Here is a 55,128-nt window from a genome sequence, read left to right on the forward strand (position 1 = left end):
CGTGCTACAATGGTCGGTACAGAGGGTCGCCAAGCCGCGAGGTGGAGCTAATCTCACAAAACCGATCGTAGTCCGGATCGCAGTCTGCAACTCGACTGCGTGAAGTCGGAATCGCTAGTAATCGCGAATCAGAATGTCGCGGTGAATACGTTCCCGGGCCTTGTACACACCGCCCGTCACACCATGGGAGTGGGTTGCACCAGAAGTAGCTAGTCTAACCTTCGGGAGGACGGTTACCACGGTGTGATTCATGACTGGGGTGAAGTCGTAACAAGGTAGCCGTAGGGGAACCTGCGGCTGGATCACCTCCTTAATCGACGACAACAGCTGGCTCATGAGCTCCCACACGAATTGCTTGATTCATTGAAGAAGACGATTGGGTCTGTAGCTCAGTTGGTTAGAGCGCACCCCTGATAAGGGTGAGGTCGGCAGTTCGAATCTGCCCAGACCCACCAATTATGGGGCCATAGCTCAGCTGGGAGAGCGCCTGCCTTGCACGCAGGAGGTCAGCGGTTCGATCCCGCTTGGCTCCACCACTTTTGGTGCTCCATCGTTGTCAAAGCTTAGAAATGAGCATTCCATCGAATGATGGTTGAATGCTGATTTCTGATCTTTTTCAGAATCGTTCTTTAAAAATTTGGGTATGTGATAGAAAGATAGACTGGACAGCACTTTCACTGGTGTTGTTCAGGCTAAGGTAAAATTTGTGAGTTGCTCTTAGAGTAAATGCGAATTTTCGGCGAATGTCGTCTTCACAGTATAACCAGATTGCTTGGGGTTATATGGTCAAGTGAAGAAGCGCATACGGTGGATGCCTTGGCAGTCAGAGGCGATGAAAGACGTGGTAGCCTGCGAAAAGCTTCGGGGAGTCGGCAAACAGACTGTGATCCGGAGATGTCTGAATGGGGGAACCCAGCTGTCATAAGACAGTTATCTCATGCTGAATACATAGGCATGAGAAGCGAACCAGGGGAACTGAAACATCTAAGTACCCTGAGGAAAAGAAATCAACCGAGATTCCCTTAGTAGTGGCGAGCGAACGGGGACCAGCCCTTAAGTTGGTTTGAGATTAGCGGAACGCTCTGGAAAGTGCGGCCATAGTGGGTGATAGCCCTGTACGCGAAAATCTCTTGTCAATGAAATCGAGTAGGACGGGGCACGAGAAACCTTGTCTGAATATGGGGGGACCATCCTCCAAGGCTAAATACTACTGACTGACCGATAGTGAACTAGTACCGTGAGGGAAAGGCGAAAAGAACCCCGGAGAGGGGAGTGAAATAGATCCTGAAACCGTATGCGTACAAGCAGTGGGAGCAGACTTCGTTCTGTGACTGCGTACCTTTTGTATAATGGGTCAGCGACTTATATTCAGTGGCGAGCTTAACCGAATAGGGGAGGCGTAGCGAAAGCGAGTCTTAATAGGGCGTTTAGTCGCTGGGTATAGACCCGAAACCGGGCGATCTATCCATGGGCAGGTTGAAGGTTAGGTAACACTGACTGGAGGACCGAACCGACTACCGTTGAAAAGTTAGCGGATGACCTGTGGATCGGAGTGAAAGGCTAATCAAGCTCGGAGATAGCTGGTTCTCCTCGAAAGCTATTTAGGTAGCGCCTCATGTATCACTGTAGGGGGTAGAGCACTGTTTCGGCTAGGGGGTCATCCCGACTTACCAAACCGATGCAAACTCCGAATACCTACAAGTGCCGAGCATGGGAGACACACGGCGGGTGCTAACGTCCGTCGTGAAAAGGGAAACAACCCAGACCGTCAGCTAAGGTCCCAAAATCCTGGTTAAGTGGGAAACGATGTGGGAAGGCTTAGACAGCTAGGAGGTTGGCTTAGAAGCAGCCACCCTTTAAAGAAAGCGTAATAGCTCACTAGTCGAGTCGGCCTGCGCGGAAGATGTAACGGGGCTCAAACCAGGTACCGAAGCTACGGGTATCACCTTTTGGTGATGCGGTAGAGGAGCGTTCTGTAAGCCTGTGAAGGTGAGTTGAGAAGCTTGCTGGAGGTATCAGAAGTGCGAATGCTGACATGAGTAACGACAATGGGTGTGAAAAACACCCACGCCGAAAGACCAAGGTTTCCTGCGCAACGTTAATCGACGCAGGGTTAGTCGGTCCCTAAGGCGAGGCTGAAAAGCGTAGTCGATGGAAAACAGGTTAATATTCCTGTACTTCTGGTTATTGCGATGGAGGGACGGAGAAGGCTAGGCCAGCTTGGCGTTGGTTGTCCAAGTTTAAGGTGGTAGGGTGAGATCTTAGGTAAATCCGGGATCTCAAGGCCGAGAGCTGATGACGAGTTGTCTTTCAGACGACGAAGTGGTTGATGCCATGCTTCCAAGAAAAGCTTCTAAGCTTCAGGTAACCAGGAACCGTACCCCAAACCGACACAGGTGGTTGGGTAGAGAATACCAAGGCGCTTGAGAGAACTCGGGTGAAGGAACTAGGCAAAATGGCACCGTAACTTCGGGAGAAGGTGCGCCGGTGAGGGTGAAGGACTTGCTCCGTAAGCTCATGCCGGTCGAAGATACCAGGCCGCTGCGACTGTTTATTAAAAACACAGCACTCTGCAAACACGAAAGTGGACGTATAGGGTGTGACGCCTGCCCGGTGCCGGAAGGTTAATTGATGGGGTTAGCGCAAGCGAAGCTCTTGATCGAAGCCCCGGTAAACGGCGGCCGTAACTATAACGGTCCTAAGGTAGCGAAATTCCTTGTCGGGTAAGTTCCGACCTGCACGAATGGCGTAACGATGGCGGCGCTGTCTCCACCCGAGACTCAGTGAAATTGAAATCGCTGTGAAGATGCAGTGTATCCGCGGCTAGACGGAAAGACCCCGTGAACCTTTACTATAGCTTTGCACTGGACTTTGAATTTGCTTGTGTAGGATAGGTGGGAGGCTTTGAAGCGTGGACGCCAGTCTGCGTGGAGCCAACCTTGAAATACCACCCTGGCAACTTTGAGGTTCTAACTCAGGTCCGTTATCCGGATCGAGGACAGTGTATGGTGGGTAGTTTGACTGGGGCGGTCTCCTCCTAAAGAGTAACGGAGGAGTACGAAGGTGCGCTCAGACCGGTCGGAAATCGGTCGTAGAGTATAAAGGCAAAAGCGCGCTTGACTGCGAGACAGACACGTCGAGCAGGTACGAAAGTAGGTCTTAGTGATCCGGTGGTTCTGTATGGAAGGGCCATCGCTCAACGGATAAAAGGTACTCCGGGGATAACAGGCTGATACCGCCCAAGAGTTCATATCGACGGCGGTGTTTGGCACCTCGATGTCGGCTCATCACATCCTGGGGCTGAAGCCGGTCCCAAGGGTATGGCTGTTCGCCATTTAAAGTGGTACGCGAGCTGGGTTTAGAACGTCGTGAGACAGTTCGGTCCCTATCTGCCGTGGACGTTTGAGATTTGAGAGGGGCTGCTCCTAGTACGAGAGGACCGGAGTGGACGAACCTCTGGTGTTCCGGTTGTCACGCCAGTGGCATTGCCGGGTAGCTATGTTCGGAAAAGATAACCGCTGAAAGCATCTAAGCGGGAAACTTGCCTCAAGATGAGATCTCACTGGAACCTTGAGTTCCCTGAAGGGCCGTCGAAGACTACGACGTTGATAGGTGGGGTGTGTAAGCGCTGTGAGGCGTTGAGCTAACCCATACTAATTGCCCGTGAGGCTTGACCATATAACACCCAAGCAATTTGCGTCGAATGACCAGATTGCGGTGACTGTGGAGATGACACGAACCGAAAGTTCGCAGCAAGACAACCCACGAACATCACATACCCGATTCGCTGGAGTGCCTCCCAAAGGGCATCCCGGCTACAGAATTTCTTGACGACCATAGAGCATTGGAACCACCTGATCCCATCCCGAACTCAGCAGTGAAACGATGCATCGCCGATGGTAGTGTGGGGTTTCCCCATGTGAGAGTAGGTCATCGTCAAGATTCAATTCCGAAACCCCTATCTGCGTGAGCAGGTAGGGGTTTTGTCTTTTTTGCGTTTCAAATCGTTATACCTCGTTCCAGTCAGTGTCCCAAGCTTTCGTGTAGGGCTATTATTACGGCCTTTTCAGGCGCTGAGTTCGCTATGTCCCCATTGCTGGATTTGCTCAAAGACGGTTACTTCCATTCGGGCGAAGCGTTGGGCCAGGTTCTTGGCGTTAGCCGTAGCGCTGTGTGGAAGCAGCTTCAGCAGTTGCAGGCCGATCTAGGTATCGAAGTGTATAAGGTGCGGGGCAAGGGCTATCGCCTTGCTGACCCTCTATCGCCTCTGAGCGCAAAGACCCTTTCAGCAAGCGCCCCGCTCGGTTGGGAGGTCAGCGTGATGCAGAGCGTCGATTCGACCAATGCGCAGGCACTGCGAGCTATCGCCGAGGGGGCTCGGATGCCGTTATTGGTGCTGGCAGAGCGGCAGACTGCAGGTAGAGGCCGTCGGGGTCGGCCGTGGGTGAGTCCTTACGCGCAAAATCTCTACTACAGCCTGGCACTGCGCATAGAAGGCGGTATGGCCCGCCTGGAAGGGTTGAGTCTTGTGGTAGGGCTTGCCGTAGTTCGTGCGCTGCACGCGCAAGGCGTGAGCGAGGCCCGGCTCAAGTGGCCTAACGATATCCTGGTTGGAGATAAAAAGCTGGCAGGGATACTGCTGGAGCTCGTCGGCGATCCCAGCGATGTGTGCCACGTGGTAATGGGGATTGGTATCAATGTGAACATGAGGCTCAATGTGGACGTGGATCAGCCTTGGACGTCCGTACGTCTGCAGCGGATGAGCGTGGTCGACCGCAATGAGCTGGTCTACGAGCTCAACGCCCAGTTGCAGAGCCATCTGGAGCGTCATGCGCTGTCGGGCTTCGTGCAGTTGCGGGAAGAGTGGGAGAGCCTGCATGCTTGGCAAGGCAAGACTGTGATCCTCAGTGCCGGGCTGAAAGCCATTGAAGGCAAAGTGCTGGGGATAGATGGCCAGGGTGGCCTGAGGCTCTGTGTAGAGGGCAGGGAGCAGGTATTCAATGGGGGTGAGCTAAGTCTGCGTCTTGCAGGAGGCAGTCGGCCTGCCGCAGCTTCTGACACTAGTGAGGATTGACGATGCGCTGGCTCGTACTACTGCTCTTGGTCCTTAATGTGTTCTATGCCGGGTGGCACCATCAGGAGCTACCCGTGCGACCCAAGGAGTTGGCACCGCTCTCTACCTACAAAGGGGAAAGGCACAATATCCAGTTGCTCAACGAGAAGACCGATACCAAGCAGTGACCAGGTCCTGGGTTGATGACATGCATGAGGTCAAGGCCTAAGCGTTAGGGCTGATCTTTCAGTCACCCAAGAAGCATGAGCGCAGCACCAATGAATTCAATGACTTAAAACTTGAAATAAACTGATCTGGGGTATTGCCAGTCCCTGATGGTTTGCATAGAATGGCGCCCGCTTCACAGCGATGGTGCGAATGCCCGGCGATGTGAAACGGCTGTCAACGTAGCTAACCTCAAGATTTTAATGAGAAAAAGCTTGACAGCAGGCTGGCATAGCGTAAAATGCCGCCACGTTAAGGAGGGGTTCCCGAGCGGCCAAAGGGATCAGACTGTAAATCTGACGTCTACGACTTCGAAGGTTCGAATCCTTCTCCCTCCACCATTTTTAGCGTGAGCCGCAAGCTCCGCGGGTATAGTTTAGTGGTAGAACCTCAGCCTTCCAAGCTGATGATGCGGGTTCGATTCCCGCTACCCGCTCCAAGTTTGCTGTTTGTGCATGGTTTCAAGCTCTTGTAGCTCAGTTGGTAGAGCACACCCTTGGTAAGGGTGAGGTCAGCGGTTCAAATCCGCTCAAGAGCTCCATTTTCACAAGGCAGATATGAAAATATCTGCCTTTGTTTTAATGGTAGGCATGTGTTGCTCCTGTGGGCATGCAAGTCTCTGCTGTTGGCATCTTGGGTTGTGAGGTCTGGGCCGGGCGAAGGAATATCCTTGCTTGTGCAGCATGGCAGTCCAATCAGGTGTTGAAATAGCTTTCCCGGGTCGGCATAATGTTCGGCCTGATTTGTTTTAGGTCAGTAGCTCAATTGGCAGAGCGACGGTCTCCAAAACCGTAGGTTGGGGGTTCGATTCCCTCCTGACCTGCCAGATTCACTCGGTGTGTCTGGCTTTCTTTTCACAGGATCCTCCTAGATGACTCCCAAGGCTGAAGCCCCAGAATCTCGTTTCGATCTGCTGAAGTGGCTCGTTGTTGTCGCTTTGGTGGTGGTTGGCGTGGTTGGTAATCAGTACTACTCCGCGTCGCCGATCCTGTACCGGGTGCTTGCACTGCTCGCCATTGCCGCTGTAGCCGCCTATGTGGCGTTGCAGACTGCCAAAGGCAAGTCGTTCTTCGTCCTGGCTAAGGAAGCGCGCACCGAAATACGTAAAGTCGTTTGGCCGACTCGCCAAGAGACCACGCAGACCACGCTGATTGTAGTGGCGGTCGTCCTGGTCATGGCGTTGCTGTTGTGGGGGCTCGATTCCCTGCTCGGCTGGCTTGTTTCCTTGATTGTTGGCTAAGGGTGTCCCGTGGCTAAGCGTTGGTACGTTGTGCATGCTTACTCGGGTTACGAGAAGCATGTTATGCGCTCTTTGGTTGAGCGTGTAAAGCTGGCTGGCATGGAAGACGGTTTTGGCGAAATTCTCGTCCCCACTGAAGAAGTGGTCGAGATGCGAAATGGCCAAAAGCGTAAAAGTGAACGCAAGTTCTTTCCAGGCTATGTGCTGGTGCAAATGGACATGAACGAAGGCACTTGGCACTTGGTCAAGGACACGCCTCGCGTCATGGGTTTCATTGGTGGCACGGCAGACAAGCCGGCACCGATCACCGACAAGGAAGCTGAGGCTATCCTGCGTCGCGTTGCTGATGGTAGCGACAAGCCCAAGCCCAAGACGCTGTTCGAGCCAGGCGAAGTGGTTCGCGTCACCGATGGTCCTTTTGCGGATTTCAACGGTACGGTCGAAGAAGTCAATTACGAAAAGAGCCGGATCCAGGTCGCGGTGCTCATTTTCGGTCGCTCTACCCCGGTAGAGCTCGAGTTCAGTCAGGTCGAAAAAGTCTGATTGGAAACGGATCCCATACCCCGCAGGCGTAAGCTGCGGGGTTTTGTCGTCACTGGGATAAAACGCAAGCAACTGGGGAGCCGAAAGGCGCTCGTACCCAATAGTGGAGTAGCTCATGGCTAAGAAAATCACGGCTTACATCAAGCTGCAAGTAAAGGCCGGCCAGGCCAACCCTAGCCCGCCCGTCGGCCCGGCTCTGGGTCAGCATGGCGTGAACATCATGGAATTCTGCAAGGCCTTCAACGCCCGTACCCAGGGTCAAGAAGCCGGCTTGCCGACTCCTGTAATCATCACTGTCTACAGTGACCGCAGCTTCACCTTCGAGACCAAAAGCACCCCTGCTTCGGTACTGCTGAAGAAAGCAGCTGGCCTGACCAGCGGCTCTGCTCGTCCGAATACCGTCAAAGTCGGTACCGTGACTCGCGCTCAGCTCGAAGATATCGCAAAAGCCAAGAATGCGGACCTGACTGCCGCTGACATGGAAGCAGCCGTGCGTACCATCGCCGGTTCTGCTCGCTCCATGGGCCTCAACGTGGAGGGTGTGTAATGGCTAAGCTGACCAAGCGCCAAAAAGCTATTGCTTCCAAGATCGAAGCAGGCAAGTTGTACAACTTCGAAGACGCAGCTGCGCTGCTGACCGAACTGTCCACCGTCAAGTTCAGCGAATCCGTTGATGTGGCTGTGAACCTGGGCGTCGACCCACGTAAATCCGACCAGGTCGTCCGTAGCGCTACCGTGCTGCCACACGGCACTGGCAAGACCGTACGTGTTGCCGTGTTCACCCAGGGCCCGGCTGCCGAAGCCGCTCTGGCTGCCGGTGCGGACCGCGTTGGCATGGACGACCTGGCTGCCGAAATGAAAGGCGGCGACCTGAACTATGACGTCGTCATCGCATCGCCAGATGCCATGCGCGTTGTTGGTCAGTTGGGTCAGATCCTCGGCCCACGTGGCCTGATGCCCAACCCGAAAGTCGGCACCGTGACGCCAGACGTCGCCAACGCCGTCAAGAATGCCAAGGCTGGTCAGGTTCGTTATCGCACCGACAAGAACGGCATCATCCACACTTCCGTTGGCAAGGTCGGTTTCGACGCCGTCAAGCTGAAGGAAAACGTTGAAGCCCTGATCGCCGATCTGAAGCGTATCAAGCCTGCTTCCTCGAAAGGTATCTACGTCAAGCGCGTTACCCTGAGCACCACCATGGGCCCAGGTCTGGTCATCGACCAAGGCTCGCTGGACGCGTAAGACATGGCAGGTGGGGCGGGGAACCGTTCCACCAGCTGAAAAAATTGGGGTCCCTGCCTGGCGGGGGCTATCCAAGACCGTAGGCGACGCAAGTCTTAAACCTCAAGCCTACGCAGATGGTGCTCCCGGTTCCTTACCGAATCAGACACCAAAACGACATCCGGCCCCGGTTGGATGAAACGGTAACAAGCAGGAGTTGAACCCGTGGCAATTAAACTTGAAGACAAGAAGGCCATCGTCGCTGAAGTCAACAAGGCTGCCCAAGTTGCTCTGTCCGCTGTCGTGGCTGATGCCCGTGGCGTAACAGTAGGCGCTATGACCGGACTCCGTAAAGAGGCTCGTGAAGCTGGCGTATACGTACGTGTCGTACGTAACACCCTGCTCAAGCGCGCCGTTGCAGACACTCAATACAGTGTTCTGAACGACGTGTTCACTGGCCCGACCTTGATCGCCTTCTCCAACGAACATCCAGGTGCTGCTGCCCGTTTGTTCAAGGAGTTCGCAAAAGGTCAGGACAAGTTCGAGATCAAGGCAGCTGCGTTCGAGGGTAACTACCTCGCAGCTAACCAAATCGACGTGCTGGCAAGCTTGCCGACCCGTGACGAAGCCATTTCCCAGCTGATGAGCGTGATTCAAGGCGCTACCAGCAAACTGGCTCGTACTCTGGCGGCCCTTCGCGACCAGAAAGAAGCTGCCGCAGCCTGAGGCTGAGCGACTTCTCTCTACGTTTATTGTTTATTTCGATGGCCGCCTAGGCCGTCACCCCAATACAGGAATTTATAGTCATGTCTCTGACTAACGACCAAATCATCGAAGCAATCGGCGAAAAATCCGTTCTGGAAATCGTTGAGCTGATCAAAGCGATGGAAGAAAAGTTCGGCGTTTCGGCTGCTGCCGCTTCCGCCGGTCCAGCTGCTGGTCCAGCTGCCGTTGTTGAAGAGCAAACTGAATTCAACGTCATGCTGCTGGAAGCTGGCGAGAAGAAAGTAAACGTCATCAAGGCAGTTCGTGAACTGACCGGTCTGGGCCTGAAAGAAGCCAAGGCTGTAGTTGACGGCGCTCCTGCCATGGTTCTGGAAGCTGTTGCCAAAGACGCAGCTGACAAAGCCAAAGCAACGCTGGAAGAAGCAGGCGCCAAAGTCGAGCTCAAGTAAGCATCGACCTTGCGTCTCCAGCCCGAGCGTCAAGCGAAAGGCTGATGGCTGGTGGCTCATGCCACCGGCCTTTTTCCGTTACTGGCAGTCGATCAGGTCGACGCCGGCAACGCGCTGTAACCACCCGAGGGTGGCGCAAACCACGGGGTTTGCACGATTTTCTGGCTGCTCCCGTCGGGAGAAGCCACAAGCAGGTGACCAAGCTGGGGAACGCTGATGGCTTACTCATATACTGAGAAAAAACGTATCCGCAAGGACTTTAGCAAGTTGCCGGACGTCATGGACGTACCGTACCTCTTGGCTATCCAGCTGGATTCGTATCGCGAATTCTTGCAGGCGGGCGCGACCAAGGACCAGTTCCGTGATGTCGGTCTGCATGCGGCCTTCAAATCCGTTTTCCCGATCATCAGCTACTCCGGCAACGCTGCTCTGGAGTACGTTGGTTATCGTCTGGGCGAACCGGCCTTTGACGTCAAAGAGTGCGTCCTGCGTGGCGTGACCTACGCCGTGCCGTTGCGTGTGAAAGTGCGCCTGATCATTTTCGACAAAGAATCGTCGAACAAAGCGATCAAGGACATCAAAGAGCAGGAAGTCTACATGGGGGAAATCCCCCTGATGACCGAGAACGGTACCTTCGTAATCAACGGTACCGAGCGCGTCATCGTTTCCCAGCTGCACCGTTCGCCAGGCGTGTTCTTCGACCACGACCGTGGCAAGACGCACAGCTCGGGCAAACTGCTCTATTCGGCACGTATCATCCCTTACCGTGGCTCGTGGCTGGACTTCGAGTTCGATCCGAAAGACTGTGTATTCGTCCGGATCGACCGTCGTCGTAAATTGCCTGCTTCCGTATTGCTGCGCGCCCTGGGCTACAGCACCGAGGAAGTCCTCGATGCGTTCTACACCACCAACGTATTCCACGTGCAGGGCGAAATGCTCAGCCTGGAGCTGGTGCCCCAGCGCCTGCGCGGTGAAATCGCCGTTCTCGACATCGTCGACGAGAAGGGCAAGGTCATTGTCGAACAAGGCCGTCGTATTACTGCCCGGCACATCAACCAGATCGAAAAAGCTGGCATCAAGCAGCTGGAAGTGCCGCTGGACTACGTCCTAGGTCGCACTACCGCCAAGGCTATCGTACATCCGGCCACCGGCGAGATCCTGTGCGAGTGCAACACTGAACTGACCACCGAGCTGCTGCTCAAGATTGCCAAGGCGCAGGTCGTTCGCATCGAGACGTTGTACACCAACGACATCGACTGCGGTCCGTTCATCTCCGATACTCTGAAGATCGATTCCACCGGCAATCAGCTCGAAGCCCTGGTGGAAATCTATCGCATGATGCGTCCCGGCGAGCCGCCGACCAAGGATGCTGCCGAGACCCTGTTCAACAACCTGTTCTTCAGCCCTGAGCGCTATGACCTGTCTGCGGTCGGCCGGATGAAGTTCAACCGTCGTATCGGTCGTACCGAGATCGAAGGTTCGGGCGTGTTGAGCAAGGAAGACATCGTTGCCGTACTGAAGACCCTGGTCGACATCCGTAACGGCAAGGGCATCGTCGACGACATCGACCACCTGGGTAACCGTCGTGTTCGGTGTGTTGGCGAAATGGCCGAAAACCAGTTCCGTGTTGGCCTGGTGCGTGTAGAGCGCGCGGTCAAGGAACGTCTGTCGATGGCCGAAAGCGAAGGCCTGATGCCGCAGGACCTGATCAACGCCAAGCCGGTGGCTGCCGCGGTCAAGGAGTTCTTCGGTTCCAGCCAGCTCTCGCAGTTCATGGACCAGAACAACCCGCTGTCCGAGATCACCCACAAGCGTCGCGTTTCCGCACTCGGCCCTGGTGGTCTGACCCGTGAGCGTGCAGGCTTCGAAGTTCGTGACGTTCACCCGACGCACTATGGTCGCGTGTGCCCGATCGAAACGCCGGAAGGTCCGAACATCGGCCTGATCAACTCCCTGGCAGCCTATGCGCGCACCAACCAGTACGGCTTCCTGGAAAGCCCGTACCGTGTGGTAAAAGACGCTCTGGTCACCGACGAGATCGTGTTCCTGTCCGCCATCGAAGAAGCCGATCACGTGATCGCTCAGGCTTCGGCCACGATGAACGACAAGAAGGTGCTGATCGACGAGCTGGTAGCCGTACGTCACTTGAACGAATTCACCGTCAAGGCGCCGGAAGACGTCACCCTGATGGACGTTTCGCCCAAGCAGGTCGTGTCGGTAGCCGCATCGCTGATTCCGTTCCTCGAGCACGACGACGCCAACCGTGCGTTGATGGGTTCGAACATGCAGCGTCAGGCTGTACCTACCCTGCGTGCCGATAAGCCGCTGGTCGGTACCGGCATGGAGCGCAACGTTGCTCGTGACTCCGGCGTTTGCGTCGTGGCTCGTCGTGGTGGCGTGATCGACTCTGTCGATGCCAGCCGTATCGTGGTTCGGGTTGCCGATGACGAAGTCGAGACTGGCGAAGCCGGTGTCGATATCTACAACCTGACCAAGTACACCCGCTCGAACCAGAACACCTGCATCAACCAGCGTCCGCTGGTGAACAAGGGTGACGTGGTTCAGCGCAGCGACATCATGGCCGACGGTCCGTCCACCGACATGGGTGAACTGGCGCTGGGTCAGAACATGCGCATCGCGTTCATGGCGTGGAACGGCTTCAACTTCGAAGACTCCATCTGCCTGTCCGAGCGTGTGGTTCAGGAAGATCGCTTCACCACGATCCACATCCAGGAACTGACCTGTGTGGCCCGTGACACCAAGCTTGGCCCAGAGGAAATCACTGCCGACATCCCGAACGTGGGTGAAGCGGCGCTGAACAAGCTGGACGAAGCCGGTATCGTTTACGTGGGTGCCGAAGTCGGCGCTGGCGACATTCTGGTCGGCAAGGTCACGCCTAAAGGCGAGACCCAGCTCACGCCAGAAGAAAAACTGCTGCGCGCGATCTTCGGCGAGAAGGCCAGCGACGTTAAGGACACCTCCCTGCGCGTGCCTACCGGCACCAAGGGTACCGTCATCGACGTACAGGTCTTCACCCGTGACGGCGTCGAGCGTGATGCTCGTGCACTGTCGATCGAGAAGAGCCAGCTGGACGAGATCCGCAAGGACCTGAACGAAGAGTTCCGTATCGTTGAAGGCGCGACCTTCGAACGTCTGCGCTCGGCCCTGATGGGTCAGATCATCGAAGGCGGCGCTGGCCTGAAGAAAGGCACCGAGGTGACCCACGAGGTCCTCGACGGTCTGGAGCATGGTCAGTGGTTCAAGCTGCGCATGGCCGAAGACGCGCTGAACGAACAGCTCGAGAAGGCTCAGGCCTACATCGTCGATCGTCGCCGTCTGCTGGACGACAAGTTCGAAGACAAGAAGCGCAAGCTGCAGCAAGGCGATGACCTGGCTCCGGGCGTGCTGAAGATCGTTAAGGTCTACCTGGCCATCCGCCGTCGCATCCAGCCGGGTGACAAGATGGCCGGTCGTCACGGTAACAAGGGTGTGGTCTCCGTGATCATGCCTGTCGAGGACATGCCGCACGACGCCAACGGTACGCCGGTGGACGTGGTACTCAACCCGTTGGGTGTACCTTCGCGTATGAACGTCGGTCAGATTCTCGAAACCCACCTGGGCCTCGCGGCCAAGGGTCTGGGCGAGAAGATCAACACCATGCTCGAAGAGCAGCGTAAGGTAGCTGATCTGCGCAAGTTCCTGACCGAGATCTACAACGAGATCGGTGGCCGTCAAGAACAGCTGGAAACCTTCTCCGACCAGGAAATCCTGGATCTGGCGAAGAACCTCAAGGGCGGCGTTCCAATGGCCACCCCGGTGTTCGACGGTGCCAAGGAAAGCGAAATCAAGGCCATGCTGAAATTGGCCGACATGCCGGAAAGCGGCCAGATGCAGCTTTTCGACGGTCGTACCGGCAACAAGTTCGAGCGTCCGGTCACCGTTGGCTACATGTACATGCTGAAGCTGAACCACTTGGTGGACGACAAGATGCACGCGCGTTCCACTGGTTCTTACAGCCTGGTCACCCAGCAGCCGCTGGGTGGTAAGGCGCAGTTCGGTGGTCAGCGTTTCGGGGAGATGGAGGTGTGGGCGCTGGAAGCATACGGCGCGGCATACACCCTGCAAGAAATGCTCACAGTGAAGTCGGACGATGTGAACGGTCGTACCAAGATGTACAAGAACATCGTGGACGGCGATCACCGTATGGAGCCGGGCATGCCCGAGTCCTTCAACGTGTTGATCAAAGAGATCCGTTCTCTGGGTATCGATATCGATCTGGAAACCGAATAACACGTGACGCGAATCGGGAGTGGACGGCTACCGTCCACTCCCTGCTCCGCCAGGAGGAAAGGCCTTGAAAGACCTACTGAATTTGCTGAAAAACCAGGGTCAAGTCGAAGAGTTCGATGCGATCCGTATCGGCCTCGCGTCGCCTGAGATGATCCGTTCGTGGTCGTTCGGTGAAGTTAAGAAGCCGGAAACCATCAACTACCGCACGTTCAAGCCCGAGCGTGACGGCTTGTTCTGCGCCAAGATCTTTGGCCCGGTCAAGGATTACGAGTGCCTGTGCGGTAAGTACAAGCGCTTGAAGCACCGTGGCGTGATCTGCGAGAAGTGCGGCGTCGAAGTCGCGCTGGCCAAGGTTCGTCGCGAGCGCATGGCTCACATCGAACTGGCTTCGCCGGTCGCCCACATCTGGTTCCTGAAGTCGCTGCCGTCCCGTATCGGCCTGCTGATGGACATGACCCTGCGTGATATCGAACGCGTTCTCTACTTCGAGAGCTATGTCGTTATCGATCCGGGCATGACTACCCTTGAAAAGGGCCAGCTGCTGAACGACGAGCAGTACTTCGAAGCACTCGAAGAGTTCGGTGACGACTTCGACGCCCGCATGGGTGCCGAAGCTGTTCGCGAACTGTTGCACGCCATTGACCTAGAGCACGAGATCGGTCGCCTGCGCGAAGAAATTCCGCAGACCAACTCGGAAACCAAGATCAAGAAGCTGTCCAAGCGCCTGAAGTTGATGGAAGCCTTCCAAGGCTCCGGCAACCTGCCTGAGTGGATGGTGTTGACCGTTCTGCCGGTTCTGCCGCCAGATCTGCGTCCACTGGTTCCACTGGATGGCGGTCGTTTCGCGACCTCCGACCTCAACGATCTGTATCGTCGAGTGATCAACCGTAACAACCGTTTGAAGCGCCTGCTGGATCTGTCGGCTCCCGACATCATCGTGCGCAACGAAAAGCGCATGCTGCAGGAAGCTGTGGATGCGCTGCTCGACAACGGTCGCCGCGGTCGTGCCATCACGGGTTCCAACAAGCGTCCTCTGAAATCCCTGGCCGACATGATCAAGGGTAAGCAGGGTCGTTTCCGTCAGAACCTGCTCGGCAAGCGCGTCGACTATTCGGGTCGTTCGGTAATTACCGTAGGCCCGACCCTGCGTCTGCACCAGTGCGGTCTTCCGAAGAAGATGGCTCTGGAGCTGTTCAAGCCGTTCATCTTCGGCAAGCTGGAAATGCGTGGTCTGGCGACCACCATCAAGGCCGCCAAGAAGATGGTCGAGCGCGAGCTGCCAGAAGTGTGGGACGTGCTCGCCGAAGTGATTCGCGAACACCCCGTGTTGCTGAACCGTGCACCGACCCTTCACCGTCTGGGTATCCAGGCGTTTGAACCGGTATTGATCGAAGGCAAGGCGATCCAGCTGCACCCATTGGTCTGTGCTGCGTACAACGCCGACTTCGACGGCGACCAGATGGCGGTCCACGTACCGCTGACGCTGGAAGCCCAGCTCGAAGCCCGTGCGCTGATGATGTCGACCAACAACATCCTGTCGCCAGCCAACGGTGAGCCAATCATCGTTCCTTCGCAGGACGTTGTACTGGGTTTGTACTACATGACCCGTGAAGCGATCAACGCCAAGGGCGAAGGCCGCATCTTTGCCGATCTGCAGGAAGTCGACCGCGTTTTCCGCGCCGGCGAAGCGGCTCTGCACGCCAAGATCAAGGTTCGTATCAACGAAACCGTGAACGATCGTGACGGTGGCAGTGTGAGCGGTACCCGTATCGTCGACACCACTGTCGGCCGTGCGCTGCTGTTCCAGGTCGTGCCTAAAGGTCTGTCCTTCGACGTCGTCAACCTGCCGATGAAGAAGAAGGCGATCTCCAAGCTGATCAACCAGTGCTACCGCGTGGTGGGTCTGAAAGAGACCGTGATCTTCGCTGACCAGTTGATGTACACCGGTTTTGCCTACTCGACAATTTCGGGTGTTTCCATCGGTGTTAACGACTTCGTTATCCCGGATGAGAAAGCTCGCATCATCGGTACTGCGACCGACGAAGTGAAAGAGATCGAAAGCCAGTACGCTTCCGGCCTGGTCACCCAGGGCGAGAAGTACAACAAGGTGATCGACCTCTGGTCCAAGGCCAACGACGAAGTGTCGAAGGCAATGATGTCGAACCTCTCGAAAGAGAAGGTCATCGATCGTCATGGCAACGAAGTCGACCAGGAGTCGTTCAACTCGATGTACATGATGGCTGACTCCGGTGCCCGGGGTTCGGCTGCTCAGATTCGTCAGTTGGCCGGTATGCGTGGCCTGATGGCCAAGCCGGACGGCTCGATCATCGAGACGCCGATCACTGCGAACTTCCGTGAAGGTTTGAGCGTACTTCAGTACTTCATCTCCACTCACGGTGCTCGTAAGGGTCTGGCGGATACCGCCTTGAAGACTGCGAACTCCGGTTACCTGACCCGTCGTCTGGTAGACGTGGCGCAGGATCTGGTAGTGACCGAAGTCGATTGCGGTACCGAGCACGGTCTGCTGATGACGCCACACATCGAAGGCGGCGACGTCGTCGAGCCTTTGGGTGAACGCGTGCTGGGCCGAGTCATCGCCCGTGACGTGTTCAAGCCTGGCACCGACGAAGTCATCGTTCCAGGCGGTACGCTGGTTGACGAGAAGTGGGTTGAATTCATCGAGCTGAACAGCATCGACGAAGTCATCGTGCGCTCGCCGATCAGCTGCGAAACCCGCTACGGTATCTGCGCCAAGTGCTACGGTCGTGACCTGGCTCGCGGGCATCAGGTGAATATCGGTGAAGCGGTCGGCGTTATCGCTGCCCAGTCCATCGGTGAGCCGGGTACCCAGCTGACCATGCGTACGTTCCACATCGGTGGTGCGGCAAGCCGGACTTCGGCGGCCGACAGCGTCCAGGTGAAGAATGGCGGCACCGTCCGTCTGCATAACCTCAAGCACGTAGAGCGTGCCGACGGCAACCTGGTAGCCGTGTCGCGTTCCGGTGAGTTGGCGATTGCCGACGAATTCGGTCGCGAGCGTGAGCGTTACAAACTGCCGTACGGTGCAGTGATTTCGGTGAAGGAAGGCGACAAGGTCGACGCTGGTGCCATCGTGGCCAAGTGGGATCCGCACACTCACCCGATCGTCACCGAGATGAAAGGTACCGTGACCTACGTGGGCATGGAAGAAGGCATCACGATCAAGCGTCAGACAGACGAATTGACCGGCCTGACCAACATCGAAGTGCTCGATGCCAAGGATCGTCCAGCGGCGGGCAAGGAAATTCGTCCGGCCGTGAAGATGGTTGGCGTCGATGGCAAGGATCTGCTGCTGCCAGGTACCGACGTGCCAGCTCAGTACTTCCTGCCAGCCAACGCTCTGGTCGGCGTGGCGGATGGTGCGCAAGTGGGTGTGGGTGACGTTATCGCCCGTATTCCACAGGAAACTTCGAAGACTCGCGACATCACCGGTGGTCTGCCGCGTGTTGCCGACTTGTTCGAAGCGCGTCGTCCGAAGGAAGCTTCGATTCTTGCGGAAGTCAGCGGCACCATCGCGTTCGGTAAAGAGACCAAGGGCAAGCGCCGTCTGGTCATCACCCCGAACGACGGTACCGATCCGTACGAAGAGCTGATTCCGAAGTGGCGTCACCTGAACGTCTTCGAAGGCGAACAAGTGAACCGCGGCGAAGTCATCTCCGATGGCCCGAGCGATCCGCACGACATTCTGCGTCTGCTGGGTGTGAGTGCGCTGGCCAAGTACATCGTCAATGAGATTCAGGACGTTTACCGTCTGCAAGGCGTGAAGATCAACGACAAGCACATCGAGACGATCCTTCGTCAGATGCTGCGCAAGGTCGAGATCTCCGAGTCGGGCGACAGCAGCTTCATCAAGGGCGACCAGATGGAACTGACCCAGGTGCTGGGCGAGAACGAGCGTTTGAGCGGCGACGACAAGTTCGTTTCCAAGTTCACCCGTGTTCTGCTGGGTATCACCAAGGCGTCGTTGTCCACCGAATCGTTCATCTCGGCGGCTTCCTTCCAGGAAACCACTCGAGTGCTGACCGAAGCGGCTGTCACCGGCAAGCGCGACTACCTGCGCGGCCTGAAGGAAAACGTGGTCGTGGGTCGTCTGATCCCGGCCGGTACCGGTCTGGCGTATCACAGCGAGCGCAAGCGTCGTCGTGAACTCGACAAACCAACCCGCGTCAGTGCCAGTGAAGTTGAAGCTGCGTTGACCGAAGCGCTGAACTCAAGCGGTAATTGAGACCAGCGGTAGTGATGACAGGGCCCTGGTAGCCTTTGCCAGCTCCGCAACGACACGAAATGTCGCGGTGGAGTTGGCAGGGGAGACCGGGGCCTTGTCTTGACTGGGGACGAGATCCTCTTTAGACTCTTGTACCCCTAAATTTGGCGGGATTGATTCCTGCCATTTTTGCTTTTCTTGCAAGACAATAGCGTCGCAAGACAACAGTGGAGCTAGTAGATGGCAACTATCAACCAGCTGGTACGTCAGCCGCGTAAGCGTATCGTCGAGAAATCCGACGTGCCTGCGCTGCAGAACTGCCCGCAACGTCGTGGCGTGTGCACCCGCGTGTACACCACCACGCCGAAAAAACCTAACTCGGCACTGCGTAAAGTATGCCGCGTGCGTCTGACCAACGGTTTCGAGGTTTCCTCGTACATCGGCGGTGAAGGCCACAACCTGCAAGAGCACAGCGTGGTACTGATCCGCGGCGGTCGTGTAAAAGACTTGCCAGGTGTTCGTTACCACACCGTTCGCGGCTCCCTGGATACCTCCGGCGTTAAAGGTCGTAACCAAGGTCGTTCGAAGTACGGTACCAAGCGTCCGAAATAATCGGCGTTTGCGGAATACTGCAGTTATCTATTTTTCTGAGTCGATAAGAGTAAGGTCGGGCCTGTCCCGAGCTAACCTGAAGACCGTTTGAGGGCTTATCCATGCCAAGAAGACGCGTAGCAGCCAAGCGCGAAGTGCTTGACGATCCAAAATACGGCAGCCAGATCCTGGCCAAGTTCATGAACCACGTGATGGAAAGCGGCAAGAAAGCCGTTGCCGAGCGTATCGTTTATGGCGCGCTGGACAAGGTTAAAGAACGCAAGAACAGCGACCCCCTGGAAATCTTCGAGAAAGCTCTCGACGCCATCGCTCCGCTGGTCGAAGTGAAGTCGCGCCGTGTAGGCGGTGCTACTTACCAGGTTCCGGTCGAAGTTCGTCCGTCCCGTCGTAACGCCCTGGCAATGCGCTGGCTGGTAGACTTCGCGCGCAAGCGCGGTGAAAAGTCGATGGCTCTGCGTTTGGCCGGCGAACTGCTGGATGCTGCTGAAGGCAAAGGTGCTGCAGTTAAGAAGCGTGAAGACGTTCACCGTATGGCTGAAGCCAACAAAGCGTTCTCGCACTACCGCTTCTAAATTCGGCGTCACTTATTTTGCGAGGGCTTTATGGCTCGTACAACTGATATCAATCGCTACCGTAACATCGGTATCGTCGCTCACGTGGATGCGGGTAAAACCACTACCACCGAGCGCGTCCTGTTCTATACGGGCGTGAACCACAAGATGGGCGAGGTGCATGATGGCGCCGCGACCATGGACTGGATGGTGCAGGAGCAGGAGCGGGGTATTACCATTACTTCCGCAGCTACCACTGCGTTCTGGGAAGGCTCTAACAAGCAGTTCCCTCGCCACCGTTTCAACATCATCGATACCCCCGGCCACGTTGACTTCACCATTGAAGTAGAGCGTTCGCTGCGTGTACTCGACGGTGCTGTCGTGGTGTTCTGCGGTACCTCCGGTGTCGAGCCTCAGTCCGAAACCGTATGGCGTCAGGCCAACAAGTACGGCGTTCCACGTCTTGTGTACGTGAACAAGATGGACCGTGCCGGTGCCAACTTCCTGCGCGTGATCGGTCAGATCAAGCAGCGCCTGGGTCACACCCCGGTGCCGATCCAGCTGGCCATCGGTGCAGAAGACAACTTCCAGGGTCAGATCGACCTGATGTCCATGGAAGCGGTCTACTGGAACGACGCAGACAAAGGCATGGCTGCCCGCCGTGAACCTATTCCTGCCGAGCTGCAGGAACTGGCTGACGAGTGGCGCAGCAACATGGTTGAAGCTGCGGCCGAAGCCAACGAAGAGTTGATGAACAAGTACCTCGAAGGTGAAGAACTCACCAACGACGAAATCAAAGCCGCTCTGCGTCAGCGTACCATCGCTGGTGAAATCGTCCTGGCTGTTTGCGGTTCCTCGTTCAAGAACAAGGGCGTTCCCCTGGTTCTGGATGCTGTCATCGACTACCTGCCTGCGCCGGTCGACATTCCTGCCATCAAGGGTTCCGACCCGGATGACGAGACTGTGCCCATGGAGCGTCATGCAGACGACAGCGAGCCGTTCTCGGCCCTGGCGTTCAAGATCGCTACCGACCCATTCGTGGGTACCCTGACCTTCGCTCGCGTTTACTCGGGCGTGTTGAGCTCCGGCGACGGCGTGATCAACTCGGTCAAGGGCAAGAAAGAGCGCGTGGGTCGTATGGTGCAGATGCACGCAAACACCCGCGAAGAGATCAAGGAAGTACGCGCTGGCGACATCGCGGCCTTGATCGGCATGAAGGACGTCACCACCGGTGACACCCTGTGCTCGGCCGACAAGCCGATCATCCTGGTTCGCATGGACTTCCCGGAGCCGGTAATTTCGGTTGCCGTTGAGCCCAAGACCAAGGATGACCAGGAAAAAATGGGTATCGCACTGGGCAAGCTTGCTCAGGAAGACCCGTCTTTCCGCGTCAAGACCGATGAAGAGACTGGTCAAACGATCATCTCGGGTATGGGTGAGTTGCACCTGGACATTCTCGTTGACCGCATGCGCCGCGAGTTCAACGTAGAAGCCAACATCGGTAAACCGCAGGTGTCCTACCGTGAGAAGATCACGAAGGCCTGTGAGATCGAAGGCAAGTTCGTTCGTCAGTCCGGCGGTCGTGGTCAGTTTGGCCATTGCTGGATCCGTTTTGCACCTGCTGACGAAGGTCAGGAAGGCTTGCAGTTCGTGAACGAAGTCGTAGGTGGTGTTGTTCCGAAGGAATACATCCCGGCGATCCAGAAGGGTATCGAAGAGCAGATGAAGAACGGCGTCGTTGCCGGCTATCCGCTGATCGGCCTGAAGGCGACCGTTTTCGATGGCTCTTACCACGACGTCGACTCCAACGAGATGGCGTTCAAGGTGGCTGCCTCCATGGCGACCAAGCAGCTGGCCTCCAAGGGCGGCGGCGTTGTGCTTGAGCCGATCATGAAGGTGGAAGTTGTAACACCTGAGGACTACATGGGTGACGTGATGGGAGACCTGAACCGTCGTCGTGGTCTGATCCAGGGTATGGAAGATACGGTTTCGGGCAAGGTTATCCGTGCCGAGGTTCCGTTGGGCGAAATGTTCGGTTATGCGACCGATGTTCGTTCCATGTCCCAGGGTCGCGCGAGCTACTCTATGGAATTCTCCAAATACTCCGAGGCTCCGTCGAACGTCGTCGAAGCTATCGTTAAAAAACAAGGCTGATTCAGCCCCTTAGGCTAGGAGTTTATTGTCGTGGCTAAAGAAAAATTTGATCGTTCCCTACCTCACGTCAACGTCGGCACCATCGGCCACGTTGACCACGGTAAAACCACTCTGACCGCTGCTCTGACTCGTGTCTGCTCCGAAGTTTTCGGTTCGGCTCGCGTTGACTTCGACAAGATCGACAGCGCACCAGAAGAAAAAGCTCGCGGTATCACCATCAACACTGCGCACGTTGAATACAACTCGCTGATCCGTCACTACGCTCACGTCGACTGCCCAGGTCACGCTGACTATGTGAAGAACATGATCACCGGTGCTGCCCAGATGGACGGCGCTATCCTGGTTTGTTCGGCTGCTGATGGTCCGATGCCACAAACCCGTGAGCACATCCTGCTGTCCCGTCAGGTAGGCGTTCCGCACATCGTGGTTTTCCTGAACAAGGCTGACCTGGTAGACGACGCTGAGCTGCTGGAACTGGTCGAGATGGAAGTACGTGACCTGTTGTCCACCTACGATTTCCCAGGCGACGACACTCCGATCATCATCGGTTCGGCTCGTATGGCTCTGGAAGGTCTGGACGACAACGAGATGGGCACTACTGCCGTCAAGAAACTGGTAGAGACTCTGGACAGCTACATTCCAGATCCAGTTCGCGTTATCGACAAGCCGTTCCTGATGCCAATCGAAGACGTGTTCTCGATCTCCGGTCGCGGTACTGTTGTTACCGGTCGTATCGAGCGCGGTATCGTAAAGGTTCAGGACTCGCTGGAAATCGTTGGTCTGCGTGACACCACCGTCACCACTTGCACCGGCGTTGAAATGTTCCGCAAACTGCTCGACGAAGGTCGTGCCGGCGAGAACTGCGGCGTGCTGCTGCGCGGCACCAAGCGTGACGACGTTGAGCGTGGCCAGGTTCTGGTCAAGCCAGGTTCGGTCAAGCCGCACACCAAGTTCGAAGCTGAAGTCTACGTTCTGAGCAAGGAAGAAGGCGGTCGTCACACTCCGTTCTTCAAAGGCTACCGTCCACAGTTCTACTTCCGGACCACTGACGTGACCGGTAATTGCGAACTGCCGGAAGGCGTTGAAATGGTAATGCCAGGCGACAACATCAAAATGGTTGTCACCCTGATCAAGACCATCGCAATGGAAGACGGCCTGCGTTTCGCTATCCGTGAAGGCGGTCGTACCGTCGGCGCTGGCGTCGTAGCCAAAATCATCGAGTAATCGTTGATCGCTTGAAAAGGCCCCCGCTTAGCGGGGGCTTTTTTATTGGGTTGACACTCGATAGAGGCGTCTATAGAATTGCGCCTCCTTTTAACGGGTGCATTGCGCCCGGTGGGAACAGCAGCCGGAGTCTGAAATCCAATGCAAAATCAGCAAATCCGTATCAGGTTGAAGGCTTTCGACCATCGCCTGATCGACCAATCCACCCAGGAAATCGTGGAAACCGCGAAACGTACTGGTGCTCAGGTGCGTGGTCCGATTCCACTTCCTACCCGTAAAGAGCGGTTCACCGTTCTGGTTTCTCCGCACGTCAACAAAGACGCGCGCGACCAGTACGAAATCCGCACTCATAAGCGTGTTCTGGACATCGTCCAGCCAACGGATAAAACCGTTGATGCGCTGATGAAGCTTGATCTTGCGGCAGGTGTGGAAGTGCAGATCAGCCTCGGCTAAGACTGGGTCTTAGTCGTGTAACGCTCTGAAATGGGCGGCCATAGCGGGTGAAAGCCCCGTACACTCATGAGGTTTACAACATGACTATTGGTGTAGTCGGTCGTAAATGCGGTATGACCCGTATTTTCACCGAAGAAGGTGTCTCCATTCCGGTCACGGTCATTGAGATCGAGCCGAATCGCGTCACCCAGTTCAAAACTGAAGAAACTGATGGCTATCGTGCAGTGCAAGTCACTGTCGGCGAGCGTCGTGCTTCGCGCGTGACTGCTGCTCAGGCAGGTCACTTCGCCAAGGCGAACGTTGCTGCCGGTCGTGGCGTCTGGGAATTCCGCCTTGCAGAAGGCGAGTACCAGGCTGGCGACTTGATCAATGCTGAACTCTTCGCAGCGGGCCAACTGGTAGACGTTACCGGTCAGTCCAAAGGTAAAGGCTTTGCCGGTACCATCAAGCGTTGGAACTTCCGCGGTCAAGACAACACCCACGGTAACTCCGTTTCCCACCGCGTCCCTGGCTCCATCGGCCAGTGCCAGACTCCTGGCCGTGTTTTCAAGGGCAAAAAAATGTCCGGTCATATGGGCGCCGAGCGCGTGACCGTGCAGTCCCTGGAAGTTGTGCGCGTCGACGCTGAACGCAATCTGCTGCTCGTCAAGGGTGCTGTTCCTGGCGCAACCGGCGGCAACCTGGTTGTGCGTCCGGCAGCCAAGGCTCGCGGTTAAGGGGAAGCGAAAATGCAATTAAATGTAAATGACGCTCAGGCGATCGAAGTTTCCGAACTGACTTTCGGCGGCGAGTTCAACGAGACACTGGTGCACCAGGCAGTCGTAGCCTACATGGCTGGCGGTCGTCAGGGCAGCAAGCAGCAAAAGACCCGTTCCGACGTTCGTGGTGGCGGTAAGCGCCCTTGGCGTCAAAAGGGTACTGGCCGCGCTCGTGCCGGTACTATCCGTAGCCCAATCTGGCGCGGCGGTGGTACCACTTTCGCAGCTCGTCCTCAGGATCACACCCAGAAGCTGAACAAGAAGATGTATCGCGCTGCACTGCGCTCCATCCTTGCTGAGCTGGTGCGTACCGACCGTTTGGTCGTGGTTCAGGACTTCGCTGTCGAAGCGCCGAAAACCAAAGACCTGCTGGGCAAGCTGAATGGCATGGGCCTCACCGACGTTCTGATCGTATCGGACTCCGTCGACGAGAACCTGTACCTGGCTGCTCGCAACCTTCCGCACGTCGACGTTCGTGACGTACAAGGTTCCGACCCAGTTAGTCTGATCGCATACGACAAGGTGTTGATCACCGTGTCGGCCGTGAAGAAATTCGAGGAGCTGCTGGGATGAACCAGGAACGCGTATTTAAAGTTCTGCTTGGCCCGCACGTTTCCGAGAAGGCTACGGTTCTGGCAGACAAGAAAGGTCAGTTCGTTTTCAAGGTTGCTACTGACGCAACCAAGCTGGAAATCAAGAAGGCCGTCGAAAGCCTGTTCAGCGTGAAAGTAGAGCGTGTTACTACCCTGAACGTACTGGGTAAAAGCAAGCGCACTGCTCGCGGTCTGGGCAAGCGTAATGACTGGAAGAAGGCAGTTATCTCCCTTCAGCCAGGCCAAGATCTCGATTTCAGCAGCAGTGCTGAGTAAGGAAGGGGTGCATCATGGCAATCGTTAAATGCAAACCGACTTCCCCTGGCCGCCGTTTCGTGGTCAAGGTGGTCAACCAGGAGCTGCATAAAGGCGCTCCTCACGCACCGCTGCTCGAGAAAAAATCGAAGTCTGGTGGTCGTAACAACAATGGCCGTATTACCACCCGTCACATCGGTGGTGGTCACAAGCAGCATTACCGCATGATCGACTTCCGTCGCAACGACAAAGATGGCATCACCGCCACTGTCGAGCGCATTGAATACGATCCTAACCGTACTGCTCACATCGCTCTGGTTCTGTACGCAGACGGCGAGCGTCGCTACATCCTCGCACCGAAAGGCGTGAGCGCTGGCGACCAGCTGATTGCAGGTGCTCTGGCACCGATCAAGCCAGGCAACTCGCTGCAGCTGCGCAACATCCCGGTCGGTAGCACCATCCACGGCATCGAACTGAAGCCGGGCAAGGGTGCTCAGATCGCTCGCTCCGCTGGTGCTTCGGCTCAGCTGATCGCTCGTGAAGGTGTCTACGTGACCCTGCGCCTGCGTTCGGGCGAAATGCGCAAAGTGCTGTCCGAGTGCCGTGCCACGCTGGGTGAGGTTTCCAACTCCGAGCACAGCCTGCGCTCGCTGGGTAAAGCCGGTGCCAAACGCTGGCGTGGCGTTCGCCCAACCGTTCGTGGTGTTGCCATGAACCCGGTTGACCACCCACATGGTGGTGGTGAAGGTCGTACCTCCGGTGGTCGTCATCCGGTATCGCCATGGGGCTTCCCGACTAAGGGCGCGAAGACTCGTGGTAATAAGCGTACCGACAAAATGATCGTCCGTCGTCGCAAGTAAATAGAGGGATACGACAGTGCCACGTTCTCTGAAAAAAGGTCCTTTTATTGATCTTCACCTACTGAAGAAGATCGAAGTGGCGGCGGAAAAGAACGATCGCAAACCAGTTAAGACCTGGTCGCGTCGTTCGATGATCCTGCCACAAATGGTCGGTCTGACCATCGCAGTACACAACGGTCGTCAACACGTCCCCGTTCTCGTGAACGAAGACATGGTCGGCCACAAACTGGGCGAGTTCGCCGGTACCCGTACATATCGCGGGCACGTGGCTGACAAGAAAGCCAAGCGTTAAGGGGTAAGGAAATGGAAGTAGCCGCTAAGTTGTCGGGCGCTCGAATCTCCGCCCAGAAAGCCCGCTTGGTCGCCGACCAGATCCGCGGGAAGAAGGTGGGCGAAGCGCTCAACCTGCTGGCTTTTAGCAGTAAAAAAGCCGCGGAAATCATGAAGAAAGTGCTGGAGTCGGCCGTAGCCAACGCCGAGCACAACGAAGGCGCAGACGTTGATGACCTGAAGGTCAGCACTGTTTTCGTCAACGAAGGGCGTTCGCTGAAGCGCATCATGCCTCGTGCCAAAGGCCGGGCTGATCGCATCGTCAAGCGGTCTTGCCATATCACTGTCAAGGTTGCTGACAAGTAACGGAGTCGATCAGATGGGTCAGAAAGTACATCCCATTGGCATTCGCCTGGGAATCGTCAAGGAGCACACCTCCGTCTGGTACGCAGACGGTCGGACTTATGCGGACTACTTGTTCGCAGATCTGAAGGTGCGTGAGTATCTCCAAGACAAACTAAAAAGCGCGTCCGTGAGCCGTATCGATATCCATCGTCCGGCCCAAACTGCACGTATCACCATCCACACCGCTCGTCCTGGTATCGTTATCGGGAAGAAGGGTGAGGACGTTGAGAAACTGCGTCAGGACCTGACCAAGCAAATGGGTGTGCCTGTGCACATCAATATCGAAGAGATCCGCAAGCCGGAGCTCGACGGTATGCTGGTTGCGCAGAGCGTAGCTCAGCAGCTGGAGCGTCGTGTGATGTTCCGTCGCGCCATGAAGCGCGCCGTACAGAACGCCATGCGCATTGGTGCCAAGGGCATCAAGATCCAAGTGAGCGGTCGTCTCGGCGGTGCTGAAATCGCACGTACTGAATGGTATCGCGAAGGTCGTGTGCCCTTGCACACCCTGCGTGCCGACATCGACTATGCCAACTACGAAGCTCACACCACCTACGGTGTGATCGGTGTGAAGGTTTGGATTTTCAAAGGCGAAGTAATTGGTGGTCGCCAAGAAGAACTGAAACCACAAGCACCTGCGCCTCGTAAAAAAGCTGCTAAGTAAGGGGTACGCCAAATGTTGCAACCTAAGCGTACGAAGTTCCGCAAGCAGATGACTGGCCACAACCGTGGTCTGGCTCAGCGCGGTAGCAAAGTCAGCTTCGGCGAATTCGCGCTGAAGTCTGTAGCTCGTGGTCGTCTCACCGCTCGTCAGATCGAGTCAGCGCGTCGCGCACTGACCCGTCACGTGAAACGTGGCGGCAAGATCTGGATCCGTGTATTCCCGGACAAGCCTATCTCCAAAAAGCCCCTCGAAGTTCGTATGGGTAAAGGTAAGGGTAACGTGGAATATTGGGTTGCCCAGATTCAGCCAGGCAAGGTCCTGTATGAAATCGAGGGTGTTTCCGAAGAGCTGGCGCGTGAGGCTTTCGCCTTGGCGGCTGCAAAGCTGCCTCTCGCCACCTCCTTTGTTAAGCGGACGGTGATGTGATGAAAGCGAATGAACTTCGTGAAAAATCAGCACAGCAACTGAACGAGCAACTGCTCGGCTTGCTGCGCGACCAGTTCAATCTGCGCATGCAGAAAGCAACTGGCCAGTTGGGGCAGTCTCACCTGCTCTCGCAAGTGAAGCGCGACATCGCTCGCGTGAAAACTGTGCTCAACCAGCAGGCAGGTAAGTGATCATGGCTGAAGCCGAAAAAACCGTCCGTACGCTGACTGGCCGTGTGGTCAGCGACAAGATGGACAAAACCATCACCGTATTGATCGAGCGTCGCGTAAAGCACCCGATCTACGGTAAATACGTTAAGCGTTCGACTAAGCTGCACGCTCACGACGAAACCAACCAGTGCAAGATCGGCGACAAGGTCACTATTCGTGAAACTCGTCCGCTGGCCAAGACCAAGTCCTGGGCACTGGTTGACGTTCTCGAACGCGCTGTTGAAGTCTAAGGGCTAGGGGTCGGAGAAATTCTATGATTCAGACTCAATCCATGCTCGATGTGGCCGATAACAGCGGCGCTCGTCGCGTCATGTGCATCAAGGTACTGGGCGGCTCGCACCGCCGGTACGCTGGCATCGGCGACATCATCAAGGTGACCGTGAAGGAAGCAATTCCTCGTGGCAAGGTGAAGAAGGGTCAAGTGATGACTGCTGTTGTAGTCCGCACTCGCCACGGCGTTCGTCGTGCTGACGGCTCCATCATCCGCTTCGATGGCAACGCTGCTGTTCTGTTGAACAACAAGCAAGAGCCAATCGGCACCCGTATCTTTGGGCCAGTGACCCGTGAGCTTCGTTCCGAGAAGTTCATGAAGATCGTCTCGCTCGCCCCAGAAGTGCTGTAAGGAGATCCGACATGCAAAAGATTCGTCGTGACGACGAGATCATCGTGATCGCCGGCAAAGACAAAGGCAAGCGCGGTAAGGTGCTCAAGGTTCTCGCTGACGACCGTCTGGTCGTTGGTGGGATCAACCTGGTGAAGCGTCATACCAAGCCTAACCCGATGTCGGGCGTACAGGGCGGTATCGTCGAGAAAGAAGCGCCTCTGCACGCTTCCAACGTCGCCATCTTCAACGGCGAAACCAACAAGGCTGACCGCGTTGGTTTCAAAGTAGAAGAAGGCAAAAAAATTCGTGTCTTCAAGTCGACCCAAAAAGCGGTTGATGCTTGAACACTGCTAGGTAGAAGACCATGGCACGACTGAAAGAGATTTACCGGAAGGAAATCGCTCCCAAGCTTAAGGAAGAACTTAAGCTGGCGAACGTGATGGAAGTTCCGCGCGTTACCAAGATCACCCTGAACATGGGTCTGGGCGAAGCGATCGGCGACAAGAAAGTCATCGAACACGCTGTAGCCGACATCGAGAAGATCACCGGCCAGAAAGCCGTTGTGACCTTCGCGCGTAAATCCATCGCGGGCTTCAAAGTCCGTGAAGGATGGCCGATCGGTGTCAAGGTGACCTTGCGTCGCGACAAGATGTACGAATTCCTGGACCGCCTGCTGGCGATCTCCCTGCCTCGGGTACGCGACTTCCGCGGCCTGAATGCCAAGTCCTTCGATGGTCGTGGCAACTACAGCATGGGCGTGAAAGAGCAGATCATTTTCCCGGAAATCGATTACGACAAGATCGATGCTCTGCGCGGTCTGGACATTACCCTGACCACCACTGCTCGTTCGGATGAAGAAGGTCGCGCCCTGCTGCGTGCTTTCAACTTCCCGTTCCGCAACTGATTGGAGTAGGAAAATGGCCAAGAAGAGCATGAAGAACCGTGAGCTGAAGCGTCAGCTGACGGTAGCTAAATACGCCAAGAAGCGTGCTGAGCTGAAAGCTATCATCGTGAATCTGAACGCAAGTGACGAAGAACGCTGGAATGCTTCCGTAGCTCTGCAGAAGCAGCCACGTGATGCGAGCGCCGCTCGCATGCGTAACCGCTGCCGCCTGACTGGTCGTCCACACGGCGTGTACCGCAAGTTCGGCCTCGGCCGTAACATGCTGCGCCAGGCCGCCATGCGCGGTGACGTACCAGGTCTGGTCAAAGCCAGCTGGTAAGTCGGACCGGCGTGACGCCGGCGGAAAATTGAGCAATCAACCGACCGCCGGTGTCATGGCGATTGAATCAAGCCCCTTATGGGGCTTGATTCATTTCTGCCGTACGTCTAGAATTGCCGGCTCGCCTGAGCCCGGGTTTTTGGACCGGATCACACGTTCGGCGACGTTGTAGCCGCAAGGCTAATTATTTTTGTATCAGGAGCGTCTAGCCCATGAGTATGCAGGACCCGTTAGCGGACATGCTAACTCGAATCCGTAATGCCCAGATGGCTGAAAAGTCCGTCGTAAGCATGCCATCTTCCACGTTGAAGGTAGCTGTTGCCAAAGTTCTAAAGGACGAAGGTTACATCGCGGGTTTTCAGGTAAGCAGCGAAGCAAAACCGTCGCTTTCCATCGAGCTGAAATACTTCGAAGGCCGTCCGGTCATCGAGGAAGTCAAGCGCGTAAGTCGTCCAGGCCTGCGTCAGTACAAATCCGTTGAAGATCTGCCAAAAGTTCGTGGCGGTCTCGGCGTATCCATCGTCTCCACCAACAAAGGTGTGATGACGGATCGTGCTGCGCGCGCTGCCGGTGTCGGCGGCGAAGTACTTTGCACAGTGTTCTAAGGGGGGATAAGCATGTCTCGCGTCGCTAAGAACCCCGTTAAGCTGCCAGCTGGTGTCGAAGTAAAATTCGCCGGCCAACAGCTTTCGGTGAAGGGTGCCAAGGGCACTCTGGAACTGAACGTTCACTCGTCGGTTGAAATCGTTGAAGAGGCTGGCGAACTGCGTTTCGCTGCCAAGAATGGCGATCAGCAGACCCGTGCAATGGCCGGTACCACTCGCGCTTTGGTCAACAACATGGTCCAGGGCGTAAGCCAAGGCTTCGAGCGCAAGCTCCAGCTGGTCGGTGTTGGCTACAAGGCACAAGCAAAAGGCACAGTGCTGAACCTGTCGCTGGGCTTCTCTCATCCGGTGGATTACGAGTTGCCGCAAGGCATCACCGCTGAGACTCCTAGCCAGACCGATATCCTGATCAAGGGCATCGACAAGCAGCTGGTGGGTCAAGTGGCCGCTGAAATCCGCGATTTCCGTCCGCCAGAGCCTTACAAAGGCAAAGGTGTACGTTACGCAGACGAAGTCGTCCGCCGTAAAGAAGCCAAGAAGAAGTAGGGCATAGCAAATGACCGACAAAAAAGTTACTCGACTGCGTCGCGCTCGCAAAGCACGCCTGAAAATGCACGAACTCGAAGTCGTGCGTCTCTGCGTGTTCCGCTCTTCGCAGCACATCTATGCCCAGGTCATCTCGGCCGACGGCAGCAAGGTCCTGGCAAGTGCCTCGACTTTGGACAAAGAATTGCGTGATGGTGCCACTGGCAACATTGACGCGGCCACTAAGGTTGGCCAGCTGGTCGCTTCGCGTGCTAAGGCCGCTGGCGTCTCGCAGGTGGCTTTCGACCGCTCTGGCTTCAAGTACCATGGCCGCGTTAAAGCGCTGGCTGATGGCGCTCGTGAAGCTGGGCTGGAGTTCTAAGTTATGTCAAATAACGACCAAAAGCGCGACGAAGGCTACATCGAGAAGCTGGTTCAAGTTAACCGCGTTGCCAAGACCGTCAAAGGCGGCCGTATCTTCACCTTCACCGCGTTGACCGTGGTAGGTGATGGCAAAGGCCGCGTTGGCTTCGGCCGTGGCAAGTCTCGTGAAGTGCCTGCTGCCATCCAGAAAGCTATGGAAGCAGCTCGTCGCAACATGATTCAAGTGGACCTGAACGGGACCACCTTGCAGTACGCCATGAAGTCCGCTCACGGCGCTTCGAAGGTGTACATGCAGCCTGCTTCGGAAGGTACCGGTATCATCGCTGGCGGCGCAATGCGTGCCGTTCTCGAAGTTGCTGGTGTCCAGAACGTTCTGGCCAAGTGCTACGGCTCGACCAACCCCGTCAACGTGGTTCACGCTACGTTCAAGGGTCTGAAAGCCATGCAGTCCCCGTCGTCCATCGCCGCCAAGCGCGGTCTGAACGTTGAGGAGATCATCTGATCATGGCTACCGTAAAAGTTACGCTGATCAAAAGCATGACCGGCCGTATCCCTAACCACAAACTGTGCGTTAAGGGTCTGGGTCTGCGTCGCATCGGTCACACTGTAGAAGTCCAGGATACTCCCGAGAATCGCGGGATGATCAACAAGGCCTACTACATGCTTCGCGTAGAGGGTTAATCGATGAAACTCAATGATCTGAGTCCAGCTCCCGGTTCGCGTCGCGAAAAGCACCGTCCGGGTCGTGGTATCGGTAGTGGTTTGGGCAAGACCGGTGGCCGTGGCCACAAAGGTCAGACCTCCCGCTCCGGTGGCACCATCGCTCCAGGCTTTGAAGGCGGTCAACAGCCGCTGCATCGTCGCCTGCCGAAGTTCGGTTTCGTTTCCCTGAAAGCCATGGACCGCGCAGAAGTGCGTCTGTCCGAGTTGGCCAAAGTGGAAGGCGACATCGTCTCCGTGCAGTCCCTGAAGGATGCCAACGTGATCAACCAGAACGTACAGCGTGTGAAAATCATGCTGTCGGGCGAAGTGACTCGCGCTGTGACCATCAAGGGCATCGCCGCCACCAAAGGTGCGCGTGCGGCTATCGAAGCAGCTGGCGGCAAGTTCGAGGAATAAATGGCTAAGCAAGGTGCTCTCTCAGCGCTAGGCAAGGGCGGTATGTCTGAACTCTGGGCTCGTCTGCGTTTTCTGTTCCTGGCGATCATCGTCTACAGAATTGGCGCACACATCCCTGTTCCAGGTATCAACCCGGACCGACTCGCAGACCTGTTTCGACAGAATGAGGGGACCATTCTTAGCTTGTTCAACATGTTTTCCGGCGGCGCGCTGGAGCGGATGAGCATCTTTGCACTGGGGATCATGCCGTACATCTCGGCATCGATCATCATGCAGCTGATGACCGCCGTGAGTCCGCAGCTGGAGCAGTTGAAGAAGGAAGGTGAAGCTGGCCGTCGCAAGATCAGCCAGTACACCCGCTATGGCACCGTCATCTTGGCCCTGGTGCAGGCGATCGGCATGTCGATCGGCCTGGCCAACCAGGGTGTGGCGTTCACTGCAAGCTTCAGCTTCTACTTCGTGGCGGTCTCCACTTTCGTGGCGGGTGCCATGTTCATGATGTGGCTGGGTGAGCAGATTACTGAGCGTGGTGTGGGTAACGGTATCTCGATGTTGATCTTCGCAGGTATCGTTGCCGGTCTTCCGAGAGCGATTGGGCAGTCTTTCGAGTCTGCACGTCAGGGCGACATCAACATCTTCGCGCTGGTTGCAATCGGTCTGCTGGCGGTAGCGATTATCGGTTTCGTGGTGTTCATCGAGCGTGGTCAGCGGCGAATCGCCGTTCACTATGCCAAGCGCCAGCAGGGCCGCAAGGTCTTCGCTGCGCAGACGAGCCACTTGCCGCTGAAAGTGAACATGGCCGGTGTAATCCCTGCCATTTTCGCGAGCAGCATCTTGCTGTTCCCGGCTTCGCTGGGCTCCTGGTTCGGTCAGTCCGAAGGTATGGGCTGGTTGCAGGACGTCTCGCAGTCGATCGCTCCTGGTCAGCCGTTGAACATTCTGCTGTTTAGTGCAGGGATCATTTTCTTCTGCTTCTTCTATACGGCGTTGATGTTCAATCCGAAAGACGTAGCGGAAAACCTGAAGAAGTCCGGTGCCTTTATTCCGGGCATCCGTCCAGGCGAACAGTCGGCGCGCTACATTGATGGCGTTCTGACCCGTTTGACCATGTTCGGTGCTCTGTACATGATGTGCGTCTGCTTGCTGCCACAGTTTCTGGTGGTTGCTGCAAACGTTCCGTTCTACCTTGGCGGGACCTCGTTGCTGATTGTGGTAGTGGTTGTGATGGACTTTATGTCCCAAGTACAATCGCACCTCGTTTCGCACCAGTACGAATCCCTGATGAAGAAAGCCAACCTGAAAGGCTACGGTGGCAGCGGTCTGCTGCGCTGACAGTCCCTTAAGGTTCGAGGAGTTGGCAATGAAAGTTCGTGCATCGGTGAAAAAGCTGTGCCGTAACTGCAAAATCATTCGTCGCGAAGGCGTCGTTCGAGTCATTTGCAGCGCAGAGCCGCGTCACAAACAGCGCCAAGGCTGACTGTGATGTGCTACAAGCCCGGCAGCTAGTGCGCTGCCGGGTTGATTATTTGTTATTACAGCGATATTATCTCGCGCCCTATTTCTTGGCTTCCGGGGCGTAGGTAGCTGTCAATTGGAGTCCCACTGAATGGCCCGTATTGCAGGCGTTAACATTCCAGATAACAAGCACACTGTTATCTCGCTGACCTACATCTATGGTGTTGGTCGCACTACTGCACAGAAAATCTGTGCAGACACTGGGGTCAACCCAGCCGCAAGGATCAAGGATCTGAGCGACGAGCAGATTGAACAGCTGCGTGGCGAAGTGGCGAAGTTCACCACCGAAGGTGATCTGCGCCGCGAAATCAACATGAAAATCAAGCGCTTGATGGATCTGGGCTGCTATCGCGGTCTTCGTCATCGTCGTGGTCTGCCAGTACGCGGTCAGCGTACCAAGACCAACGCGCGTACCCGTAAAGGTCCGCGTAAGCCGATCCGCAAGTAATCGCACCAGCGAATCGACAGGAATCTAGTCATGGCAAAACCTGCTGCTCGTCCTCGTAAGAAAGTCAAAAAGACAGTGGTTGATGGCATCGCCCACATCCACGCGTCTTTCAACAACACCATCGTGACCATTACCGATCGTCAAGGCAACGCCCTGTCCTGGGCTACCTCCGGCGGTTCGGGTTTCCGCGGTTCTCGCAAGTCCACCCCGTTCGCTGCCCAGGTGGCTGCTGAACGTGCTGGTCAAGCTGCGCTGGAATATGGCCTGAAGAACCTCGACGTCAACGTCAAGGGTCCAGGTCCAGGTCGTGAGTCCGCTGTCCGTGCATTGAACGGCTGTGGCTATAAGATCGCCAGCATCACCGACGTGACGCCAATCCCGCATAACGGGTGCCGTCCGCCGAAGAAGCGCCGCGTGTAATTCAGGAGACGATAGATAATGGCTCGTTACATTGGTCCAAAATGCAAACTGGCTCGTCGTGAAGGCACTGACCTGTTCCTGAAAAGCGGCGTTCGCGCCCTGGAATCGAAGTGCAATATCGAAGCAGCCCCAGGTATCCACGGTCAGCGCCGTGGCCGCCAGTCCGACTACGGCACCCAGCTGCGTGAAAAGCAGAAAGTCCGTCGTATCTATGGCGTTCTCGAGCGTCAGTTCAGCGGTTACTACAAGGAAGCTGCCGGCAAGAAAGGCGCAACCGGCGAGAACCTGCTGCAACTGCTCGAATGCCGTCTGGACAACGTCGTATACCGTATGGGCTTTGGCTCGACTCGTGCCGAATCCCGTCAGTTGGTATCGCACAAGTCCGTCAGCGTCAACGGCAAGACCGTTAACGTTCCGTCCTACCAGGTTCGTGCTGGTGACGTGGTCGCGATTCGCGAAAAAGCAAAGAACCAGCTTCGCATTGTCCAAGCTCTCGATCTGTGTGCCCAACGTGGCCGCGTAGAATGGGTAGAAGTAGACACTGAGAAGAAGTCGGGCGTTTTCAAGAACGTTCCTGCTCGCAGTGATCTGTCCGCCGACATCAACGAAAGCCTGATTGTCGAGCTCTACTCCAAGTAAGGGCTAGAAAATAGGTGCATCCATGCAGATTTCGGTAAATGAGTTCCTGACGCCCCGCCATATCGATGTGCAGGTCGTCAGTCCAACCCGCGCCAAAATCACCCTCGAGCCTCTCGAGCGTGGTTTTGGCCATACCCTGGGCAACGCGCTGCGCCGCATCCTGTTGTCCTCAATGCCCGGCTGCGCAGTAGTCGAGGCCGAGATTGACGGTGTACTCCACGAGTACAGCGCCATCGAAGGTGTACAGGAAGACGTCATTGAAATCCTGTTGAACCTGAAAGGCCTGGCTATCAAGCTGCACGGTCGTGACGAAGTTACGCTGACCTTGTCGAAAAAGGGTTCGGGGGTGGTTACCGCTGCCGATATTCAGCTGGATCATGATGTCGAGATCGTTAATCCCGATCACGTAATCGCTAACCTGGCGTCTAACGGCGCCCTGAACATGAAGCTCGTCGTAGCTCGTGGTCGTGGTTATGAACCGGCCGACTCGCGTCAAAGCGATGAAGACGAAAGCCGCAGCATTGGTCGCTTGCAGCTCGACTCTTCGTTCAGCCCGGTACGCCGTATCGCATACGTGGTGGAAAACGCCCGTGTCGAGCAGCGCACCAACCTGGACAAGCTGGTTATCGATCTGGAAACCAACGGTACCCTGGATCCTGAAGAGGCCATCCGCCGTGCTGCAACCATTCTGCAACAGCAGTTGGCTGCGTTCGTCGATCTCAAAGGTGACAGCGAGCCTGTGGTAATCGAGCAAGAAGACGAGATCGATCCGATCCTGCTTCGCCCGGTTGACGATCTGGAACTGACTGTACGTTCGGCTAACTGCCTTAAGGCGGAAAACATTTACTACATCGGCGACCTGATTCAGCGTACCGAAGTAGAACTGTTGAAGACTCCGAACCTGGGCAAGAAATCCTTGACTGAAATCAAGGACGTTCTGGCCTCCCGCGGTCTGTCCCTCGGCATGCGCCTCGACAACTGGCCGCCTGCAAGTCTTAAGAAGGACGACAAGGCGACTGCCTGATCGTCGTAATCACCGAACGTAGTGTTTGGTAAGGAATGAACCATGCGTCATCGTAAAAGTGGACGTCACCTGAGCCGTACCAGCTCGCACCGCAAGGCCATGTTTCAGAACATGGCGGTGTCGCTGTTCGAGCACGAGCTGATCAAGACTACCCTGCCAAAAGCCAAGGAACTGCGCCGCGTTGCCGAGCCGCTGATCACCCTGGCCAAGGTAGACAGCGTTGCAAACCGCCGTCTTGCTTTCGACCGTACTCGCTCGAAAGAAATGGTCGGTAAGCTGTTCAACGATCTGGGCAAGCGCTATGCAACCCGTCAGGGCGGCTACCTGCGTATCCTCAAGTGCGGCTTCCGCGCTGGCGATAACGCACCTATGGCGTACGTCGAGCTGGTTGATCGTCCTGTCGGTGGCTCGGTTGAAGCTGCCGAATAAGACGAAAAGTCTGTTCTGAAAAACCGGGCCTTGGCCCGGTTTTTTTATGTCTGCACGTTAGCCAAAATCTATCGGCTAAAGATAATTTCCCGATTAGTGCTATGGATGGGTTTCTCGGATACTTGCTGCAAGCCGCTCAAGTCGGCACCTACACAGCAAGCCAGACCAGGGAACATCGTCCATGAGCCAGAGCAAGATCCTCACCACTGCCAGCGGCGCACCAGTCGCCGACAACCAGAATTCCCGCTCAGCGGGACCTCGTGGTCCCTTGTTGCTGGACGATTTCCATCTGATTGAAAAGCTCGCGCACTTCAACCGCGAGAACATTCCAGAACGCCGCGTACACGCCAAAGGTTCGGGCGCGTACGGTACCTTCACCGTTACTCGGGATATTACCGAGTACTCCAGCGCCAAGCTGTTCAGCGCCGTAGGCAAGCAGACCGAAACCTTCTTGCGGTTCTCCACCGTGGGTGGCGAGCGTGGTTCGGCGGATACCGAACGCGACCCGCGTGGTTTTGCCCTCAAGTTCTACACCGAGGAAGGCAACTGGGACATCGTAGGCAATAACACCCCCGTGTTCTTCATTCGCGATCCGATGAAGTTTCCGGACTTCATCCACACACAGAAGCGCCTGCCTCAGAGCAACCTGAAGAGTGCGCAGATGATGTGGGACTTCTGGTCGCATTCGCCCGAGTCGTTGCATCAGGTCACCATTCTGTTTTCGGATCGCGGTATTCCTGACGGCTATCGTCACATGCATGGCTTCGGTAGCCATACCTACAGCTTGATCAACGCCAAAGGCGAGCGGCACTGGGTCAAGTGGCACTACAAGACGGCTCAAGGCATCAAGAACCTGGCACCGGCCGACGCGGCTCGTATTGCCGGTACCGATCCAGATTATGCTCAGCGCGATCTGTTCGATGCGATCGAGCGTGGGGATTACCCCAAGTGGCGCGTATGCATGCAGATCATGAGCGAGGACCAGGCCAACCGTCATCACGAGAACCCATTCGACGTGACCAAGACCTGGTCGCAGAAGGAGTTCCCGTTGATCGAAGTGGGCATGCTGGAACTGAACCGTAATCCGCTGAACTACTTTGCCGAAGTTGAGCAAGCGACGTTTGGGCCGAGCAACATGGTGCCCGGTGTGGGGCTGTCACCTGACCGCATGCTGCAGGGTCGTGTGTTCGCCTACGCCGATGCCCACCGCTATCGCGTCGGGACCAATCACCAGCAGTTGCCGGTGAACGCCCCGCGCAGCCCGGTTCATTCGTACCAGCGAGACGGTTCCATGGCCTTTGGCAGCAATGGCGGTGCAGCACCCAACTACGAGCCCAACAGCTATGCAGATGCGCCCAAGCAAGCGCCTCAGTATCGCGAACCTGCCTTGGCCTTGCATGGCGATGCGGATCGCTTCGATCACCGTGTGGATGCGGACTACTACAGCCAGGCTGGTGCTCTGTTCCGTTTGATGAGTGCCGAGCAGCAGGCGCTGCTGATCGACAATATCGCCGGTGCGATGATGGGTGTGAGCGCGGACGTGGTGGAGCGCCAGCTGCAACACTTCTACCATGCAGATGAGGCCTACGGTAATGGCATCGCCAAAGCATTGGGCATCCAGCTCGGCTGAACCTAAGTGATAAAAAGAACCGCCCTCATTTGGGCGGTTTTTCGCTTTATTTCGTCACTTTTTCTCTGCTTTTTAGCGTATTTCTGCACCGTAGGCCGTGACGTATCCGCGACCTTGGTTCAAACTATGCCTTTCTGCTAGGAGATCTACGGCGATGCAAGGCCACCCGGACGTAATCGATTACCTCAATACTTTGCTCACTGGCGAGCTGGCTGCCCGTGACCAGTATTTCATCCACTCGCGGATGTACGAGGACTGGGGCTTCGCCAAGCTCTTCGAGCGCATCAATCACGAAATGGAAGAAGAGGCGGGTCATGCCGACGCCTTGATGCGCCGTATCCTGATGCTTGAGGGTACGCCACGCATGCGTCCGGACGATCTCGAAGTGGGGACCGATGTGCCGAGCATGATCGCTGCCGATCTGCGTCTGGAATACAAGGTGCGCGCGGCGCTGTGCAAAGGCATCGCGCTATGCGAGCAGCACAGCGATTACGTCACACGCGACATTCTGCGCGTGCAACTGGCGGACACCGAGGAAGACCATACGTATTGGTTGGAAAAGCAGCAGGGGCTGATCAAGTCAATTGGGCTGGAGAATTATCTGCAGTCGCAGTTTTGATTGATGGCGTGCTGTGGTGGGATTCGGCAGGTGGAGTGTAGAGACTGCTGACGCGGCTTGCGCCGCTGCTACAGGGGTTGCGTCCCTGATACAGGGATTGTGTTGAGAAAAGCCCCGCTTGCGCGGGGCTTTTTGGTTTCAGGCTTTGTCGCGTTCCAGCAGGGGCTTGAGGTAGTGGCCGGTGTAGGACTGTTTCATCTCGGCGACCTGTTCTGGGGTGCCGACGGCGATGATCTGACCGCCTTTGGAACCGCCTTCCGGCCCAAGGTCCACCAGCCAGTCGGCTGTCTTGATGACGTCCAGGTTGTGTTCGATCACCACCACAGTGTTGCCGTGGTCACGAAGACGATGGAGCACATCGAGCAACTGCTGGATATCGGCGAAGTGCAGGCCGGTAGTGGGTTCGTCGAGGATGTACAGAGTCTTGCCGGTGTCGCGCTTGGACAGCTCGCGCGACAGCTTGACCCGCTGCGCTTCACCACCGGACAACGTGGTCGCCGACTGGCCCAGCTTGATGTAGGACAGGCCGACGTCCATCAGCGTCTGCAGCTTGCGTGCAAGCGCCGGGACCGCGTCGAAGAACTCCCGCGCTTCTTCGATGGTCATCTCCAGGGTCTCGTGGATGTTCTTGCCCTTGTACTTGACCTCCAGCGTCTCGCGGTTGTAACGCTTGCTCTTGCAGACATCGCAGGGCACATAGATGTCGGGCAGGAAGTGCATCTCGACTTTGATCAGGCCGTCGCCCTGGCAGGCCTCGCAGCGACCGCCCTTGACGTTGAACGAGAATCGGCCAGGTCCATAGCCACGTGAACGCGACTCGGGCACGCCGGCAAACAGCTCGCGGATCGGCGTGAACAGCCCTGTGTAGGTAGCAGGGTTGGAGCGTGGTGTGCGTCCGATCGGGCTTTGGTCGATGTCCACGACCTTGTCCAGGTGCTGCAAGCCATTGACGCTGTCGTGCGCTGAAGCTTCCAGGGTGGTCGCGCCGTTGAGCGCGGTGGCGCTGAGCGGAAACAGGGTGTTGTTGATCAACGTCGACTTGCCCGAGCCGGACACGCCGGTCACGCAAGTCAGCAAGCCGATCGGGATCTCCAGGTCGACGTTGCGCAGGTTGTTGCCTCGTGCGCCCTTGAGGGTCAGGGACAGCTTCTTGTTGCGCGGCGTGCGTTTGGCCGGGACCGCGATCTTCACGCGTCCGGACAGGTACTTGCCGGTCAGGGAGTCGGGATGGTCCATGACCTCCTGCGCCGTGCCCTGGGCCACGATGTGGCCACCGTGAACACCTGCGCCGGGGCCGATGTCGACCACGTAATCGGCAAGGCGGATGGCATCTTCGTCATGCTCGACGACAATCACGGTGTTGCCGATGTCACGCAGGTGCTTGAGGGTGCCCAGCAGGCGGTCGTTGTCGCGCTGGTGCAGGCCGATGGAGGGTTCGTCGAGGATGTACATGACGCCCACCAGGCCCGCGCCGATCTGGCTGGCCAGGCGGATGCGCTGGGCCTCGCCGCCCGAGAGGGTGTCCGCACTGCGGTCCAGGGTCAGGTAGTCCAGGCCCACGTTGACCAGGAACTGCAGGCGCTCGCGGATTTCCTTGAGGATCTTGTCGGCGATTTCACCCTTGCGACCGGTCAGGCTGAGGCTGCCGAAATAATCGGTGGCATCGCCGATCGGCAAGCCGGTGACAGCAGGCAGGGTTTTCTCGCCCACCCAGACGTGACGTGCCTCACGGCGCAGGCGAGTGCCGCGGCAGTCAGGGCAGGGCTGGGTGCTGAGGAACTTGGCCAGCTCTTCACGGACGCTGGCCGACTCGGTTTCGCGGTAGCGGCGCTCGAGGTTGGGCACGATGCCTTCGAACGGATGCGAACGCTTGACGATGTCGCCGCGGTCGTTGAGGTAGCGGAAATCGACGTTATGGCTGCCGCTGCCGCTGAGGATGACTTTCTGCTGGTCGCTGGGCAGTTCGTTGAACGGTACGTCCAGGCTGAATTGGTAATGGCTGGCGAGCGAGCCGAGCATCTGGAAGTAATAGACGTTGCGCCTGTCCCAGCCGCGGATCGCGCCTTCGGCCAAGGTCAGCTCGCCGTTCACCAGGCGCTTGTTGTCGAAGAACTGCTTCACGCCCAGGCCATCGCAGGTCGGGCAGGCACCGGCCGGGTTGTTGAAGGAGAACAGCTTGGGCTCCAGCTCGCTGATGGCGTGGCCGCAGATCGGGCAGGCAAAGCGCGCGGAGAAGATGATCTCTTCGAAGGGTTCGTCGTCCATTGACGCCACCAGGGCGATGCCATCGGCCAGCTTCAGGGCCGTCTCGAACGATTCGGCCAGACGCTGCTGCAAGTCGGAACGGACCTTGAAGCGGTCCACGACGACTTCGATGGTGTGCTTCTTCTGCTTGTCGAGCTTGGGCAGCTCGTCCATCTCGTAGAGCTTGCCGTTGATGCGCGCGCGGACAAAGCCCTGGGCGCGCAGCTCTTCGAAAATGGCCAGGTGCTCGCCCTTGCGCTCACGGATGACCGGGGCCAGCAGCATCAGCCGCGCGCCCTCGGGCTGGGCCAGGACCAGGTCGACCATCTGGCTGACCGTCTGGGCTTCCAGCGGAATGTCATGATCCGGGCAGCGCGGCGTGCCCACGCGGGCGTACAGCAGGCGCAGGTAGTCGTAGATCTCAGTGATGGTGCCGACGGTGGAGCGGGGGTTGTGCGACGTCGACTTCTGTTCGATGGAAATGGCCGGCGACAGACCTTCGATGGTGTCGACGTCGGGCTTTTCCATCATCGATAGGAACTGGCGGGCATAGGCCGACAGCGATTCGACGTAGCGGCGTTGACCTTCGGCATAGAGGGTGTCGAAAGCCAGGGAGGATTTGCCTGAACCCGACAGCCCGGTGATGACGATCAGTTTGTCACGGGGCAGGGTCAGATCGATGTTTTTCAAATTGTGGGTTCGAGCCCCACGTACCAGAATCTTGTCCAAGGCGGCCTCGCGCGGCGGGCGTAAACAGGTGAGTATACGGGGCTTGTCAATGGCACCGCACGGTGCGTGCGCGCAAAGATGAAGAAGGCGCGTCAAAGCGTCGCCATCTGTGCCGTTACTGGGTGGGACTGGTAGAATCGTCACCGGTTCACACGAGGTTTATCCATGCACGATCCCCACAGCGAACGCATGAGCAGCGGTGAAACCCGCGCAGCCAGCGGGCTGGCCCTGGTGTTCGCTTTCCGCATGCTGGGCATGTTCATGGTCCTGCCGGTACTGGCGACCTATGGCATGGACCTAGCAGGTGCCACCCCGGCCTTGATAGGTCTGGCGATCGGTGCCTATGGCTTGACTCAAGCTTTTCTACAGATTCCTTTCGGGGTCATCTCCGACCGCATCGGCCGTCGCCCGGTGATCTACGGTGGCTTGGTGATCTTCGCCATCGGCAGTGTGGTCGCGGCCCAGGCCGACTCCATCTGGGGCGTGATCGCCGGACGCATCCTGCAGGGCGCGGGTGCGATATCGGCGGCAGTCATGGCGCTGCTTTCGGACCTGACCCGCGAGCAGAACCGCACCAAGGCCATGGCCATGATTGGCATGAGCATCGGTGTGTCCTTCGCCGTGGCGATGGTGGTCGGGCCGCTGCTGACCCGCGCCTTCGGCCTGCATGGGCTGTTCCTGGCTACCGGCGTGCTGGCCTTGGTCGGCATCGCCCTGGTGGCTTTCGTCGTGCCCAAGGCGACGGCCCACACGCGGCATCGCGAGTCGGGCGTGGCCCGGGGCGAGATGCTGGCCACGCTCAAGCACCCCGACCTGCTGCGCCTGGACCTGGGCATTTTCGTCCTGCATTCGATCCTGATGGCCAGCTTTGTGGCCTTGCCACTGGCGCTGGTGGAACGCGCCGGCTTGCCCAAGGAAGAGCATTGGTGGGTTTACCTGACGGCCTTGGTCGTATCTTTTTTCGCAATGATTCCGTTCATCATCTACGGCGAAAAGAAGCGCAAGATGAAGCGTGTTCTGCTGGGCGCGGTGGCAACCCTGATGCTGGTGGAGCTGTTCTTCTGGGAGTTCGGCAGTGGCCTGAAGGCGCTGGTGATTGGCACGGTGGTGTTCTTCACCGCGTTCAACCTGCTCGAGGCGTCGCTGCCTTCGTTGATCAGCAAGGTCTCGCCAGCGGGCGGCAAGGGCACGGCCATGGGCGTGTATTCCACCAGTCAGTTCCTGGGGTCGGCCATGGGCGGCATCCTCGGTGGCTGGCTGTTCCAGCACGGTGGCCTGGGTGTGGTCTTCATCGGATGCGCGGCGCTGTGCGCCCTGTGGCTGGCCATAGCTGTTACTATGCGCGAACCACCCTACGTGACCAGTCTGCGCTTGCCGCTTTCGCCCCAAGCGATGCGCGAGACGGGATTGGCCGAGCGGCTGAAAACCGTGCCCGGTGTAACAGATGCGGTGGTGGTGGCCGAAGAGGCCGCCATCTATATCAAATTGGACAAAGAAATTTTGGATCGCACCGCCCTCGAGCGCCTGGTCAACCCAGCGCCGACAGCATGCGAAGCCTAGGAGAACGATATGGCCCGTGGGGTTAACAAAGTCATTTTGGTCGGCACCTGTGGTCAGGATCCGGAAGTTCGCTACCTGCCCAACGGCAACGCGGTCACCAACCTGAGCCTGGCCACCAGCGAGCAGTGGACCGACAAGCAGAGCGGCCAGAAGGTCGAGCGTACCGAGTGGCACCGTGTGTCGATGTTCGGCAAGGTTGCGGAGATCGCCGGTGAGTACCTGCGCAAAGGCTCGCAGGTGTACATCGAAGGCAAGCTGCAGACCCGCGAGTGGGAAAAGGACGGTATCAAGCGCTACACCACCGAGATCATCGTCGACATGCAGGGCACCATGCAGCTGTTGGGCGGCCGTCCGCAGAACAACGACCAGCAGGGCGGCGGTGGCAACAACTACCAGCAGTCGGCACCGGCCCCACGTCAGCAGGCGCCGCGTCCACAGCAGTCGGCACCGCAGCAGCGTTCGGCTCCGCCTGCCCAGCAGCAGCCGGCGCAGCAACCGGCTCCGGACTTTGACAGCTTTGATGATGATATTCCGTTCTAAGCTGCCTGCCTGAACCGAAAAAGCCCCGCTGCCACCCGGCAGCGGGGCTTTTTGTTGCTCGCCAAAAAGCAGGCGAGGTCGCGGCTTCCAATCGGCCTTCGCAGCCTGATTTGGCGTCAGTTTTTCAGCTGTTTTTGCAGCGGCAAAATATAAATATATGCATCGCGTATTCCCTTGCCCTGGCCCCGTCGCTTCACTAAGATTTTTCGAAATTCGCAGCCCTGTTGCCCACGTGCTGTCGCTTACAGCGCATTGCCTGCAGCCGATACACCCTTCGAACGGAATCAACCCATGGCTTCAGGTCAACGCTTTCACGTGCTCGACAGTCTTCGCGGCATCTGCGCACTGGCGGTGGTGTTGTACCACCTGCACGTGGTGGGCAGCCTGACCGAGCTGGCGTTCTTTCGCAGTGCCGATCTGTTCGTCGACTTTTTCTTCGTGCTCAGCGGGTTCGTGATCACTCACGCCTATGGTGCGCGGCATGACCTGGACCTGCGGCGGTTCTTTATCCTGCGTACCTTTCGCCTGGCGCCATTGCATGTGTGCCTGTTGGGGGTGTTCATCCTCTTCGAGTTCGTGAAGTGGGGAGCGGCACAGCAAGGTGTGAGCTTCAACAAGGAACCGTTCACGGGCATGTATGCACCTTCGCAGATCCTGCCCAACCTGTTGCTGATCCAGGCATGGACGCCGTTGACCGAGAACATGTCGTTCAACTATCCGTCCTGGAGCATCAGCATCGAGTACTACATGTACCTGGTCTTTGCTGCCGTGGTGCTGTGCACGTCGGCGCGTCGCGTGCTGGTGTGGGCGGGGATCGTGATCGGCGCTGGGGCGCTTTTGTACAGTGGGGCGGGGCCGTTTACTGCGCTGGCCTACAAGGGGCTGGCGTGCTTCTTCGCAGGGGCCCTGTGCTACAAGGTTTTCGAGATTCTGCGCCGAAAGGGGCAATTGGGGTTCAGGGTGGCTTCGCTGCTGGAAGTCCTGGCGGGCGGGTTGATTGTGTGGACCCTGAGCAGCGACGATCCGAACAAGGCCGTGCTGGCCAGTGGGCTGTTCTGCCTGACGGTGACCTTGTATGCATTCGATGCCGGGGTCGTTTCCAGCCTGCTCAAGATGCGTCTGTTCGAGTTGCTGGGGCGGCTGTCGTACTCGATCTACCTGACCCATGTGATCATTTTGAGTGTGTTGATCCTGCTGTTCATGGTGCTGGAGAAGAAGACCGGCCTGACGCTGGCGCCGGTGTTCGGGGATTTCCGCTACCTGGACAGTGGCTACGTGTGGCTCAACAACCTGATCGTGGCCTTGGTGCTGTTGGCGGTGGTGGGGATTTCGTTTGTTACCTACCACCTGATCGAGGTCAACGGACAGAAGCTGGGCCGCCGTCTGCTGGGGCAGCGGATGCCCGTGCAGGCCGTGCCTGGCTGAGGTGTCGGGGCTGCCAAGAGCCCCTGTTTTTGATAGCGCGTGACGTCAGCGTCAGAAAAACGCAAAATGGCTGTTCGATTCGAGTGCGGGCGAAGGTTTCATTGTCGACCACGCGCCTGTGGTTAATCTGAACTGTCAATTTGAACGGACCTGCTGACTCTATGCGAATGCGCCTTATGCTATTGGGCGGTGGGAATGCCCTGGGGCATGCGCTGATTCGCCTTGGAGCGGAAGAAGGCATCGGCTTCCTGGCCCCGCGCCCGCCGGACAACGGTTGGGATGTGGCGAGCCTCACCGACCTGCTCGATGAAACCCGCCCCGATGCGCTGATCAACCTGGCGTACTACTTCGACTGGTTTCAGGCCGATGCAGTGAGCCAGGCGCGCCTGGACCAACAAGAAATCGCCGTGGAGCGCTTGGCCGAGCGGTGCCAGGAGCATCAGATCGTGCTTTTGCAGCCTTCCAGCTATCGCGTGTTCGATGGCTCGCGGGCCACTGCCTATAGCGAAAAGGACGAGCCGGTGCCTTTGGGCCTGCGCGGCCAGGCTTTGTGGCGCATCGAGCAGAGCGTACGCGCGGCCTGCCCGCGGCACGTGCTGCTGCGTTTCGGCTGGTTGCTCGACGACAGCGCCGACGGTGTGCTGGGGCGCTACCTGCGGCGCGCCGAGCTGCCGCAGCCGTTGCCCCTGGCCGATGATCGGCGCGGCAATCCGACCCCTGTGGACGATGCCGCGCGGGTGATTCTTTCGGTGCTCAAGCAACTGGACTGCGAAGCGCCACTGTGGGGCACCTACCACTACGCCGGCAACGAGGCGACTACTGCATTGGCCCTGGGCCAGGCGATCATCAGCGAAGCCAAGACGATGCATTCGTTGGCAATCGATGCACCTACCGCCCAGGCCCACGCCGCACGGCCTGATGCAGGGGAAGAGCCGCAACACGCGGTACTGGCCTGCAAGAAAATCCTGCACACCTTCGGCATCAAGCCGCGCGCCTGGCGTTCGGGCCTGCCGAGCCTTCTGGACAGATACTACCGACATGGCTGATACACCCATTCTGATCACCGGCGGCGCCGGTTTCATTGGCTCTCATCTGGTGGATGCATTGCTGGCCGAGGGTCACTCGGTGCGGGTGCTGGATGACTTGTCCACGGGCAAGCGCAGCAACCTGCCAATGGAAAACCCCAGGTTGGAGCTGATCGAAGGCGATGTCGCCGACGCGACGCTGATGACCCAGGTGGTGCGTGACTGCAAGGCGGTGGTGCACCTGGCGGCCGTCGCTTCGGTGCAGGCCTCGGTGGACGATCCGGTGAAAACCCATCAGAGCAACTTCATCGGCACCTTGAACCTGTGCGAGGCCATGCGCCTGGCAGGGGTCAAGCGAGTGCTGTTCGCTTCCAGCGCCGCAGTGTATGGCAACAATGGCGAGGGCGAAGCGGTTGGCGAAGACACCACCAAGGCGCCGCTGACGCCTTACGCAGCCGACAAGCTGGCCAGCGAGTACTACCTGGACTTCTACCGTCGCGAGCACGGCCTGGAGCCGGTTGTGTTTCGCTTCTTCAATATCTACGGGCCGAGGCAGGATCCTTCCTCGCCGTATTCGGGCGTCATCAGTATTTTCAGCGAGCGGGCGCAGCGCGGGCAGCCTATCAGTCTGTTCGGCGACGGCGAGCAGACCCGCGATTTCTTCTATGTGGGTGATCTGGTGACCTTGCTGATGCAAGGGTTGCAGCAGCCGACTGTGCAAGCAGGGCCGGTGAACGTGGGGCTGAATCAGGCGACTTCGTTGAATGAGCTGCTGGCGGGGCTGGGCGCGGTGCTCGGCGGTTTGCCGGCGGTGAGCCATGGGCCGGCGCGGGGCGGCGATATCCGTCACTCACGGGCCGACAATACCCGGCTGCTGGAACGTTTCGAACTGGGGCCGGTGACGCCGCTGGAAGAAGGGCTGCGGCGTCTGCTGGGGTTATAGGCTTTTCACTTTTGCGTGCCAGCCCACGCCCGCAATGGGCGAAGGGCGGGCGGCGGTAAGCGCGTCTAGAACTTGTAGCCCACGCCGACCATGTACACCCACGGGTCGACTTCCAGGTCGACCTTGGTACGGCCCACGCCCAGCGCGGTAGGGCCGTCGACGCTGGCCTTGGTGTCGATGTCGACGTACCAGACCGATGCGTTGACCATCATGTGCTCGCTGAGCATGTAGTCGAACCCCAGTTGCCCGGCGATGCCCACCGAATCCTGAATCTTGAGATTGTTGAAGCCCTGTTGCTTGCGCGCACCACTTAGGTCTTCGTCGTAGAACAGGGTGTAGTTGATGCCGACGCCGGCGTACGGTTGGAAGCGTGAGGTCGGTGCCAGTGGGTAGTACTGCAGGGACAGGGTAGGGGGCAGTTGTTTGACGTCCGCCAGTTTGCCGTCAAGCCCGGCGATGCCGGTGGCAGCGCTGACTCCGCGCACGCCCACGGTGTGCTGGAACGGCGTGGCCGCCAGCAGCTCGATGCCGACGTGGTCGGTGAGCATGTAGGCGAAGGCCAGGCCCAGTTGGGTGTCGCTGTCCAGAGTGGCCTTGGTGCCCGCGACCTTGACGCCGTCTAGCTTGAGCTGGCCGCTGTCTTCATTGGGCGCGGTGGTGGCGGCACCGGCGCGGATGATCAGATCGCCAGCCTGGTGTGCCTGGGCCAGGGGGGCTGCCAGCGCCATGGCAATCAGAGAGGCGCCGAGCAAGGACTTGTTCATGGGGGCTCCATTGGATAGTGCGAAGGAAATTCGCCCAATGGTAGTCAGTACACCGGCTCGGCTTTTTGATCTGGCTCAATGAAAGGCCAATGGCTCAGTCCGGCAGCTCGTAGGCATAGATCTTCGCGGCAGCCATCTGGTAGCCCGCCTGCGCCAGGTCACTGCTGCTGGCCTTGACCTGCATGGGCCCCTCGATCCAGTAGGGCTGGTAGAGCTCTTCGACCTTGACGCCGACCGCGCTGGTCACGTGCACGATCTGGTTGGACGGCGGCGGTGGCACATGGATGCAGGCGCCGAAGTAGGGCACCAGGAGAAACTCGGTGGTTCGACCGGCCTCGTTCACTTCCAGCGGCACGATGTAGCCGGGGATGCGCAACTGCTGCCCGTCCAGTGCCTGGACCACCGGTGCATCGGGCGCCTGCTGGTGGGCTGCGGGTCCGGCTTCGGCCAGGGCGGTGCCCATCTGCGCCAGGTCGTGCATGGGTGTCATCTGTGGCACCAGCTTGGGCGCATCCGGCGGGATCAGCGCCTCCCAGCTGACTTCCTTGAGCTCGGCCGCGGACAGCGACAGGCTGGTCAACAGCAACAGGGCCATTACCGCGCGCAACATAGGTTGAATCCTCACAAGTGAATCGACAAACCGTCGGCCAGGGATTGCCGATAGGCGCGCCAGGCCGGTATCGCGCCCATGACCACGGCGGCCGCGAGGATGATCCCCAGCAACGACCACTCATAGGCACTGGGCAGGCTCAGTGGCAGGTACAGACCGTAGTTGGACTGCACGTAGCCTTGGGCGCAGGCAATGCTCAGGTACAACAATGCCATGCCAGCCAGGATCCCCACCAGCGCCAAGGAAAAGGCTTCGAGAATCAGCAAGCCGGCGATGTGCCAGGGGCGCGCACCGACCGAGCGCAGGATGGCCATTTCGCGACGTCGCTCGTTGAGGCTGGTGACGATCGCCGTGAGCATGCCGATCAGACCGGTGAGCACGACGAACACCGAAATGACGAACAAAGCCTGCTCCGCGGTACCCATCAGGCTCCACAACTCCTGCAGGGCCACGCCGGGAAGAATCGCCATCAGTGGCTCGCCGCGAAACTCGTTGATGTCGCGTTGCAGGGCGAAGGTGGCGATCTTGCTGTTGAGGCCGACCATGAAGGCGGTGATGGCGCTGGGTGTCAGGTCCATGTTGCGTGCTTGGTCGGCGCTTATTCGCCCGGCACCGCGAGCCGGTACGCCGTTTTTCCAGTCGATGTGGATGGCTTCCATGCCGCCCAGGCTGATGTGCAGCGTGCGGTCGACCGGTGTGCCGGTGCGCGCGAGGATGCCGACGACGGTGAACGGCTTGTCGTCGTGCTTGACCAGGCTGATGGCCGCCACGCCGTGAGCCAGCACCAGTTTGTCGCCGAGCTTGTAGTGCAAGGCGTCGGCCACCTCAGCGCCAAGCACGACTTCGAAGGGATCGGTCTGGAAGGCGCGGCCCTGGGCCAGTTGCAGGGACTGCCGGCGACCGTACTGGTAGTGCTCGAAGTAACTCTGGTTGGTGCCCATGACCCGGTAGCCGCGATGCGAGTCACCCAGCGAGATGGGGATGGCCCATTTGACCTGGGGGCTGTTGGCGTAATGCTCGAAGCTGTCCCAGCGAATGTTGTTGGTGGCGTTGCCGATGCGGAACACCGAGTAGAGCAGCAGGTTCACCGAGCCGGAGCGGGCGCCGACGATCAGGTCGGTGCCGCTGACGGTGCTGGCGAAGCTGGCACGGGCTTCGTGGCGCACACGTTCCACAGCCAGCAACAGGCACACCGAGAGGGCAATGGCGAAAGCGGTCAGAAACGCGGTGAAGCGGCGGTTGGCCAGGCTGGCCAGGGCAAGACGAAGCAGGTACATCAAGACACCTCGGATGAGGCAGGGCGCGCTGCGCGATTGAGCTCGGCCAGGGACAGATGGCGGTCGAACAGGGGGGCCAGGCTTTGATCGTGGCTGACGAACAGCAGGCTCGAGCCCGCTGCGCGGCATTCGGCGAACAGCAGTTGAATGAAGGCTTCGCGGGCATCGCTGTCCAGGGCCGAAGTCGGCTCGTCGGCGATCACCAGTTCGGGCTGGCCGATCAGCGCGCGTGCGGCCGCCACCCGTTGCTGCTGACCGATCGACAGGGTATCGGCACGGCGCTGGAGCAGGTCCGGGTCGCTCAGGCCAAGGTGGGCCAGCAGCTGCGTGGCTGCCTGCGCGACACTGCCATGGCGCTGCCCGGCACGATCGGCGCGGCGTCGGGAGAAGCGGCAGGGCAGTTCCACGTTCTCGCGTACCGACAGAAACGGCAGCAAGTTAAATTGCTGGAAGATGTAGCCAGTGTGCTCGACGCGAAACCGGTCACGGGCGGCGAAGCTCAGCTCGCTCAGGTTCTGTCCAAGCAAATGGACGCTGCCGCGTTGTGGGGTGTGCACGCCACCGAGCAAGCCAAGCAGGGTGGTTTTGCCACTGCCGCTGGGGCCTTTGAGAAAGAGGGTTTCCCCACACTCCAGGCGGAACGCAGGGATATCCAGCAACATCGCTTGGCCGGGCCAGGCAAAGCCCAGTTCGGCCAGCTCGATCAATGCATCGCTCATGGGTCAGAATTTCAGGCTGCTGTGCGTGGGAGTGAGGTCCGTGCCCTGTTGGCCGGACGGGCCGATCAGTTGTACCTGAATTTTCTGGGTGGCGGGGAAGGTGCTGAACAGGCGAGCCAGGTCCAAGTGGTCAAGGGCCTTTGGTGACGCGCAGGTGAAGTGGTAGTGGGCGTGAATCTCGCTGTGCTCGTGATGGTGCTCATCGCCCTGTTTGGCTTGCGTGGCGCTGTGCTCGTGATCCGGCTTGTCGCCGAACAACGGGCTTTCCAGTTCCTGGTCGGTGACCTTGCAGCCAGCGGCGGCGGGCAAGCTGAACAGCGCCAGGGGTTGCTCCAGGGTCTTGCGGGCTGCGGCAACCTTGGCTTTATCGGCATCACTGCTGGCGGCGTGTTCGAAACCCACCAGGTTCATGGCCGGGCTTTGCAACTCCAGTTCCAGCGTCTGGCCATCCAGGGCAGCGTCCAGGCGGGCCACGCCATGTTCATGGGCGCCGAGGCTGCCGTGCTCGTGTTCATGCTCGTGATCGTGGCCTTCCTCGTGGGCGTGGGCGACGAGGGGCAGCAGGGCAAAGGGCAGGGCAAGCATGAGACGGCGCATAAAGGAATCTCGTGAGCGGTATGGAAACGCAATGTTATAACAAATTTACATTGTACTGCCATGTATGGACGAAGATTCATGTTCGCTTCAGGCAATGCGTGCGACTGACATGAAGCCGATGGCGGGATTGCGTCACCGATGAGGCGCTGCTACAACGATCCCTCGTTATGAAAGGGTATCGGCATGATCAGAATCAAAGGCACCGTGGGCCACTTGCCGGTGGACCTGGCCATAGAGATAGACGCTCAGGACTGGGCACACCTTGCCGGGCACTTTACGCGGTTGCCCGAGGCTGCGACCGGGTCCGAAGGCGCTTCAACGACGGCAACCACGGCCGCCCACAGCAAGACCGGGGACGATGGCGCCTGGCACAGCGTGCTGTTGCTGCTTGAGCAGGCAGGGCGCATCGAGGGGCCGGCGTTGCTGGATCAGGTTCAGGGGTTGGTGGGCGACGTGGCGGCTGGCAAGCGGATGCTGGTACGCCTGCGCCATTGTCCGCAGGTGAAGGTGGAAGCCGGCGCGGATGCACCGGTCTATTGCTGGGTCGGCTAGCGGGAAGGACCGCTCGCCTGGCAGGTCCCTGCGCAACCCATCAGTACAGGGCGGCGAACAACTTGCGGCGGTAGGTGGTCACCAGTGGGTGATCGTTGCCGAGCAATTCGAACACTTGCAGCAGCGTCTTGTGCGGCAACCCTTCGCTGTAGCTGCGATTGCGCATGAACAATTGCAGCAGGCCGTCGAGTGCCGCTTCGTAGTGCTGGCGCGACAGCTGCTGGATGCATAACTGGTACGCCGCTTCGTCGTCGCCCGCGTCGCGAGCCAGGCGAGCCTTGAGATCCGCCACATCGGGCAGGGCCTTGGCCTGGCGCAGGAACGTCAGCTGCGCCTTGGCGCCGGCCAGTGCGGCCTTGTGCTCGTCGCCACTGACGGCATCGAGCACCTGCTGTGCCTCGTCCAGCTCGCCGCGTTCGGCCAGGCAGCGGGCGAACAGGATCAGCGCGCCAGGGTTGGCATTGTCTTCGGCAAGCAGCCCTTTCAACGTCTGCTCGGCCTCGCCGAAGCGGCTCTCGTTGAACAGCGCCTGCGCCTGTTCGAGCGGATCGGCTGCCGCCGGGGGCGGCATCTGGACATGGGGTTCGAGCATCGCACGGATGGCCGATTCCGGCTGTGCGCCGGCGAAGCCGTCTACCGGCTGGCCGTCCTTGAACAGCACCACGGTAGGCAAGCTGCGAATGCCGAAACGGCCGACGATGTCGGGCTCGGCGTCGCAGTCGACCTTGGCCAGCACCAGCTCGCCTGCGTAGCCTTCGGCAATCTGTTGCAGCAAGGGCATCAGCACCTTACAGGGCGCGCACCACTCGGCCCAGAAATCCACCAGCACAGGCTTGATGTAGGAATTCTGGATGACGGACTGATCGAAATCGGCAGTGGTCACGTCGAAGATGTAGGGGGTTTCTTGACTCATGTGAATCTCGAGGATCAGCGGTTCGGTGGACTATAAGGGATTCGAATCAGGCCCACCACCGCCGCTCGGGTGGCCAGGCGGTGGGCATTGCCGGGCCGCTTCAAGGGGCCTTGATCATTTCCAGGTTGCCCAATAGCTGCGTGGTTGGCTGGCTGATCTGCACGGCGGGCAGGTGCAGGATCAACTGCCCCGACTGACTGGCACGTGCGCGCAGCTCGACCCGCGAGCCGGCCGGGAAAGCCTCGGCGGCAAAGCGCAGTTGGAAGGGCAGTGGTTGCGCGGTGCCGCGTTGCTTGGCGCTGGCCAGCAGTTTCTGCGGGCGTCCCTTCGAGTCGATGACCAGCAGGGCCATCTCGACTTCGGCGCCGGCAGGCACGCCGAGCAGGTTGCCGCTGAGCTGGCGCTGGTAGGCCGGCAACGGGCCGAGGTCGACGGGTGCCTTGATGACCGGCGCGGGTGCGGCTGCAGGCGGCGTGACGCTGGCCGCAGGCTTGGGCGCATCACTGCTGCAGGCGGCGAGCAGGCTGAAAAGAGCGAGCAGAACGAGCGACTTGGACGGCATTTCGAGACCCAACGAAAGTAGAACCGTCTGTATACCGCAAAGGCTCGGGCTTGTCTTGCCAGTGGGATGCGCTACCATGGCCCTCCCTTTTTTTGTTGCCTGCCACCATGCACTGTCCCTTCTGCGGTGCCAACGACACCAAGGTCATCGATTCACGTCTGGTCGCCGAAGGCGAGCAGGTTCGCCGGCGCCGTGAGTGCCTGGCCTGCGGTGAACGGTTCACCACCTTCGAAACCGCCGAACTGGTGCTGCCGCGGCTGATCAAGCAAGACGGCAGTCGCCAGCCTTTCGACGAGGAAAAACTGCGCGCCGGCATGCAGCGAGCGTTGGAAAAGCGCCCGGTCAGCGTCGAGCGCCTCGAAGCGGCCCTGGTGCACATCAAGCATCAGTTGCGCGCCACGGGCGAGCGTGAGGTCAAGTCGCTGGTCGTGGGCGAGTGGGTCATGACCGAGCTGCAGAAGCTCGATGAAGTGGCCTATATCCGTTTCGCCTCGGTCTACCGACGCTTCCAGGATCTGGACGAATTTCGCGAGGAAATCGACCGCCTGGCCCGCGAGCCCGCCAAGGAGTGACCTGCATGTCCGACCTGGCAGCCAACGACGCCCTGCACATGGCCCGCGCTCTGGAACTGGCGCGCAAGGGGGTGTATTCCACGCACCCCAACCCGCGTGTGGGTTGCGTGCTCGTGCGAGACGGCGAAACGGTCGGCGAAGGCTGGCATGTGCAGGCCGGAGGCCCCCATGCCGAAGTGCATGCGTTGCGCCAGGCCGGCGATCGCGCACGGGGTGCCACGGCCTACGTGACGCTGGAGCCGTGCAGCCACCACGGGCGTACGCCGCCATGCGCCGATGCCTTGGTCGAAGCGGGGGTGGCGCGGGTGGTGGTGGCGATGCAGGATCCCAATCCGCAGGTGGCCGGAAAGGGCCTGGAGCGCCTGCGGCAAGCGGGCATCGCCGTCACCTGTCCGCTGCTCGCCACTGAGGCCCGCGCGCTGAACCCGGGGTTTCTCAAACGCATGGAACAGGGCCGGCCTTACGTCCGCGTGAAGCTGGCCATGAGTCTGGACGGGCGTACGGCCATGGCCAGTGGCGAGAGCCAATGGATCACCGGCCCCGCCGCGCGCTCGGCGGTACAGCGCCTACGGGCCCAGTCCAGTGCTGTGTTGACCGGTGCCGACAGCGTGATCGCCGATGGCGCGCGCATGACCGTACGCGCCACCGAGCTGGGCCTGGATGCCGAGACCACTGAGCTGGCCACTCGCCGGGTGCCGCTGCGCATTCTGATCGACGGCCGCCTGCGGGTGCCGCTGGATGCGCCGTTCTTCCAGGCCGGGCCAGCGCTGGTGGTGACCTGTGCAGACCCGGCAGCCCATCTGCAATACGCCCGGGACGGCCATGAGCTGTTGAGCCTGCCGGGTGAGGATGGGCGGGTCGATCTGCCGCAGCTGTCCATCGAATTGGCACGGCGGGGCATCAATGAGCTGCTCGTGGAAGCCGGGGCGAGCCTAGCGGGTGCCTTCGCTCGCCAGGGCCTGGTGGACGAATACCAGATCTTCATTGCCGCCAAGTTCATGGGTTCCACGGCGCGGCCGTTGCTCGACTGGCCGTTGGCGCGCATGAGCGAGGCGGCGCCTTTGCAGATCATCGAAATGACGGCGGTGGGCGAAGACTGGCGTGTGATCGCCGTCCCGGCCGCGCCCTTCGCACCGCCACCCGCTACGGCGCCGGCAAAGCGCGTATAATTTTCGGCTTGCGCCTGGCGCCAGCTTTGTTCTCGAGGAGGACTCATGTTCACCGGCATCATCGAATCCATCGGCAGCATCCGTGCGTTGACCCCCAAGGGCGGTGACGTGCGCGTCCACGTGGACACCGGCAAGCTCGACCTGGCCGACGTCAAGCTTGGCGACAGCATTGCCATCAACGGCGTCTGCCTCACGGCCGTCGAACTGCCGGGCAACGGTTTCGTTGCCGACGTCAGCCGCGAAACCCTGGACTGCACTGCATTTCATCAGCTCAAGAACGGCAGCCGGGTCAACCTCGAAA

At 58.4% G+C, this 55,128-nt stretch carries 60 protein-coding genes, 6 tRNA genes and 3 rRNA genes (2 of these 69 cut by a window edge); 61 read left to right on the top strand and 8 right to left on the bottom strand.

Annotated elements, in window-relative coordinates; genetic code table 11:
• From LT40_RS18240 to bfr, 52 genes are all read left to right on the top strand, one after another.
• Positions 1-313, top strand: a 16S ribosomal RNA gene (locus LT40_RS18240); it begins 1,224 nt to the left of the window's first position.
• 65 nt (positions 314-378) lie between these two features.
• Positions 379-455, top strand: a tRNA-Ile gene (locus LT40_RS18245).
• Between the two features lie 5 nt (positions 456-460).
• A tRNA-Ala gene (locus LT40_RS18250) sits at positions 461-536 on the top strand.
• A gap of 248 nt (positions 537-784) precedes the next feature.
• A 23S ribosomal RNA gene (locus LT40_RS18255) occupies positions 785-3,678 on the top strand.
• Between the two features lie 148 nt (positions 3,679-3,826).
• Positions 3,827-3,942 (top strand): 5S ribosomal RNA (gene rrf, locus LT40_RS18260).
• Together the 16S, 23S and 5S rRNA genes with 2 tRNA genes alongside form the textbook arrangement of a ribosomal RNA operon.
• A gap of 142 nt (positions 3,943-4,084) precedes the next feature.
• Complete coding sequence (gene birA / locus LT40_RS18265) at positions 4,085-5,074, top strand: bifunctional biotin--[acetyl-CoA-carboxylase] ligase/biotin operon repressor BirA (protein ID WP_052393469.1); 990 nt, start codon at positions 4,085-4,087, stop codon at positions 5,072-5,074.
• Between the two features lie 460 nt (positions 5,075-5,534).
• Positions 5,535-5,619 (top strand) — tRNA-Tyr (locus LT40_RS18270).
• 24 nt (positions 5,620-5,643) lie between these two features.
• A tRNA-Gly gene (locus LT40_RS18275) sits at positions 5,644-5,717 on the top strand.
• 26 nt (positions 5,718-5,743) lie between these two features.
• Positions 5,744-5,819 (top strand) — tRNA-Thr (locus tag LT40_RS18280).
• Between the two features lie 209 nt (positions 5,820-6,028).
• A tRNA-Trp gene (locus tag LT40_RS18285) sits at positions 6,029-6,104 on the top strand.
• Positions 6,105-6,149: 45 nt separating this feature from the next.
• The gene (gene secE / locus LT40_RS18290) at positions 6,150-6,518 is read left to right on the top strand and encodes a preprotein translocase subunit SecE (protein WP_043192508.1); all 369 of its coding nucleotides are present in this window, start codon (positions 6,150-6,152) and stop codon (positions 6,516-6,518) included.
• A gap of 9 nt (positions 6,519-6,527) precedes the next feature.
• A complete protein-coding gene (gene nusG, locus LT40_RS18295; RefSeq protein WP_003186097.1) occupies positions 6,528-7,061 on the top strand; it encodes a transcription termination/antitermination protein NusG in 534 nt (177 codons plus the stop codon).
• A gap of 115 nt (positions 7,062-7,176) precedes the next feature.
• The gene (rplK, locus tag LT40_RS18300; protein WP_043192510.1) at positions 7,177-7,608 is read left to right on the top strand and encodes a 50S ribosomal protein L11; all 432 of its coding nucleotides are present in this window, start codon (positions 7,177-7,179) and stop codon (positions 7,606-7,608) included.
• Complete coding sequence (rplA, locus tag LT40_RS18305; RefSeq protein ID WP_043192511.1) at positions 7,608-8,303, top strand: 50S ribosomal protein L1; 696 nt, start codon at positions 7,608-7,610, stop codon at positions 8,301-8,303. The genes rplK and rplA overlap by 1 nt, the downstream gene beginning before the upstream one ends.
• A gap of 204 nt (positions 8,304-8,507) precedes the next feature.
• Entirely contained in the window at positions 8,508-9,008 is a 501-nt protein-coding gene (rplJ, locus tag LT40_RS18310) for a 50S ribosomal protein L10 (protein WP_043192513.1), read from the top strand.
• Positions 9,009-9,088: 80 nt separating this feature from the next.
• Positions 9,089-9,457 (top strand): 50S ribosomal protein L7/L12, encoded by a 369-nt coding sequence (gene rplL / locus LT40_RS18315; RefSeq protein ID WP_043192515.1) that lies wholly within the window; start codon positions 9,089-9,091, stop codon positions 9,455-9,457.
• 216 nt (positions 9,458-9,673) lie between these two features.
• Positions 9,674-13,747, top strand: coding sequence for a DNA-directed RNA polymerase subunit beta (gene rpoB / locus LT40_RS18320; RefSeq protein WP_043192516.1), 4,074 nt, complete (start codon positions 9,674-9,676; stop codon positions 13,745-13,747).
• A gap of 64 nt (positions 13,748-13,811) precedes the next feature.
• Entirely contained in the window at positions 13,812-18,011 is a 4,200-nt protein-coding gene (rpoC, locus tag LT40_RS18325) for a DNA-directed RNA polymerase subunit beta' (RefSeq protein WP_043192517.1), read from the top strand.
• 219 nt (positions 18,012-18,230) lie between these two features.
• A complete protein-coding gene (gene rpsL / locus LT40_RS18330) occupies positions 18,231-18,602 on the top strand; it encodes a 30S ribosomal protein S12 (protein ID WP_003186084.1) in 372 nt (123 codons plus the stop codon).
• A 101-nt stretch (positions 18,603-18,703) separates the two neighbouring features.
• Positions 18,704-19,174, top strand: a complete 471-nt coding sequence (gene rpsG / locus LT40_RS18335) for a 30S ribosomal protein S7 (RefSeq protein WP_010490886.1) — start codon at positions 18,704-18,706, stop codon at positions 19,172-19,174.
• Positions 19,175-19,204: 30 nt separating this feature from the next.
• Positions 19,205-21,307: an elongation factor G gene (gene fusA, locus LT40_RS18340; protein ID WP_043192519.1), complete on the top strand. Its 2,103-nt coding sequence runs from the start codon at positions 19,205-19,207 to the stop codon at positions 21,305-21,307.
• 30 nt (positions 21,308-21,337) lie between these two features.
• Positions 21,338-22,531, top strand: coding sequence for an elongation factor Tu (tuf, locus tag LT40_RS18345; RefSeq protein WP_043192520.1), 1,194 nt, complete (start codon positions 21,338-21,340; stop codon positions 22,529-22,531).
• A 141-nt stretch (positions 22,532-22,672) separates the two neighbouring features.
• Complete coding sequence (gene rpsJ / locus LT40_RS18350) at positions 22,673-22,984, top strand: 30S ribosomal protein S10 (protein WP_003186070.1); 312 nt, start codon at positions 22,673-22,675, stop codon at positions 22,982-22,984.
• 80 nt (positions 22,985-23,064) lie between these two features.
• Positions 23,065-23,700 (top strand): 50S ribosomal protein L3, encoded by a 636-nt coding sequence (gene rplC / locus LT40_RS18355; protein ID WP_043192521.1) that lies wholly within the window; start codon positions 23,065-23,067, stop codon positions 23,698-23,700.
• A 12-nt stretch (positions 23,701-23,712) separates the two neighbouring features.
• Positions 23,713-24,315 (top strand): 50S ribosomal protein L4, encoded by a 603-nt coding sequence (gene rplD / locus LT40_RS18360; protein WP_043192522.1) that lies wholly within the window; start codon positions 23,713-23,715, stop codon positions 24,313-24,315.
• Positions 24,312-24,611, top strand: a complete 300-nt coding sequence (rplW, locus tag LT40_RS18365; protein WP_002555488.1) for a 50S ribosomal protein L23 — start codon at positions 24,312-24,314, stop codon at positions 24,609-24,611. The genes rplD and rplW overlap by 4 nt, the downstream gene beginning before the upstream one ends.
• A 14-nt stretch (positions 24,612-24,625) precedes the next feature.
• A complete protein-coding gene (gene rplB, locus LT40_RS18370) occupies positions 24,626-25,450 on the top strand; it encodes a 50S ribosomal protein L2 (protein ID WP_043192523.1) in 825 nt (274 codons plus the stop codon).
• A gap of 16 nt (positions 25,451-25,466) precedes the next feature.
• On the top strand, positions 25,467-25,742 hold the full coding sequence (rpsS, locus tag LT40_RS18375; RefSeq protein ID WP_002555486.1) for a 30S ribosomal protein S19: 276 nt from the start codon (positions 25,467-25,469) through the stop codon (positions 25,740-25,742).
• 11 nt (positions 25,743-25,753) lie between these two features.
• Complete coding sequence (rplV, locus tag LT40_RS18380; RefSeq protein WP_003103908.1) at positions 25,754-26,086, top strand: 50S ribosomal protein L22; 333 nt, start codon at positions 25,754-25,756, stop codon at positions 26,084-26,086.
• A gap of 13 nt (positions 26,087-26,099) precedes the next feature.
• The gene (gene rpsC / locus LT40_RS18385; protein WP_003176422.1) at positions 26,100-26,786 is read left to right on the top strand and encodes a 30S ribosomal protein S3; all 687 of its coding nucleotides are present in this window, start codon (positions 26,100-26,102) and stop codon (positions 26,784-26,786) included.
• Between the two features lie 12 nt (positions 26,787-26,798).
• Positions 26,799-27,212 (top strand): 50S ribosomal protein L16, encoded by a 414-nt coding sequence (rplP, locus tag LT40_RS18390; RefSeq protein ID WP_003176421.1) that lies wholly within the window; start codon positions 26,799-26,801, stop codon positions 27,210-27,212.
• A complete protein-coding gene (gene rpmC / locus LT40_RS18395; protein ID WP_002555481.1) occupies positions 27,212-27,403 on the top strand; it encodes a 50S ribosomal protein L29 in 192 nt (63 codons plus the stop codon). Before rplP ends, rpmC begins: the two co-directional genes overlap by 1 nt.
• 2 nt (positions 27,404-27,405) lie before the next feature.
• Entirely contained in the window at positions 27,406-27,672 is a 267-nt protein-coding gene (gene rpsQ / locus LT40_RS18400; RefSeq protein ID WP_043192528.1) for a 30S ribosomal protein S17, read from the top strand.
• A gap of 23 nt (positions 27,673-27,695) precedes the next feature.
• Complete coding sequence (gene rplN / locus LT40_RS18405; protein WP_003243907.1) at positions 27,696-28,064, top strand: 50S ribosomal protein L14; 369 nt, start codon at positions 27,696-27,698, stop codon at positions 28,062-28,064.
• An 11-nt stretch (positions 28,065-28,075) separates the two neighbouring features.
• Positions 28,076-28,390 (top strand): 50S ribosomal protein L24, encoded by a 315-nt coding sequence (rplX, locus tag LT40_RS18410; protein WP_008374158.1) that lies wholly within the window; start codon positions 28,076-28,078, stop codon positions 28,388-28,390.
• Between the two features lie 20 nt (positions 28,391-28,410).
• The gene (rplE, locus tag LT40_RS18415) at positions 28,411-28,950 is read left to right on the top strand and encodes a 50S ribosomal protein L5 (RefSeq protein ID WP_043192531.1); all 540 of its coding nucleotides are present in this window, start codon (positions 28,411-28,413) and stop codon (positions 28,948-28,950) included.
• A 13-nt stretch (positions 28,951-28,963) separates the two neighbouring features.
• Positions 28,964-29,269: a 30S ribosomal protein S14 gene (gene rpsN, locus LT40_RS18420; RefSeq protein ID WP_043192533.1), complete on the top strand. Its 306-nt coding sequence runs from the start codon at positions 28,964-28,966 to the stop codon at positions 29,267-29,269.
• 212 nt (positions 29,270-29,481) lie between these two features.
• Positions 29,482-29,874 carry a 30S ribosomal protein S8 gene (gene rpsH, locus LT40_RS18425; RefSeq protein WP_043192534.1) on the top strand — a complete coding sequence of 131 codons (393 nt, stop codon included), beginning with the start codon at positions 29,482-29,484 and terminating at the stop codon, positions 29,872-29,874.
• 12 nt (positions 29,875-29,886) lie between these two features.
• Complete coding sequence (gene rplF / locus LT40_RS18430; protein WP_043192535.1) at positions 29,887-30,420, top strand: 50S ribosomal protein L6; 534 nt, start codon at positions 29,887-29,889, stop codon at positions 30,418-30,420.
• 10 nt (positions 30,421-30,430) lie between these two features.
• A complete protein-coding gene (gene rplR, locus LT40_RS18435; RefSeq protein ID WP_043192536.1) occupies positions 30,431-30,781 on the top strand; it encodes a 50S ribosomal protein L18 in 351 nt (116 codons plus the stop codon).
• Between the two features lie 3 nt (positions 30,782-30,784).
• Positions 30,785-31,285: a 30S ribosomal protein S5 gene (gene rpsE / locus LT40_RS18440; protein ID WP_043192537.1), complete on the top strand. Its 501-nt coding sequence runs from the start codon at positions 30,785-30,787 to the stop codon at positions 31,283-31,285.
• A gap of 2 nt (positions 31,286-31,287) precedes the next feature.
• A complete protein-coding gene (gene rpmD / locus LT40_RS18445; protein ID WP_003176408.1) occupies positions 31,288-31,464 on the top strand; it encodes a 50S ribosomal protein L30 in 177 nt (58 codons plus the stop codon).
• A gap of 3 nt (positions 31,465-31,467) precedes the next feature.
• Positions 31,468-31,902 (top strand): 50S ribosomal protein L15, encoded by a 435-nt coding sequence (gene rplO / locus LT40_RS18450; protein WP_043192539.1) that lies wholly within the window; start codon positions 31,468-31,470, stop codon positions 31,900-31,902.
• Complete coding sequence (gene secY, locus LT40_RS18455) at positions 31,903-33,234, top strand: preprotein translocase subunit SecY (protein WP_043192540.1); 1,332 nt, start codon at positions 31,903-31,905, stop codon at positions 33,232-33,234.
• A 28-nt stretch (positions 33,235-33,262) separates the two neighbouring features.
• A complete protein-coding gene (rpmJ, locus tag LT40_RS21450) occupies positions 33,263-33,379 on the top strand; it encodes a 50S ribosomal protein L36 (RefSeq protein WP_002555468.1) in 117 nt (38 codons plus the stop codon).
• A gap of 129 nt (positions 33,380-33,508) precedes the next feature.
• Positions 33,509-33,865 carry a 30S ribosomal protein S13 gene (gene rpsM / locus LT40_RS18460; RefSeq protein WP_043192541.1) on the top strand — a complete coding sequence of 119 codons (357 nt, stop codon included), beginning with the start codon at positions 33,509-33,511 and terminating at the stop codon, positions 33,863-33,865.
• Between the two features lie 30 nt (positions 33,866-33,895).
• A complete protein-coding gene (rpsK, locus tag LT40_RS18465) occupies positions 33,896-34,285 on the top strand; it encodes a 30S ribosomal protein S11 (protein WP_002555466.1) in 390 nt (129 codons plus the stop codon).
• Positions 34,286-34,303: 18 nt separating this feature from the next.
• Positions 34,304-34,924 carry a 30S ribosomal protein S4 gene (gene rpsD, locus LT40_RS18470; protein WP_043192542.1) on the top strand — a complete coding sequence of 207 codons (621 nt, stop codon included), beginning with the start codon at positions 34,304-34,306 and terminating at the stop codon, positions 34,922-34,924.
• Between the two features lie 22 nt (positions 34,925-34,946).
• Complete coding sequence (locus LT40_RS18475) at positions 34,947-35,948, top strand: DNA-directed RNA polymerase subunit alpha (protein WP_007924176.1); 1,002 nt, start codon at positions 34,947-34,949, stop codon at positions 35,946-35,948.
• A 42-nt stretch (positions 35,949-35,990) separates the two neighbouring features.
• On the top strand, positions 35,991-36,377 hold the full coding sequence (gene rplQ / locus LT40_RS18480) for a 50S ribosomal protein L17 (protein WP_043192543.1): 387 nt from the start codon (positions 35,991-35,993) through the stop codon (positions 36,375-36,377).
• A gap of 181 nt (positions 36,378-36,558) precedes the next feature.
• On the top strand, positions 36,559-38,007 hold the full coding sequence (locus LT40_RS18485; protein ID WP_043192545.1) for a catalase: 1,449 nt from the start codon (positions 36,559-36,561) through the stop codon (positions 38,005-38,007).
• 154 nt (positions 38,008-38,161) lie between these two features.
• Positions 38,162-38,626 carry a bacterioferritin gene (bfr, locus tag LT40_RS18490; protein ID WP_043192547.1) on the top strand — a complete coding sequence of 155 codons (465 nt, stop codon included), beginning with the start codon at positions 38,162-38,164 and terminating at the stop codon, positions 38,624-38,626.
• 138 nt (positions 38,627-38,764) lie between these two features.
• Here the strand turns inward: bfr and uvrA are convergent, their stop codons facing one another.
• On the bottom strand, positions 38,765-41,599 hold the full coding sequence (gene uvrA / locus LT40_RS18495) for an excinuclease ABC subunit UvrA (RefSeq protein WP_043192549.1): 2,835 nt from the start codon (positions 41,597-41,599) through the stop codon (positions 38,765-38,767).
• A 165-nt stretch (positions 41,600-41,764) separates the two neighbouring features.
• Between uvrA and LT40_RS18500 the strand changes: the two genes are divergently transcribed.
• From LT40_RS18500 to LT40_RS18520, 5 genes are all read left to right on the top strand, one after another.
• On the top strand, positions 41,765-43,159 hold the full coding sequence (locus LT40_RS18500) for an MFS transporter (protein ID WP_043192551.1): 1,395 nt from the start codon (positions 41,765-41,767) through the stop codon (positions 43,157-43,159).
• A gap of 9 nt (positions 43,160-43,168) precedes the next feature.
• Positions 43,169-43,699 (top strand): single-stranded DNA-binding protein, encoded by a 531-nt coding sequence (locus LT40_RS18505; RefSeq protein WP_043192553.1) that lies wholly within the window; start codon positions 43,169-43,171, stop codon positions 43,697-43,699.
• A 291-nt stretch (positions 43,700-43,990) separates the two neighbouring features.
• A complete protein-coding gene (locus LT40_RS18510; RefSeq protein WP_043192555.1) occupies positions 43,991-45,124 on the top strand; it encodes an acyltransferase family protein in 1,134 nt (377 codons plus the stop codon).
• 161 nt (positions 45,125-45,285) lie between these two features.
• Entirely contained in the window at positions 45,286-46,170 is an 885-nt protein-coding gene (locus LT40_RS18515) for a sugar nucleotide-binding protein (RefSeq protein ID WP_043192557.1), read from the top strand.
• A complete protein-coding gene (locus LT40_RS18520; protein ID WP_043192560.1) occupies positions 46,163-47,092 on the top strand; it encodes an NAD-dependent epimerase/dehydratase family protein in 930 nt (309 codons plus the stop codon). The genes LT40_RS18515 and LT40_RS18520 overlap by 8 nt, the downstream gene beginning before the upstream one ends.
• Positions 47,093-47,157: 65 nt before the next feature.
• Here LT40_RS18520 and LT40_RS18525 read toward each other — a convergent pair whose 3' ends face one another.
• The 5 genes from LT40_RS18525 to LT40_RS18545 form a co-directional block, all read right to left on the bottom strand.
• Positions 47,158-47,856: an OmpW/AlkL family protein gene (locus LT40_RS18525; protein ID WP_043192562.1), complete on the bottom strand. Its 699-nt coding sequence runs from the start codon at positions 47,854-47,856 to the stop codon at positions 47,158-47,160.
• Between the two features lie 94 nt (positions 47,857-47,950).
• On the bottom strand, positions 47,951-48,466 hold the full coding sequence (locus LT40_RS18530; protein ID WP_043192564.1) for a DUF3299 domain-containing protein: 516 nt from the start codon (positions 48,464-48,466) through the stop codon (positions 47,951-47,953).
• Positions 48,467-48,477: 11 nt separating this feature from the next.
• Positions 48,478-49,743: an ABC transporter permease gene (locus LT40_RS18535; protein WP_043192566.1), complete on the bottom strand. Its 1,266-nt coding sequence runs from the start codon at positions 49,741-49,743 to the stop codon at positions 48,478-48,480.
• Entirely contained in the window at positions 49,743-50,462 is a 720-nt protein-coding gene (locus LT40_RS18540; RefSeq protein WP_043192568.1) for an ABC transporter ATP-binding protein, read from the bottom strand. The genes LT40_RS18535 and LT40_RS18540 overlap by 1 nt, the downstream gene beginning before the upstream one ends.
• Positions 50,463-50,465: 3 nt before the next feature.
• A complete protein-coding gene (locus tag LT40_RS18545; protein WP_043192569.1) occupies positions 50,466-51,059 on the bottom strand; it encodes a DUF2796 domain-containing protein in 594 nt (197 codons plus the stop codon).
• A gap of 183 nt (positions 51,060-51,242) precedes the next feature.
• Between LT40_RS18545 and LT40_RS18550 the strand changes: the two genes are divergently transcribed.
• Positions 51,243-51,611, top strand: a complete 369-nt coding sequence (locus LT40_RS18550; RefSeq protein ID WP_043192571.1) for a hypothetical protein — start codon at positions 51,243-51,245, stop codon at positions 51,609-51,611.
• A 40-nt stretch (positions 51,612-51,651) separates the two neighbouring features.
• On the opposite strand, the gene trxA is transcribed toward LT40_RS18550, so the two are convergent.
• Both trxA and LT40_RS18560 read right to left on the bottom strand, forming a co-directional pair.
• Entirely contained in the window at positions 51,652-52,524 is an 873-nt protein-coding gene (gene trxA / locus LT40_RS18555; RefSeq protein WP_043192573.1) for a thioredoxin, read from the bottom strand.
• 100 nt (positions 52,525-52,624) lie between these two features.
• Positions 52,625-53,086 carry a YbaY family lipoprotein gene (locus LT40_RS18560; protein WP_043192575.1) on the bottom strand — a complete coding sequence of 154 codons (462 nt, stop codon included), beginning with the start codon at positions 53,084-53,086 and terminating at the stop codon, positions 52,625-52,627.
• Between the two features lie 107 nt (positions 53,087-53,193).
• Between LT40_RS18560 and nrdR the strand changes: the two genes are divergently transcribed.
• The 3 genes in view from nrdR to LT40_RS18575 are tightly spaced (at most 45 nt apart) and all read left to right on the top strand, a layout consistent with a single transcriptional unit that may run on beyond the window.
• Positions 53,194-53,658 (top strand): transcriptional regulator NrdR, encoded by a 465-nt coding sequence (gene nrdR / locus LT40_RS18565; protein ID WP_161804299.1) that lies wholly within the window; start codon positions 53,194-53,196, stop codon positions 53,656-53,658.
• 5 nt (positions 53,659-53,663) lie between these two features.
• A complete protein-coding gene (gene ribD / locus LT40_RS18570) occupies positions 53,664-54,827 on the top strand; it encodes a bifunctional diaminohydroxyphosphoribosylaminopyrimidine deaminase/5-amino-6-(5-phosphoribosylamino)uracil reductase RibD (protein WP_043192580.1) in 1,164 nt (387 codons plus the stop codon).
• Positions 54,828-54,872: 45 nt separating this feature from the next.
• Positions 54,873-55,128 carry the start of a riboflavin synthase gene (locus LT40_RS18575; protein ID WP_043192581.1) on the top strand. 407 nt of this gene lie beyond the right edge of the window, so the window shows 256 of its 663 coding nt (coding positions 1-256); the start codon lies at positions 54,873-54,875; its stop codon lies off the right edge, out of view.

The organism is Pseudomonas rhizosphaerae (assembly GCF_000761155.1).
In the GTDB taxonomy this organism is placed as follows: Bacteria; Pseudomonadota; Gammaproteobacteria; order Pseudomonadales; family Pseudomonadaceae; genus Aquipseudomonas; species Aquipseudomonas rhizosphaerae.

Bases quoted from the DNA above. Each gene is read 5' to 3' on its own strand.
- rpsK (WP_002555466.1), top strand. From the start codon at position 33,896: ATGGCAAAACCTGCTGCTCGTCCTCGTAAGAAAGTCAAAAAGACAGTG.
- rpsD (WP_043192542.1), top strand. From the start codon at position 34,304: ATGGCTCGTTACATTGGTCCAAAATGCAAACTGGCTCGTCGTGAAGGC.
- rplN (WP_003243907.1), top strand. From the start codon at position 27,696: ATGATTCAGACTCAATCCATGCTCGATGTGGCCGATAACAGCGGCGCT.
- LT40_RS18500 (WP_043192551.1), top strand. From the start codon at position 41,765: ATGCACGATCCCCACAGCGAACGCATGAGCAGCGGTGAAACCCGCGCA.
- ribD (WP_043192580.1), top strand. From the start codon at position 53,664: ATGTCCGACCTGGCAGCCAACGACGCCCTGCACATGGCCCGCGCTCTG.
- LT40_RS18550 (WP_043192571.1), top strand. From the start codon at position 51,243: ATGATCAGAATCAAAGGCACCGTGGGCCACTTGCCGGTGGACCTGGCC.
- bfr (WP_043192547.1), top strand. From the start codon at position 38,162: ATGCAAGGCCACCCGGACGTAATCGATTACCTCAATACTTTGCTCACT.
- rpsQ (WP_043192528.1), top strand. From the start codon at position 27,406: ATGGCTGAAGCCGAAAAAACCGTCCGTACGCTGACTGGCCGTGTGGTC.
- rplK (WP_043192510.1), top strand. From the start codon at position 7,177: ATGGCTAAGAAAATCACGGCTTACATCAAGCTGCAAGTAAAGGCCGGC.
- rpoB (WP_043192516.1), top strand. From the start codon at position 9,674: ATGGCTTACTCATATACTGAGAAAAAACGTATCCGCAAGGACTTTAGC.
- secE (WP_043192508.1), top strand. From the start codon at position 6,150: ATGACTCCCAAGGCTGAAGCCCCAGAATCTCGTTTCGATCTGCTGAAG.
- rplE (WP_043192531.1), top strand. From the start codon at position 28,411: ATGGCACGACTGAAAGAGATTTACCGGAAGGAAATCGCTCCCAAGCTT.
- LT40_RS18540 (WP_043192568.1), bottom strand. From the start codon at position 50,462: ATGAGCGATGCATTGATCGAGCTGGCCGAACTGGGCTTTGCCTGGCCC.
- trxA (WP_043192573.1), bottom strand. From the start codon at position 52,524: ATGAGTCAAGAAACCCCCTACATCTTCGACGTGACCACTGCCGATTTC.
- rpsC (WP_003176422.1), top strand. From the start codon at position 26,100: ATGGGTCAGAAAGTACATCCCATTGGCATTCGCCTGGGAATCGTCAAG.
- rpmC (WP_002555481.1), top strand. From the start codon at position 27,212: ATGAAAGCGAATGAACTTCGTGAAAAATCAGCACAGCAACTGAACGAG.
- secY (WP_043192540.1), top strand. From the start codon at position 31,903: ATGGCTAAGCAAGGTGCTCTCTCAGCGCTAGGCAAGGGCGGTATGTCT.
- LT40_RS18510 (WP_043192555.1), top strand. From the start codon at position 43,991: ATGGCTTCAGGTCAACGCTTTCACGTGCTCGACAGTCTTCGCGGCATC.
- rplW (WP_002555488.1), top strand. From the start codon at position 24,312: ATGAACCAGGAACGCGTATTTAAAGTTCTGCTTGGCCCGCACGTTTCC.
- rpsG (WP_010490886.1), top strand. From the start codon at position 18,704: ATGCCAAGAAGACGCGTAGCAGCCAAGCGCGAAGTGCTTGACGATCCA.
- rplQ (WP_043192543.1), top strand. From the start codon at position 35,991: ATGCGTCATCGTAAAAGTGGACGTCACCTGAGCCGTACCAGCTCGCAC.
- rplB (WP_043192523.1), top strand. From the start codon at position 24,626: ATGGCAATCGTTAAATGCAAACCGACTTCCCCTGGCCGCCGTTTCGTG.
- nrdR (WP_161804299.1), top strand. From the start codon at position 53,194: ATGCACTGTCCCTTCTGCGGTGCCAACGACACCAAGGTCATCGATTCA.
- fusA (WP_043192519.1), top strand. From the start codon at position 19,205: ATGGCTCGTACAACTGATATCAATCGCTACCGTAACATCGGTATCGTC.
- rplR (WP_043192536.1), top strand. From the start codon at position 30,431: ATGACCGACAAAAAAGTTACTCGACTGCGTCGCGCTCGCAAAGCACGC.
- rplD (WP_043192522.1), top strand. From the start codon at position 23,713: ATGCAATTAAATGTAAATGACGCTCAGGCGATCGAAGTTTCCGAACTG.
- rpmJ (WP_002555468.1), top strand. From the start codon at position 33,263: ATGAAAGTTCGTGCATCGGTGAAAAAGCTGTGCCGTAACTGCAAAATC.
- LT40_RS18475 (WP_007924176.1), top strand. From the start codon at position 34,947: ATGCAGATTTCGGTAAATGAGTTCCTGACGCCCCGCCATATCGATGTG.
- rplV (WP_003103908.1), top strand. From the start codon at position 25,754: ATGGAAGTAGCCGCTAAGTTGTCGGGCGCTCGAATCTCCGCCCAGAAA.
- rpsJ (WP_003186070.1), top strand. From the start codon at position 22,673: ATGCAAAATCAGCAAATCCGTATCAGGTTGAAGGCTTTCGACCATCGC.
- rpmD (WP_003176408.1), top strand. From the start codon at position 31,288: ATGGCTACCGTAAAAGTTACGCTGATCAAAAGCATGACCGGCCGTATC.
- rplL (WP_043192515.1), top strand. From the start codon at position 9,089: ATGTCTCTGACTAACGACCAAATCATCGAAGCAATCGGCGAAAAATCC.
- LT40_RS18505 (WP_043192553.1), top strand. From the start codon at position 43,169: ATGGCCCGTGGGGTTAACAAAGTCATTTTGGTCGGCACCTGTGGTCAG.
- LT40_RS18545 (WP_043192569.1), bottom strand. From the start codon at position 51,059: ATGCGCCGTCTCATGCTTGCCCTGCCCTTTGCCCTGCTGCCCCTCGTC.
- rpsL (WP_003186084.1), top strand. From the start codon at position 18,231: ATGGCAACTATCAACCAGCTGGTACGTCAGCCGCGTAAGCGTATCGTC.
- rplC (WP_043192521.1), top strand. From the start codon at position 23,065: ATGACTATTGGTGTAGTCGGTCGTAAATGCGGTATGACCCGTATTTTC.
- LT40_RS18535 (WP_043192566.1), bottom strand. From the start codon at position 49,743: ATGTACCTGCTTCGTCTTGCCCTGGCCAGCCTGGCCAACCGCCGCTTC.
- LT40_RS18560 (WP_043192575.1), bottom strand. From the start codon at position 53,086: ATGCCGTCCAAGTCGCTCGTTCTGCTCGCTCTTTTCAGCCTGCTCGCC.
- rpsM (WP_043192541.1), top strand. From the start codon at position 33,509: ATGGCCCGTATTGCAGGCGTTAACATTCCAGATAACAAGCACACTGTT.
- LT40_RS18515 (WP_043192557.1), top strand. From the start codon at position 45,286: ATGCGAATGCGCCTTATGCTATTGGGCGGTGGGAATGCCCTGGGGCAT.
- LT40_RS18520 (WP_043192560.1), top strand. From the start codon at position 46,163: ATGGCTGATACACCCATTCTGATCACCGGCGGCGCCGGTTTCATTGGC.
- rplP (WP_003176421.1), top strand. From the start codon at position 26,799: ATGTTGCAACCTAAGCGTACGAAGTTCCGCAAGCAGATGACTGGCCAC.
- rpsH (WP_043192534.1), top strand. From the start codon at position 29,482: ATGAGTATGCAGGACCCGTTAGCGGACATGCTAACTCGAATCCGTAAT.
- LT40_RS18530 (WP_043192564.1), bottom strand. From the start codon at position 48,466: ATGTTGCGCGCGGTAATGGCCCTGTTGCTGTTGACCAGCCTGTCGCTG.
- birA (WP_052393469.1), top strand. From the start codon at position 4,085: ATGTCCCCATTGCTGGATTTGCTCAAAGACGGTTACTTCCATTCGGGC.
- rplO (WP_043192539.1), top strand. From the start codon at position 31,468: ATGAAACTCAATGATCTGAGTCCAGCTCCCGGTTCGCGTCGCGAAAAG.
- rpsE (WP_043192537.1), top strand. From the start codon at position 30,785: ATGTCAAATAACGACCAAAAGCGCGACGAAGGCTACATCGAGAAGCTG.
- LT40_RS18485 (WP_043192545.1), top strand. From the start codon at position 36,559: ATGAGCCAGAGCAAGATCCTCACCACTGCCAGCGGCGCACCAGTCGCC.
- LT40_RS18525 (WP_043192562.1), bottom strand. From the start codon at position 47,856: ATGAACAAGTCCTTGCTCGGCGCCTCTCTGATTGCCATGGCGCTGGCA.
- rplX (WP_008374158.1), top strand. From the start codon at position 28,076: ATGCAAAAGATTCGTCGTGACGACGAGATCATCGTGATCGCCGGCAAA.
- rpsN (WP_043192533.1), top strand. From the start codon at position 28,964: ATGGCCAAGAAGAGCATGAAGAACCGTGAGCTGAAGCGTCAGCTGACG.
- rplF (WP_043192535.1), top strand. From the start codon at position 29,887: ATGTCTCGCGTCGCTAAGAACCCCGTTAAGCTGCCAGCTGGTGTCGAA.
- rplA (WP_043192511.1), top strand. From the start codon at position 7,608: ATGGCTAAGCTGACCAAGCGCCAAAAAGCTATTGCTTCCAAGATCGAA.